This window comes from Mycolicibacterium sp. 624, from assembly GCF_040548615.1.
In the GTDB taxonomy this organism is placed as follows: domain Bacteria; phylum Actinomycetota; class Actinomycetes; order Mycobacteriales; family Mycobacteriaceae; genus Mycobacterium.
In genome coordinates, this window is sequence record NZ_JBEPRZ010000004.1 from 343,165 (window position 1) to 399,510 (window position 56,346).

Sequence of the window (56,346 nt, forward strand, 5' to 3'; positions counted from 1 at the left end):
ACGCCGCTGCTGATCGTTCCGGCGGACACCGTGGCCAGTTGAATTCTCGGTGCCGGGAGGGTGCGACCGCCCGATGAGGAGCAGAATCGTGCCCATGGCTGCCAATCCGCGTGCCGGCCAACCGGCGCGCCCCGAGGACCTGATCGATGTGGCCCATGTGGTCACCGCCTACTACACGGTGGCCCCCGACCCGGACGACATCGCCCAGCAGGTGGCGTTCGGGACGTCGGGGCACCGCGGCTCCAGCCTGGATGCCGCGTTCAACGAGGCGCACATCCTGGCCACCACCCAGGCGATCGTCGAGTACCGCGCAGCGCAGGGCACCACGGGCCCGCTGTTCATCGGCCGCGACACCCATGCGCTGTCGGAGCCGGCGTGGGGGTCGGCCCTGGAGGTGCTCGCCGCCAATGACGTGGTGGCGATGGTCGACGCCGCCGACCGGTACACGCCGACGCCAGCGGTCAGCCACGCGATCCTGGCGTTCAACCGCGGGCGGGACAGTGATCTGGCCGACGGCATCGTGGTCACGCCGTCGCACAACCCGCCCCGCGATGGCGGCTTCAAGTACAACCCGCCCAACGGTGGGCCCGCGGACACCGATGCGACCGGCGTTATCGCCAAGCGGGCCAATGAGATCCTGCGGGGCGGGCTCGCCGACGTGAAGCGCATCCCGCTGGCGCGCGCGATGCAGATGGCGGAGCGCCACGACTACCTCAACGCCTACGTCCAGGACCTGCCCAACGTCGTCGACATCCATGCGATCCGGGCGGAGGGTGTGCGCATCGGCGCGGATCCGCTCGGCGGTGCCAGCGTCGACTACTGGGGCGCCATCGCCGAGACGCACGGACTCGAACTGACCGTGGTCAACCCGCTTGTCGACGCGACGTGGCGATTCATGACACTCGACACCGACGGCAAGATCCGGATGGACTGCAGCTCGCCGAACGCCATGGCCTCACTCATCGGCAAGATCGGCGACTACCAGATCGCCACGGGCAACGACGCCGACTCCGACCGGCACGGGATCGTCACACCCGACGGTGGGCTGATGAATCCCAACCACTACCTGGCGGTGGCGATCGACTACCTCTACACCCACCGCCCCGGGTGGCCGGGCGCCACGGCCGTCGGCAAGACGGCGGTGAGCAGTTCCATCATCGACCGGGTGGTGGCGGGACTGGACCGCAAGCTGATCGAGGTGCCGGTCGGGTTCAAGTGGTTCGTCGACGGACTGCTCGGCGGCACCATCGGATTCGGCGGCGAGGAGAGCGCGGGAGCGTCATTCCTGCGCACCGACGGCACGGTGTGGTCGACCGACAAGGACGGCATCATCCTGGCGCTGCTGGCCTCGGAGATCCTGGCGGTGACCGGCTCCACGCCGTCACAGCGCTACACCGAGCTGGCGCAGCAATACGGGGCGCCGACCTACGCCCGCATCGATGCGCCTGCCAACCGGGAGCAGAAGGCGCGGCTGGCCAAGCTGGCACCCGAGCAGGTGAGCGCCACCGAACTCGCCGGCGAGCCCATCACCGCCAAGCTCACCGCGGCACCGGGCAATGGCGCCCCGCTGGGTGGGCTCAAGGTGACCACGGAGAACGCCTGGTTCGCCGCACGCCCGTCCGGCACCGAGGACGTCTACAAGATCTACGCCGAGTCCTTTCTGGGGCCGGAGCATCTGGCGGAGGTGCAGGAGGCGGCCCGCGAGGTGGTGAATACAGTCATAGCGTGAGTTCTGACGCGGAGGCCGACTGTACGCAGGCCATTGATTCGGGTCAGCAGGAGCCGAAGGCCAAGCTGCCCCGCGAGGTCTGGGTCCTCATTTTCTGCAACGCGGTCGTCGCGCTCGGCTATGGCGTGGTGGCGCCGGTGCTGCCGCAGTACGCGCGCCACTTCGGCGTCAGCATCGCGGCAGCCACCTTTGTCATCACGGCCTTCGCGCTGATGCGTCTGGTCGGGGCTCCGCCCGCGGGCCTGCTGGTGCAGCGGCTGGGGGAGCGGCCCGTCTACGTCAGTGGCCTGCTGATCGTGGCGCTGTCCACCGGTGCGTGTGCCTTCGCCGACACCTACTGGCAGCTGCTCCTGTTCCGCTCGCTGGGCGGGCTCGGATCGGCGATGTTCACGGTGTCGTCGCTGGGGTTGATGATCAGGATCTCGCCGCCCGATGCGCGCGGCCGGGTGTCCGGCATGTTCACCTCTGCGTTTCTGGTCGGCTCGGTGTGCGGGCCCGTGCTGGGCAGCCTCACCGCGGGCCTGGGCCTGTCGATGCCGTTCGTCATCTACGGCGTCGCGCTACTGGTCGCCGCCGCGGTGGTGTTCGTCACGCTGCGCAAGTCGTCGCTCGCGACGCCGGACGAGCAGACCGAGCCGGCCCTCAGCGTGCGCGCCGCGTTGCGCAACCGTGCCTACCGCGCGGCGCTGGCGTCGAACTTCGCGACGGGCTGGTCGGCGTTCGGCCTGCGCGTCGCGCTGATCCCGCTGTTCGTCGTCGAGGTGCTGGGCCGCGGGCCGGGTATGGCGGGATTGGCGCTGGCGACGTTCGCCATAGGGAACGTCGCCGTCGTGTTGCCCAGCGGCTATCTATCCGACCGGGTCGGCAGGCGGATTCCCCTGCTGATCGGGCTGCCGGTGGCCGCGGCCGCCACCGTGCTGGTGGGTTACACGGATTCGCTGCCCATCTTCCTGATCGCGGCATTCGTCACCGGTGCGGCGACCGGCATCTTCATCTCGCCACAGCAGGCCGCCGTCGCCGACATCGTGGGCAACAAGTCGCGCGGAGGCACGGCCATCGCGACATTCCAGATGACGTCGGACTTCGGTGCGATCCTCGGTTCGCTCGCGGTCGGGCAGATCGCGCTGCACTTCTCCTACGGGGCCGCGTTCGCGGTCAGCGGTGTCATCCTGCTGGCCGCGGCGGTGTTCTGGGTTTTTGCACCGGAGACGCGGCCACGCAGCGATACGGAGCACACTCCGGCCCGCCCACTGGGTCCGGAGGCCGGTGGAGAGGTCCCGTGACCAGCTGTTTTGAACCGTGGATCCAGTTGGTGTAACTTCGACAGGCACCACTTGAGGGGCTATGGCGCAGTTGGTAGCGCACCACACTGGCAGTGTGGGGGTCAGGGGTTCGAATCCCCTTAGCTCCACGTATGGGAACCCGCTTCGACCTCGGTCGGAGCGGGTTTTCTCGTTAGTTGGACGGGTCTTGCGGCAGGCCGAGTTTCAGGAACACCGCCGACGCGGCGGTCGGCCGCGCGTGGGGCGGCTATTCCCGCCGCGCGCATCCGCGAGATTGGAGTGGTCGCGCATCGCGATCGCGTTCCACGAGGCCGGGCACGCCGTCGCTGCGGTGGCGCTCGGAGGCGAGTGCATGAGGAGGCGCCGAGCGATCACCCGTGCACTGAGTACGCCCGCAGACTTCGACGCTGCGATCAGCTACGCCGGGCACGGATGCGAGGCTCACTCAGTCATTACCTGTTTAGACCTTCGACGAATCGAGACGCCTGCACAGCCACGCACACAGGTTTGTCGCTGCCTTCACGATCGAACCGCACGGTGGTCAACATGTGCGCTGACCCCGGTCCAACGGCTTCGACCGAATCGACGACGGCATGCATGCGGAACCGTGAGCTGACGGCAAGCGGTGCGGGGAACCGCACCTTATCGTATCCGTAGTTCAGGGTGTGAGCGAAGCCGTCGAGCGAGATGATGGTGTCGAGCATCGCCGGGATCAACGACAGTGTGTATAGGCCGTGTGCGACAGTTGATTTGAACTCGCTGTTGGCAGCCCGCGTCGGGTCGATGTGAATCCACTGGTGGTCTCCGGTGGCGTCGGCGAACGCGTCGATGTTCTCTTGGCCGACCGTGACCCACGCCGTGGGAGGAAGTGGCTTGCCGATGAGTTCACGCAGTTCGGCGATCGTTGATGGGCGAAGGCGCTGAGGTCGGTTCACCAGGCTCCTTTGTTGCGTTCTGGCAAGGGATTCCACGGTCAGAGCGACTCGTGATCGACAGCCTGACTCGGCTGACCGAGCCGCGGGGATTCGAAGAGGTCTCGGCGGTTGGTCTCCTTCGGCCAGGTCACACCGGCGACAGTGCATGCGGCCATAACCATGACGGGGATCGAGATAGGTGTTGAGGAGCCGTAAGTCGCGAGCAGCGCGGTGGCGATCCCACCGCCGATACCACCGAGCCCGACGACGACGATGTGTGCCCGGAGGGCAATGGCTACCGTGTCCTGTGCGTCTGTCAATTCACTCCCAAAAGCTAGAGGCGCGTCAATCGATCCCGCAACGGGGGCTTTGGCGCAACCTATAGTCGGCTCATCCGCAGATCAATGATTCAGCAATCGGCTCGGTACGCATCGGTCCGTGCGCTCTGGCGCACCGCTGCCGCTGGACGGCTATTGTGCTGAAGAACGTTGGGCGGACGATGAAGGTGACACGGTCGCGCGGCGGCTCGGTTCTCGGGCCGTCGTAGACGGCGTTGAGGCGCATGTAGTGCTCGCCGGTGGGGTCGGGGATGAACTCCTCGACGATGCCTCGAACCTCGAGATACCGAAAGGGGTTGTCGGGGTCGATGATCGACAGTGCAACCTGCGGATGGGCCTTCATGTTCCTGTAGCGCTGTTGCTGCGGTCGGGTATTGAGCCGCAACACCTCGCCATCCCACTCGAACCACATGGGACTTACCTGGACCGTACCGTCCGGGCGCACGGTTGCCAGGTGGGCGTAGAGCGGACGGCCCAGCAGCGTCTCGTACCCCCCGGGAATCGTGTTCATCGGGCTCAGGTCGTCGACATTCCGCCATCGACCAAGATGGTCTGCCCGGTGACGTAGCCCGCAGCCGGCGACGCGAGCCAAACCGCAGTTGCGGCAAGCTCTTCGGGCCTGCCAGACCGTCCCAGCACGAATCGTGGCTCCAGTGAGTCCGTCACATAATCGGGTGAGTACGACTCCGTCATCTCGGTCTCGAAGAAGCCTGGCGCGATGGCGTTCACCCTGATTCCCGGCTGACGGCCCCATTGACGCGCGAGATCCCGGGTGAGACCCACCAGTCCAGCCTTGCTCGCGGTGTACGCGGCTTGGGGAAGCGAGGCCGTGGTGAAGGCGAGGACACTCGAGATGTTGATGATCGAACTACCCGGCGTCATGGCACCGGCGCAGGCCTGTGCCATCCAGTAGCTGCCGCCGAGATTGACGTCGACCACTGATCGAAAGTCCTTGGGGTCCTCTCGAAGGGCCGGGACCGCGCTCGCCATGCCCGCATTGTTGATGAGGATGTCCACGCGACCGAACTTCCTCATCGTCGTTTCGACGAGTTCAGCGCACTGGCGTTGATTCGCCACATCAACGCTCTGCACCAGAGCTTCCCGTCCGTATCCGCGTACCGCCTGCGCGGTCTCCTCCAAGCGGGCGGCCCTCCGTGAAGCCACGACCACGTGTGCCCCGGCGCAGGCGAACGCCTTGGAGAGGGCGACTCCTAGACCCGCCGACGCTCCCGTGACGATTGCGATCCGGTCGTCGAGACGGAACATCTCCGCAAAAGCGTCTGCGTTGTCCAGCCAGTTCGGTTCGAGCATGTACTCCGCCAATCCTTCACGTTGGTAGGTCAGGCCGGCGATCGCGCGTCGCCTCGGCGATCGAGGAGGCGCTTGACCTTGCCCTCTCCGCCCAGTCCGGTTTGGGGAGCCAGTGCCCCCGACGCGACGATCTCCACGTCGACCGTGACCCCGAACGTTGTCTTGAGCCGCCGCTTCATGTCCTCCTGGAGCGGCCGCCCATCTTCGGCGCTCGCCTGTTCGATCAGAACAACCATGCGTTCTCGCGAGCTGAGACCCTCGCCGACATTGTCTACGACACAGAGAAACTCGCCGGTCGAGCGTGGATCGCCCTGAATGACGTCTTGCGCTGATCGCGGGTAGATGCTCGTTGCTCGCAGCTTCACCATCTCGTCGCTGCGCCCCAGGAACCCCGACAGCTTTGTCGTGCGGGTACCGCAGGCACACAGTGCTCGATCGGAGCTGCGCATGCGGTCTTTGAGGTCGTACCTGATTATCGGCGGTACCGAGCGATGCAAGCTCGTCACGACGATGTTGCCTTCGTGTCCGGCGCCCTGTGCGAGTCCGGTCTCACTGTCGGCGATCTCGACGACCGCGGTGTCGTCATTGACGTGTAGGCCATCTCTTGCGGTGCATTCGTACCCGATGAGACCTACCTCATGTGTTCCGTAATTGTCGTAAACAGGTACACCCCAGGCAGTTTCAAGCAGATCGCGCAGATGTCCCTCCGTGTCGACACCGAGATAGGTGTGGATGAATCGAGTTGGAAGGTCCTTCTTCAGGTCGATGCCTGCTCGATCAGCTTCTTGAGCCAGGATCTTCAGGTATTCGCCAAAGGCGACCCAGCCGTTCGTTCCCCATGATCGGGCCAGCTCAAGTTGTCGGGCGGAACCGGTGACGACACCGGAACCGGTTGTCAGTGGGATCATTCCGCACCAATGCAGCGCAGCGGTCGATGAACACCACGCCGTGTTGGCCAAACTGTTGGTGAGGGTGATCTGCAGAATGTCGCCGACCTCGGCGCCCTGGGCAACGAAAGCTCGGGCGAACTGAATGGCCTGCACCTCCCATGCCACCGGGTCGAACAGCGTTGGTCGCGGCAAACCCGAAGTACCACCGCTGGATTGAATCTTCAGTGGGGTGCGCATCGCCTCGATTGCGAAGTTCTGATGATTGCCAAACGGGGGATGCTGTTCAATTGAGTGTTTGATGTCCTCGCTGGTGAACGTGGGAATCTTCGCCAGGTCGTCCAGGCCCTTGACATCACCGGGTTGGAGCCCGGCCTCGGACCACCGGTCGCGATAGAACGGTACTTCCCAGGCCTCGGCCACCCTGGCGAGAAACCGTGCTTCCTGTAGCTCGCGCAACTGATCATCGGACCGCGACGCCATGACGGAGTCGAACAGGGGAGGTGGTGGGTAGTCCTCCATGAGCTGAGGCCAGTCGATGCTTGACCAGTAGTAGGGGATCTTCTTCTGCGGCATTGCTTCTCCTGGAACGATCGTGTGTTGGGGTTCAGGCAGCAACGAACTTGTACGTGTCACCGTCACGCACGATTCGGCCGACGCTGGGACCGGCAAAGTGCGTTCCAAACACCAAGATCTCGCTATCGGCAGCTGACTCCAGAAACGTCCGGCGTCGGTCGGCCGAGAGCGCCCGGTCCCAGTCACCGCGCGAACTCCAGCCTGGGCGCGCGGTCTGGATGGGGTGGTGAATGAAGTCGCCGGTGATGAAGCCAACCTCGCCGTGCGATTCAATGGTAAGACTGTGATGGCACTTGGTGTGCCCAGGCGTCGACGTGTATCGCACTCCGTCGCAGATGACATGATTCTCTGGGACCAGGTCGACAAGCCCCGCGTCGACGCACGGTTGGATCGACTCGGCGAACACGAGGCGCGTTTGCCGATGAATGTCTGGATCGGCACCCGCGTATTCGACGGCGTGCTCGAGATCTTCGGAGACCGTGTCACCCCTGGTGAGCTCTTCGTGATAATCGAACTCGTCCTTGACGAACGTGTACCGAGCGTTCGGAAACGTGGGTTCCCAGCGGCCGTTCCTGAGAACCGTGTTCCATCCCACGTGGTCGAGGTGCAGATGAGTTGCGAGGACGTAGTCGATCTGTTCGGGAGCGTATCCAGCCTCTGTGAGTCGCTCCAGATAGGCGGTGTTCAGCCCGCCCCAGTTTGGGATGAGCGGTAGATCCTTGTGATTTCCGCACCCGGTATCGACCAGGACAACGGCTGAGCTAGTGTCGACGACGTAAGAGTGCACACTCCACAGTGTCTGGCCGCGTTCATTGGCGTAATCCGGGTACAGCCAGGGAATTTCCTTCACCGCGTCGGGGGTGGCTTCGGCGATGAGCCCGTCGAGTTCGCCTATCTCGACTGACATTTCGACGACTTGCGTGATCTTCACATCACCGATCTTCCAGCTACGCTCCATGCGCTTTTCCTCTCGTTCAGGGCCCAGTGTTTCTTCAGACACCACGTCCGGCCATTTCACCCTCGTAGATCGCCTCGTCGACCCGGCGGGGCGCCAAGCAGTCACCAATCATGGTGACCTCGAACTGTCCTTCCAGCTGTGGAAGGAGGGTCGATTCAGAATCGCGTAGCATTACGGTCACCAGGGATGTCGCTGGCACCGTTCGAGCTGATCCATCCCAAATACGGTTCAACACAACGCCTTGCGGGGTTACCTCGGCGACGATGTGTTGGGGGGTCAAAGTCACTCCTAGCGCGTACAGCCTCGGGTACAGATGTCCGACATCGAGGTTGAAGAGAGTGTTGTCGCCCAGGAACAGTTTCGCGGAGACAACTTCGACGCTCTTTCCCGAACTGGCGAGGAATTCCGCCAGCCCCAGCGCGAGGTACTCGCCTGTGTCGTCGAGGATTACGACACTCTCGCCACACGCCTCGGGGTCGACGATCGCCTGGATCGGGTCGAACACGCGAATGTTGTCCAAGCCGGGAATCGTCGGGCGCGCAGCCAGGCTCGCTGAGAATCCGTCGGTGCGCCACGTCGATCCGGTTGCGAGGATGACGTGATCGGACCCCAGCGCGCGCACGGTCTCGACGTCGGCGGTGGTGTTGAGACGAACGTCGACCTTGTACTTCTCGAGCATCCGCTCCATGTCCTGGACCAAGACAGACCACCGGCCTCGCGTGGGCAGTTTGGCCGCGTAGCGAATCTGTCCGCCGAGCTTTTCGTCTTGTTCTACCAGGACGACCTCGTGTCCGCGCGATGCGGCAACTTCCGCGGCTCGCATTCCAGCGGGACCGCCGCCGACCACGAGCACCTTTCGAGGAGTGCCGGGAAACTGCAGGGTCCCGCTGCCGAGCGTCTTCTCGCGTCCCGCGGCCGGATTCTGTGTGCAGGTCAGCTCCCAGCTCTTGGACATTCGTCCGATGCAGCCCTGATTGGCCCTGACACAGTGGCGGATCTCATCCTCGCGCCCACTACGTGCCTTCTGGACCAGGAGCGGATCCGCAATGTGGGCCCTGGTCATCGCGACGAGATCAGCAACGCCTGACATCACAATCGATTCGGCGACCGACAACTCGGTAATACCGTTTGCGGTCACGACGGGAAGGTCGCCGACGACCTTCTTCGCCCGGGCTGCCAGGTTGACCAACTGGGGGCCCGGCATGCTCATCGGGGATACGACGCGGTCGAAGGTGGAGGCGTTGCCTGCGCTGATGCTGAAGTAGTCGAACAGGCCCGAATCGGCCAGGTGCTTGGCGATTCTCTCGCCCTCATCCTCGTCAATGCCGCCTGGCACGTATTCGTCGAGAGAGAGCCTCACACCGACCGCGAAGTCGGGACCACCTTCGCTGCGGACAGCTTCCGCGCACTCACGAACTATGCGGCACCGGTTCTCGGTGGTACCGCCGTAGCCGTCTGTCCGTCGGTTCGTCAGCGGAGACAGGAAGCTGCAGAGTAGATAGCCGTGGGCCGCGTGGACCTCGGCTCCGTCGATTCCCGCAACCCTTGCATTCCGTGCGCTTCTGGCGAAGCCGCCCACGAGTTGTTCGATGTCATCTTGCGACATCGCCCGGCCAATCTCTCCATACGTAGTCGAGGGCAGACCGGATGGGCTCCACAACGCCCTCCAGTTCTCCAGGAACATTCCGTTGTGGTCCTCCACACCGAAGTGAGAGAGATCGACGAAGATCTTGGCGCCGTGCCTGTGTACGGCAGTTGCCAGGCGCTCATAAATCGGGATCACCTCTGTCGGCCAGCCCTGATGGGTGCGCAGTCCCAATCCGCGACTCGTCGGATGGACTGCCTGCGCCTCGGTGAGAATGAGCCCCGCCCCGCCCCGCGCCCGCTCCTCGTAGTAATCGATGCTCTGCTGAGTCATCAGGTTGTGTTCGTCGCTGTACATCAGGGCATGGGCGGTGACTACCACGCGGTTCTTGACGCTGACGGGACCCAGCTGGATGGGCTGCCAAAGCGCCGAATACTTGTTCATGACGACTCCTCGCCGCATCTTCTCCGGGCGACCTCGGAAACTGACCGATAGGTCGGATATTCAACTCATGATTCGCATCGATCATGGCGTAGGTCACATGGCCCTGTCAACAATCCGCCGCCGAATCTCGTGGGTGACCCGACTGGTGACTTGAATTATCGACCCGAGGGTCGTTAATGTGACGGTGCGCTGTGCGAGGCGTCCGAGTTCCGTAGCTGTCCGTATCTGCGACAGCGAGGCTCAAGGTGAGTTCGTGAGTCTCGCCAAGCCGAAATCCTGTGTGAGTAGAAGCGATAGGGAGACGAACATGAGCCTTGCAGTCAACGGAATCAACATCGCGGTCCGAGATCTGCCGACCGCAACCGAGCGCTTCGAACGCCTCTTCGGTGTCAAGGGGGAGCACGTCGGCCCCGACGGGTTCGCGTTCCCCGGTCTCGAGGGCACGAAGCTTAACGTCGGCGGCTTCATCATCAGTCTGATCGCCTCAACCGAGGAGGGCACGTCCGTGGCCCGCTTCCTCGACCGCAAGGGAGAGGGCGTATTCCTTCTGTCCGCGAAGGTCGACGACCTCGACTCGGCGACGAATGACTTGCAGCAGCAGGGTCTGTCACCGCTACTCGAAAAGCCTGCGCGTGGACGATTCGGTGCGGTCAACTTCTACCACCCCCGTGCACTCAACGGCGTTCAGCTGGAGCTCATTGAGCACGCCTGAGCATGGACGGGGATTCTCAACACCGCCTGCCGCGATTTCGGCTGGCGTGACCAACCGTCGATCCGGCGCCCGAGTGTCTATCCTCAGTGGCTATGACAGAAGTTTCTGATCAGGCGGACGTGGGCCCGGCAAAGAGCGCCGGCGGTTCGGTGCGAAACTCGGTGATGCGGGAGCGCATCACCGAGGCGGCGGCGCGGCTCTTCCAGACCCGGGGAATCAGCGGCGTCACCATGCAAGAGGTCGCGGCAGAAGTGGGGCTGTCCAAGGCCTCGATCTACCACTACTACCAAAGCAGAGACGATCTCCTACGGCACGTCTTCGGTGACTGGGCCCGGGGCGAGGTCGAGCGTGCACGGGCGATCGCCGGAACAGATGAGGACGCCGCAACCAAGCTCACGGCCTTCATGCGCTTCCATCTGAACTCTCTAGTCGATCATCTGGACCTGTACGGCCTGTCCTTCCGTGAAGAGGGTCAGTTGCCCGCGGAAGTGCGCAACGAGTTCCGCGCACTCAAGCGCGAGCACGATGTACTGGTTCGCCAAATCATTCGCCAAGGCGTCGAGGCTCGCATCTTCGAGCCCATCGACGAAACGCTCGCGGCGTTTGCCATCGACGGCATGTGCAACTGGATCTGGAAGTGGTACCGCCCGGGAAGAGGCGGCAAACCTGCAGATGAAATCGCTGAGACGTTCTCCCACCTGGTTCTACGTGGAATGATGACAAGCGCCTCGACGACCACCACCGGCTGGACCGAGGACCTCCAGGGGATCGACGGACAGCTTGCTTATCACGCGCGCGAGATCCGCCACCATACGAGCCAGATCGAGCTGTTGCTGAAGAGCCGGTGAGTCGCGCCGAGACCGGCTAGGAGGCAAAAGCTTCGATGACGGCGGCGCAACGGACAATCGGCTCGCGGTCAATCTCGGTGGACCACGCCGCATCAAAGCCAGCCGCCTCAAGTGAGACGCCCAGCTCGACTGCGTCATGAGCGGGCATCACCTCTGGAATCAAGAGTCCGACGGAGAACCCGATGTCTGTCACAGGAGCGGATATCCAGCTGTCACCTCGAGCTGGGTGCCGGTGACGAATCGACCACTCTCGCTGACCAAGTACAGGACAGCCCTTGAAATGTCCTCCGGCGCCACCCACGGCGTATCGAGCGCAGCCAGCTGCTGGAAGATGGGCTCGACGGTACTGCGCGTGGGTTGCTCTACGCCCGGCGCGAAGAGTTCGTAGATCGTGGAGTTCTGGATCATAGGGGTGTCGCAATTGGTCGGATGTATGACGTTCACCCGAATCTGGTGGCGTGCCAGTTCTTTGGCCAATGCCTTGGTCAAGCCGACGATGCCGTGCTTGGACGCAATGTAGTGCGCCATTGACTCGACGGGAGTCAAGGTGCTTGCCGAGCCAATGAATATCATTGCACCTCCGCTACGACCGTTGACGATGTGCTTCATCGCAACCTGGGCAGAGAAGAAGGCGCCGGACAAATTGGTACCCACCACGGCGTTCCATTGCTCCGGCGTTATAGAGGCCGCAGCGGCAACCTCGCACACGCCGGCGTTCAAGACCGCGAAGTCCAGTCGGCCCAGCTCGCCTACTGCCCTGTCGACACCCTCGGCAACGGCAGCCGCATCGCGCACGTCGCATTCGATCCGGTAGGCACGGCGGCCAAACTTCTCCACCAGGGCTACGGTCTCGTCGAGGTCCTCCGCCGTTGACGTTGGGTACGGCACTGTCGCGACCTGTTTGCAGATGTCCAGCACGACGACGTCTGCGCCGGCCTCCGCTAGGAATGCGGCGTGTGAACGGCCCTGTCCTCTGGCTGCCCCGGTCACGAGCGCAACTTTGCCGCTCAGGCTGTCCGGCATCTTCAACCTCCACGTTCCGTCCAAAAGGTCGGTATATCGACCAATTGGTTAGCAACCTAGCGTTGCAACTCGGGTGTGTCAACGCTCATAGCGAGACCGGCGCGCCTGGGCCCTGAGTGTCATGCGGGGCGAGTCCAATCGGCCTCGACGCCAGGTGGTCGTGAAAGTCGCTCCGCGACAAGCGTGTCGAAGGAATGCGATGACCCTTGACGCTTGGCGCATCGTTACGGGCAACTTCAGAATTGCCTTGCCGATTGGTTTGAAAGTCGGGCACTCGGCGACGATGACGGCGGTCCCGTTGTTTACCAATATGTTTCGTACGATAGCGACTTAGCACATGAAATGGCGTTGGGGTCAGCCCTATTCGCACATGATCGACGAAAGGCTCAGTTGGGAAGGCGAGTTGGAATGGTTGCGCTCGTCACCGGTGGGGCAAAGGGTTCGGGACGATCGCACGCTCTGACGCTGGCGCGTGAAGGCGCTGACATCGCGCTGCTCGACAACTGCATCGTCGACGTTGAAGCGATCACTTGCTCAGCAGTGCTGGCATCATCCTCAACTTCGGCAAACTTGCCGATATCACGCCGAGACAATGGCGTACGGTCATCGACACGAACCTGACAGGCGTCTTCAACGTGTGTCGCGCGGTTCTCCCGCAGGTGGTCGGGCAGCGAAAGGGCAGCATTGTCGTCACGACATCGACCGCTGGTCGTTTCGCCTACGCGAACATCTCCGACTACGGCGTCTCGAAATAGGGTGATCGGACTGATGAAGACGGTGGCAGTGGAGCACGGACAACACGGCATTCGTGCGAATAGCGTTGCACCGACGAACGTGAACTCCGGAGACCTTTCCTCAGATGAACAACAACGGCGAGGCTTTCCGGCTGTTCTGCCCGGATATCGAGAACCCGACGCGTGAGCAGATGATCGAACGCGTGAAGACGATGCACCCGCTCGATGTCCCGGGCGTCGACTGGCAGGACGTCTCGAACGCCTACCTGTATCTCCTCTCGGGTGATGCTCGCATGGTCTCCGGCGAGGTATTGCATGTGGTCCGCCGGACTCATCGCGAACAATTCCGCCGAATAGGTTGAACCCGCCGCTGGAACAGGAAGGCACGATGCCGAGGCCGTAGCGTTCGACACAGCACGGCCTCGGCTTGCGCCTCCCTTGACGCTTTAACTGCTCAATTCGGCGCAGTTGGGCGCCGTGGGTGCGCCATTGAACCGGTCGGTGATCCACGCAATGCTTCGCTCAGCATCGATGAACGGTGGTAGTAGCGCGTTCACATCCAATTTGTTGAGGAAGGGTGGCGCCTCATTGGTCCACAGCGTGACATCGGCTCCCATGGCACACCAGTCTGTGGCCGTCTGTACGACAGCCGCATAGGGACCGAACGGATCCCACCGGTTGTGTGAGAAGTACACGGGCCCAGTGGGTTTCACGTTGCCGATGCGTTGTGCGGCCAGGATTCCCTTGAACGGATCGGCTTGCACCATCTGATTGAGATCGTCCTTGAACCAGGGCTGCAAGTGTCGAAACATGTAGTCGATCCCCGTCTGAAGCATGCACTGTCGACCGGTGTTGGCCAACATCTCTACCCCGCGCGGAGTGAGGGAGTCCCAAATGGGTTGCTCTAGAGCGGGGTACGCCGACTGAATGCCTCTGAGCACCCATCCGAGCGCACCGGCCAGGAAGTTGCCGTCGATGCTCGGCATCGTTGCGGCCAGGTCGGTCGGCGCGGCATTCGCATAAGTCCCGACGACGTTCAGTTCTGGCGCGTACGTTGAGGCTAGTTCGGCCGCTGCCAGCGCAGCCTGACCGCCAGCCAGCCAACCCCAGAATGCCACTGGGCCATCAGGATCGAGTGAGGTGCCGGGAAGCCTCATGGCTGCTCGGGCGGCGTCGAGAAGCGCGGTCCCGCCGGCCACCCGGTTCAGGAATTGCGGTGACATCGGCCCGTGGACGCCGAGTCCGACACCGTCGGTGACCACGATGGCGAAGCCGCGCGCGAGCAGAGTGGCGACGAAGCCCTCCTCCAGGTTGAACATCACGTCGAACCCCGTGTCCAACGACGCATGAATGCCCTGGTTGAACAGTCGCGACGGTGCGCATTGCTCGCCCATCCCGTATGGGGCGGTGGCGTACGCGAGCAACGGGCGTGGGCCCTTGCCCGGCCACGGGTTGTCCGGCTCGATGTAGGTGCCGGTGACGGCGACCGGGTTTCCCTGCGCATCGGTGCTGCGGTACATGATGCGGGTGCCGGTTCCGACGAACGAACCCAATTGGCCGGAGGGTTCCAACACCAAACGTGAGGGTTCGGTCCGGATCACGTCGCCAGGCTCACCCGCAGGCAGCGGGTCGGGCGGTGTGTAGAACACCTCGTAGTGACTTTCGTCGGCATGTGCGAGAACAGCAGGGGCGGCCAAGACGACCGCCAAGCATGCCACCAATGCCGACGCGGCAGTCACACGGCAAAGGCCGCGCAATCTTCGTGTGATCCGACCAGCCCCGGCCCTTAGACCGCCGTGAGCGATCACCGGCCTGGACCGCGACCTACGAAGCGAGACAGCATATTACGCGCCCCGCTGGCCTCGGCAAGTAACACGGTGTGCGAATCGTCCCGAGTCCGTCGCATCCCCGAATCGGATACGCCCGTGCTTGATCGGTCCTGCATTCTCAACCTCCTCATGTGGCCGGTTCGCGGCCAGCGGTTTCTGATCGGTCTCGACGCGCCTCGGCGACTCGACTATGAAGTCGGTATTTCGACTTACGGGTGAGGAACCTATCTTCGCGGGCTCCCGAGTGTCAACGGTCACAGTGATTCAGCGACATGGGCCGGCACTGGCCGGTCGGCTTCGGGTTGGTTCGAATTGGCTTCGTCAGGGTCGTCATTGTTTTGCGTGGCGCAATCGATGAGGTCGGGCAGGGCCTTGACCGTGCCGGCGGGCGCCGTCATAATGCATAACTGACCAGGGGATCGATAATTCGACCATCGGGTCGATACTAGAAACGGACAGGAAAAAATCCATGCCTGAGGCAGTAATCGTCGCAACCGCCCGTTCTCCGATCGGCCGGGCAGGGAAGGGGTCGCTCCGTGAGATGCGCCCCGATGATCTGGGCGCACAGATGGTGCTCGCAGCTCTGGCGAAGGTGCCCGATCTCGATCCGAGGACGGTCAACGACCTCATGCTCGGCACGGCTCAGCCTGCTGGCGAAGGCGGGTACAACCTGGCTCGTGCGGTAGGTGTCGTCGCCGGAATGGACCACTTGCCAGGCGTCACGGTGAACCGTTACTGCTCGTCGAGCCTTCAAACGACCCGAATGGCAATGCATGCCATCCGCGCGGGCGAGGGCGATACCTTCATCTCAGCGGGAGTCGAGACCGTCAGCCGGTTCGGCAGCGGGATGGCCGACGAGCACCCCGATACCCACAACGTCGTGTTCTCCGACGCCGAGTTCCGCACGAAGAGGCGCGCCGCGGGGCGCGGAGATCTCTGGGCCGACCCGCGTGCAACGGGGACGGTTCCCGATATCTACATCGCGATGGGGGATACCGCGGAGAACGTCGCCGAGTATGCCGGGGTGTCGCGCCGCGAACAAGACGAATTCGGAGTCCGCAGCCACAACCGCGCGGAGGCGGCGATCGAACGAGGCTTCTTCCAGCGCGAGATCACCCCGGTGACACTGGCCAACGGAAGTGTGATCAACACGGACGACTGTCCCCGCCCGGGCACGACGCTTGACAGGGTGGAGCAGCTCAAGCCGGTCTTTCGTCCGGATGGCACAGTCACTGCGGGTAACTGTTGCCCGTTGAACGACGGCGCCGCCGTGCTCATCATCATGAGCGACGAGAAAGCTGCTGAACTCGGACTCACTCCGCTGGCACGTATCGTGTCGACCGGCGTCTCAGCGCTCTCCCCGGAGATTATGGGGCTCGGCCCGGTCGAGGCAACCCGGCGCGCGCTGGCTCTTGCCGGCATGACGATCGACGACGTCGACCTGGTGGAGATCAACGAGGCATTCGCTGCCCAGGTCATCCCATCGGCTCGCGAACTCGGCATCGACGACGACCAGCTCAACGTCAATGGCGGCGCGATCGCACTCGGGCACCCCTTCGGCATGACGGGCGCCCGTATCACCACCACGCTCATCAACTCGCTGCAGTTCTATGACAAGCAGATCGGGCTGGAGACGATGTGCGTGGGCGGCGGTCAGGGGATGGCCATGATACTCGAACGACTTAACTGAGAGCAGGAATCCAATGGGCAACATCACATACGACTTCGCGGGCAAGTCCGTCATCATCACCGGCGCGGCCCGCGGAATCGGGCAGGCCCTGGCGCGGCACTTCACTGAAGCCAAGGCAACCGTGTTCATGGTCGACTTCGACAAGGGCGAGCTGAATAAGTCAGCCGAAGCCGTTGGCGCAGTGGGAATTCCCGCTGATGTCAGCAATACGGAGGATGTCGGACACGTCATCTCGACCGTCGTTGCAGAGACCGGGCGGGTGGACGTTCTCGTCAACAATGCAGGAATTCTCCGGGACAAGGTCCTATGGAAGCTGACGGATGACGACTGGAACCAGGTGTTGCAGGTGCACGCCGGGGGCACGTTCCGCTTCACCCGCGCAGCGGTTCCGCACTTCCGCAAGCAGGAGTTCGGCCGGATCATCAACATCACGTCCTACACCGGTCTCCGAGGCAATCGCGGACAAGCGAACTACGCCACCGCTAAAGCGGGAATCATCGGATTCACCAAGACGGCGGCGAAGGAACTGGCTGCGTTCGGAGTGACCGTCAACGCCATCTCGCCGAATGCGGCCACGCGCATGACGGCATCGATCCCGGACGAGAAGATCGCCGAGCTCACGGGTCCAATTCCACGGTTGGCTGATCCATCCGAGATGGCCGCCGCCGTGTGTTTCCTGGCGTCCGAGGAGGCCGCGTACATCACCGGAGTCGTGCTGCCCGTCGACGGCGGAGTGTCGATGTGAAGACGTGCCGGATGGGAGAACCGGATGACTGACGTCCTGTCGCGTCGCGACCTGGAGTTCTTGCTGTACGAGTGGCTCGACGTTGCTTCGTTGACCTCCCGGAAGCGGTTCGCCGAGCATTCGAAGGCCACCTTCGATGCCGTCCTTGAACTCAGCGCGGACATCGCCCACAAGCACTTCGCACCGCACAACAAGAAGGCCGACGCGAACGAGCCGACCATGCGCCCGGACGGTTCGGTCGAGATGATCGACGAGGTGAAGACGGCCCTCGACGTCTACTCCGCCGCTGGACTGATGGCAGGACAATTCGACGAGCAGGTGGGAGGAATGCAGCTGCCGACCACGGTGTCCCGTGCTGCGATGGCGTGGCTCCAGGCGGCGAACGCATCGACCTCGTCCTACCCGTTCTTGACGGTCGCCAATGCGAACTTGATTGCCACGTATGGGTCCGAGCAGCAGATCGACGATTACGTACGTCCGATGCTGGAGGGCAGGTACTTCGGAACGATGTGTCTGTCGGAGCCACAGGCCGGCTCGTCGTTGGCGGACATCACCACTCGTGCCGTCAGGCAGGGCGACGGTCGCTACCGGCTGACCGGCACCAAGATGTGGATCTCTGCCGGCGACCATGACTTGACCGACAACATCGTGCACCTGGTACTGGCAAAGGTCCCGGGGGGCGGACCCGGGGTCAAGGGAATCTCTCTGTTCATCGTTCCGAAGTTTCTTCCCGCGGGCGACGATGAGAAGGCCACCCGCAACGACGTGACGCTCACTGGTCTCAATCACAAGATGGGATTCCGCGGAACCACCAATACGTTGCTGGCATTCGGCGACGGCACCCACACGCCGGACGGCGGTGCGGGGGCCGTCGGGTTCCTCGTCGGCGAAGAGCATCGTGGGCTGAACTACATGTTCCACATGATGAACGAGGCTCGGATCGGCGTGGGATTCGTTGCCACTGCATTGGGCTATGTGGGTTACCTGAAGTCGGTCGAATATGCGAAGGTCCGAACACAGGGCCGGGCGCTGGGGGAGAAGGACGCGACTTCGCCTTCGGTCGCGTTAATCGAACATGCCGACGTCCGTCGAATGCTGTTGGCGCAGAAGTCCTATGTCGAGGGAGCGCTCGCACTCGGCTTGTACTGCTCAGTGTTGGTCGACGAACACGATAGCGCCGAAAGCGAGGCCGCCGCATCGGAGGCGACGTTGCTTCTCGACGTTCTGACTCCAATCGCGAAGAGCTGGCCTTCACAATGGTGTTTGGAGGCGAACGATCTCGCAATCCAGGTCCACGGTGGGTACGGCTACACCCGCGACTACGACGTCGAACAGCACTATCGCGACAATCGATTGAATCCGATTCACGAAGGCACTCATGGCGTTCAGGGCCTCGACCTACTCGGTCGCAAAGTCACGATGCGGGACGGCGCCGGGCTGAAGCTGCTGGGATCGAGGATCACCGCGACCGTGGAGCGCGCAGAATCAGTCGGTGGAGACATCAAGTGCCACGCAGCCGACCTGATGTCAGTCTGGAGTCGCGTCGTAGATGTGACGGCACAGCTCTGGAGTGGCGGGGATGCAGCTGCAGCACTGGCGAATTCGTCGATCTATCTGGAAGCGACCGGACACGTCGTCATTGCGTGGATGTGGCTGGAACAGCTACTCGCCGCCGACACCAAGTCGGGCGATTTCTACGATGGCAAGCGCCAGGCGGCCCGCTACTTCTACGTCTACGAACTTCCCAAGGTCGGCCCCCAACTGGACGTACTGGCGAGCATGGACCGGACAACACTTGACATGAACCCCGACTGGTTCTGATCCGCAGAAGGGTAGGCGCATGACGATCGTCGACAAGTTTCGCCTCGACGGCCGGGTGGCAATCATCACCGGTGCCTCATCCAGCCTGGGTGCGGCGTTTGCGAAGGGTCTTGCCGAAGCAGGTGCGGACCTGGTCCTCGCCGCTCGACGTGTCGACGAACTCGAGCGGATCGCCGAGACGGTCCGTGGTATCGGCCGGAGGGCGCTGGTCGTTGAAACCGATGTCACGGATTCACGGGAGTGCACTGCGCTCGTCGACGCAGCGATGGAGGAGTTCGGACGGGTCGATATCCTCGTCAACAACGCGGGGGTCGGATCCGTCGGACCTGCAACTCGCCAAGGCCCGCAGGAGTTTCGGTCGGTCCTTGACGTGAACCTCTACGGTACGTACTGGGCAGCGCAGGCATGTGGACTAGTCATGCAGCCAGGTAGCTCGATCGTGAACGTCTCGAGCATTCTGGGAATCACCACAACCGGCCTGCCGCAAGCCGCCTACAGCGCGAGCAAGGCCGCGGTCATCGGCCTCACTCGCGATCTGGCGCAGCAGTGGGGCACCCGGAAAGGTATCCGCGTCAATGCGATTGCGCCGGGATTCTTCGCATCCGAGACGAGCTCGGAGAACTACGATGACGATCTCGTTGGCCTGTCGGATCGGATGATTCTCGGTCGGACCGGCGATCCCGATGAGTTGGCGGCCACCGTGGTATGGCTTGCATCTGATGCGGGGGGTTACGTCACGGGACAGACGGTAAGCGTCGACGGTGGTGTGTCGATCACCTGACAGTTGCGAGCGAGCAGCCGTTTCAACTGTGGGATGCCTGCAATGAGAGCGTCGCTCGATGAAGATCGAATCAAACCTGCGACGGTTTGACCGGCCGGCGAGCGGCTGTTTGCGCCGCGGGAGATCCCTGTGGCGGAGGCGTTGATCGCTTCCTCCATCCCGCGAGTCGCCAGTCCGTCGGCTAGCTCGTTGTCGGCGACGCCCGCGTGACCCTTCACCCAGAACCAGTCGACCTGGTGCTGTGCGCTCGCCACCGCTCATTTCCCGGACGTGACCCCACTGGCGCGGCACCGCGCCCCAGCCGCTGGGGCCGGGGTTTGGTCGGCACCCGCCGTCGGCGCGCTCCATACTCGCGGCCACTCGTACGCGTGCGTCAGCGAGCGCAGCGCGGCGACGACCCGCAACTCGGCATCAATGCGGCTGAACTGCGTTAATGGGTGGGGTTCGAATCCCTTAGCTCCACTTTTTGGACAAGGCGTTATGCGATTTTCACCGCGCACGATTCTGCGAGACCATCAGAGGCGTCGGGCATCGGCCCGACGGTTGCCTGGACGGCAGGACCATTCGATGAACGGATATGACCCGGACCTTCTCAGCGAAGGGCTGGACGTCATCTTCTGTGGTGTCAATCCGGCGTCCAGCGCGGCCGCCGACGGTCATAACTTCTCGAACCGAAGCAACCGGTTCTGGACGGTCCTGCATCAGGCCGGATTCACGGACACGCGCTTGAGACCGCAGGACGAACGCGAACTGCTGAGATATGGCTGCGGCATCACCGCGGTCGTGGCTCGGCCGACTCAGCGTGCCAGTGAGATAGGGCTCCACGAATTCCGGAGGGCACGGCCGACGTTCGAGGCGAAGATCCGGCGATACGAACCACGCGTGGTGGCGTTCCTCGGAAAACGCGCCCTGTCGGCCATGCTTGCCAGGCCCGACATCGAATGGGGCAGGCAACCGTCGACATTCGGTGGCGTCACCGCCTGGGTGCTGCCCAACCCGAGTGGTCTCAACAGGGGTTTCACGCTCGAAGCCCTCGTGTGTGCCTACACCGAGTTGCGCAACGCACTCTGACTCGACCGTGGCGAGAGATCTCTAGAATCCCGCCGATTTCATCGCTCTTCCAGTGAGCAAATGTGCGACATGGTGACTGCAGACCTCGTCTCGTGGCGGCCAAAGCGCCACGCCGAGTTCGAGAACCGACCGACTGGAGTCCCGATGACGAACCTCAGCCTGGCGACACGAGGGGACACCGTCTCCGCCTCGGAGATCGTCGGCCCCGGGTGCGCGCGAGACGTCTTCCTGCCCACAAAGTCTCGAGAGAAGACGTCATGGGCCGCGCTGTGGGGCCGGCTGCACTGGCCGCTCGGCATCTACACCACCCCCGCGCTGATCCTCATTCTCTGGGAGGTGCTTGGGCTGACCGGTGTGTTGCCGCCGCTGTACGCGCCCGCCCCGACTGACATCGCCGCCACGGCACTTCAGCTGTGGAACGACGGAGTGCTCGGCCCCGACCTCGCCATCTCACTGCAGCGCGCAGGCCTCGGCCTCGCGCTCGGCTTGAGCGTGGGCGTCGTGACGGGGGTATTGGGCGGCTTTCTCCGAAGAGGGGAGTACCTGTTCAACGGATTGGCCCAAATCCTGAACACCATCCCGCTGCTCGCGGTGCTGCCACTGATGATCGTGTGGTTCGGCATCGACGAGTTGACGAAGGTCCTCCTGATCGCCTTCGGGGCGGGTGTGCCCATGTACCTCAATCTCTTCGCCGCGATCCGCGGGGTCGATCACCGCCTGATCGAGATGGCGCGCTCGACGGGCGCGGGACGATGGCGCGTCGTCACCTGGGTTCTCCTGCCCGGCGCGCTGCCCGGTTTCCTGGTGGGGCTGCGCTTCTCGCTCGCCTACAGCGTGCTGGGTCTGGTCGCCGCGGAGACGGTCAACGCCAACCAGGGACTCGGTTTCCTGGTCACACAGGCGCAGACCTACCTGCAGACCAACCAGGTCTTCGTCGGTCTCGTGATCTACTCCATCCTCGGCCTGCTCGCCGACCAGATCGTCCGGATTCTGGAGCGCGTCCTGCTGCGGTGGCGACCCAGCTACGAGGCGATATGACCGCCGCCCGCCGGCACTCCGGTGTATCGGCAGAGGGGGTGGTGCGCCGGTTCGGTGATCGCACCGTGCTCGACCACCTCGACCTCGAGATCGACGACGAGGAGCTCGTCGTCCTCCTGGGTCCCTCCGGGTGCGGCAAGAGCACGCTGCTGCGGCTCCTCGCCGGACTGGATCGGCCGGATGGCGGTCGCGTCGAGGTGCCGGCCAAACGGGCCATCGTCTTCCAGGGTGATCGATTGCTGCCGTGGCAACGCGTTCTGCGCAACGTCACGGTGGGCCTGCACGGCCCAGACGCAGACCAACGAGCCCGCAGTGCCCTGGCCGACGTTCACCTCACCGGTCGTGAAAGAGCCTGGCCCAAACAACTCTCGGGCGGTGAGGCTCAGCGGGTTGCCCTTGCGCGTGCCCTGGTCGCGGAGCCGGAGCTGATCCTGCTCGACGAGCCGTTCGCGGCGCTCGATGCGATCACCAGGGTGCGAATGCACGATCTCGTCCGCGAACTGCGACGCGCGCACCACGCGTCCATGCTCCTTGTCACCCACGACGTCGACGAGGCCATCGCGCTCGCCGACCGCGTCGTGGTCATGAACAACGGTCGGATCGGCAGTGATCACCGCGTGACGCTGTCCGCCGCAGACCGCGAGGCGAGCATCGCCCGCGAGGAGATCCGACTGGCGCTTCTCGCGGACCTCGGGCTCGCCAGCGCCCACTGACCTCCCACGACCACCAGCACAGGAGAACCCTTGTCCCACAGATCCTTCCGAATTCTCGGTGCCGCAGCGCTCCTGACAGTGGCGTCCGTCCTGGTTGCGTGCAGTTCAACTCCCGCCGCCCAGCAAGGCCCACTGAGCAAGTCGGGTGACGGTTCCATCGCTGCGGCCCACCCCGAGTGGAGCGATTTCACGTTCACCATCGGTGACAACGGCGGCGACGGCAGCGAAGAGCTGGCCAAGGTCACCGGCGCGTTCGACGATGCGCCATACAAGATCAAGTTCGCCCGATTCGACTACGGCCCGCCGTTGGTACAGGCCGCGGCCGCGGGCGATATCGACCTCGGCTACGTCGGCACGGTGCCACCGATCACCGGGGCCGCGCAGCAGTACGGGTTCAAGATCGTGGCCACCCAGCACGGTGCCGATCCGACCAAGGCGGCCGAGAACATCATCGTGCCCAAGGATTCTCCGATTCAGACGTTGACGGATTTGCGCGGCAAGAAGATCGCCATCCCGCAGGGCAGCTCCGCGCACGGCCTCGCGCTACTTGCGCTCAAGAGCGTGGGCCTGACGCCAAAGGACGTCGAACTCGTCTACCTCAGCCCGGCCGCGGGCGCCACGGCATTCAACACCGGCAAGGTCGACGCGTGGTCAATCTGGAACCCGCAGTCGGCGATCGCGGTCGGCGACGGCGCCCGGATCATCGCGAAGGGCCTCCCGCCGATCGACCAGGTCAACAACTACTACGTGGCGACGGACAAGTCGCTCGGGGATCCGGCCCGCCGCGCCGCGCTCACCGATGTCCTCACCCGGATCGCGCGCATATTCAACTGGGCACAGCAGAACCCCGACGAGTACGCGAAGGCCATCGCGAAGGAGACGGGCGTGCCCATCGAGGATGCCAGGGCCACCGTCGACGCCTACCCGTTCAAGGTCGCCCAAGTTCTCCCGGAGGACATCAAGGCGGAGCAGGATCTGAGCGACGCCTTCCTCGAGGCTGGCGAGATCAAGAAGCCCGTCGACGTCGCGAGCATCACCGACAATCTCTTGCCGGACGGCTTCGACAGCACCCAATTGTCCTAGTAATCAGTAATTCTCACACGATGGAGACACTCAATGGGCGCCCCGCGGCGTGAATTGCACCTCAATGCCTTCCTCATGGAGGCCGGCCACCACGAGGCGGCCTGGCGTCTACCGGAGAGCAACCCGAGAGCGGACTTCGACCTCGGACACTGGATCAGGCTGGCCCGACTGGCCGAGGACGCGAAGTTCGACTCGCTGTTCCTCGCAGATGGTCCGGCGCTCACGGGCAGCGGAGCGTTCCGTCCGCCGGGCCAGCTCGAGCCGTTCACCCTGTTGACCGCGTTATCGCAGCACACCAGCCGCATTGGACTGATCGCCACCGTCTCATCCACCTACAACGAGCCCTACAACCTCGCCCGCCGGCTCGCGTCGGTCGATCACGTCAGCGGTGGACGTGCGGGCTGGAACATCGTCACCTCCGCGGGTGCCGACGAGGCAGCCAACTTCGGACTCGATGACCGTCCCAGCCATGCGGCGCGTTACGAACGCGCCGACGAGTTCCTCGGCGTCGCCAAGACGCTTTGGGACAGCTGGGAAGTCGACGCGGTCGTCGCCGATAAGGCTTCGGGCCAGTACGCGGACCCGGAACGAATACACGCCATCGATCACGTGGGCAGCCACTTCAGAGTTGCCGGGCCGCTCAACGTCGAACGCCCGCCTCAGGGCCACCCCCTGTTGGTCCAAGCGGGATCATCCGAGGACGGAAAGAATTTCGCAGCCCGCCACGCGGAGGCGATCTTCACCGCGCATCAGACCTACGAGCGCGCGGCGGACTTCTATCGTGACATCAAGGCACGGACCAAGGCGGCTGGCCGCGACCCCGACGCGCTGCTCGTGCTGCCGGGGATCGTGCCGTTCATCGGCTCGACCGAGGACGAGGCCGCAGAACGGGCGCGGCGGTACGACGAGCTCCGGATTCCCGAATACGGGCTGGCGCAGCTGGCGTGGAATTTCGAGGTGGATCCCGCACTGTTCGAATTGGATTCGCCGCTACCCGACTCCATCCTTGCCCGGCCCACTCTGCAGGGCTCGCAGAGCAGGTCCGACCTCATCATCGACATGGCCGTACGCGAGAACCTGACTGTGCGGGAGATCCTCTCCCGCCTCGGTGGCGGACGAGGACACTTCACGTTCGTCGGCACACCCGTACAAGTCGCCGACACCATCATCTCCTGGTTCGAGGGCGGCGCAGCCGACGGCTTCAACATCATGGCGCCGGGACTCCCGTCCGAGTTGGAGACGTTCATCAACTCGGTGGTACCGATTCTGCAGGACAAGGGCCTGTTCAGGCGTGAGTACCGGGGCGCCACGCTGCGCGAACACTACGGGCTGGCGGTTCCCGCCAATCAGTTCCGTCGCAATGGCTGATGGAGTGCCTGCGGCGCTGTCGATTCGGGGCCTCCGCAAGGTCTACCGCGGTGGTTTCGCTGCGGTGTCAGATCTCGATCTCGAACTCCCCGACGGTGCGTTCTTCGGTCTGCTCGGCCCCAACGGGGCAGGCAAGACCACGCTGATTGGATCGGTCAGCAATATCGTCAAACCGACCGCCGGTGAACTGCGCGTCTTCGGTCACGACTACCGAACCCGAGAGGCCCGGCGTCTGATGGGGCTCGCGGAGCAGGACATCAACGTCGACCGGTTCCTGTCGGTGCGGCAGCTGCTCGTCTATCACGCCGGATTTCACGGCATCGGACGCAGGACAGCCGTCCACCGCGCCGACGAGCTGCTCGAGCGGTTCGGTCTCGACCACAAGGCCGACGGCAGAGCCTACGAACTGTCCGGTGGCATGCAGCGCCGACTTGTCCTCGCCCGCGCCCTCATTCACCGGCCACGCCTGTTGATCCTCGACGAACCGACAGCGGGTGTCGATGTCGCTCTGCGTGCGGAGATCTGGACGCTGCTCAAGGGACTCAACGCAGCAGGTACCACCATTCTGCTGACCACCCACTATCTGGAGGAGGCCGAGGCGCTGTGCAATGAGATCGCCCTGATCGCGGCGGGTCGGATCGTCGCCAGGGGCTCGGCGTCGTCGCTGCGCGACCGTTACCGGGCGCGTGACATCTCCGAGGTGTACGACCGGATCATCACTGCGGGAGCCACGGCATGAGCAGGTCCGATGTCCACGGCCACCATGACCTCAGACCCCATGACGAACCGTTCGAAGCCGAGCGCTCCCCGTTCCTGTGGTTGGTCGAGCGAGAGGTGTTGCGGTTCCTCAATATCTGGCAGTACGCCATCGCAGGTCCGGTGCTGTCCACGATCCTGTTCGTCATTGTCTTCGGCGCGGCGCTGGGGCAGCACATCGCGCCGATCGACGGTGTCGCCTACGGGCAGTTCATCGTCCCGGGGCTCTTCGCGCAGGCCATTCTCACCGTGGGCTTCGTGAACGGAACGACAAGCCTGTTCGAGGCACGTCGCGACAAGTACGTCAACGATGTCTTCGCCAGTCCTCTGCGATGGTGGGAGATCAACGCGGCGTTGGTGACCGGGGGAGTCGTTCGCGGCCTGATTGTCGGCGCCGGGGTCCTGGTGATCGCGCTGCCGCTCAGCCACATCACCGGTGTCGCACGCCCGTTCGTCTTCGTGTTCGGCACGCTCGCCGTGCTTCTCGTCGCCGGCCAGGTCGGTGTCATCGCGGGCGCTCTGGCCAAGTCGCTGGATCACGTGTACTCGATGGAGTCGATAATCCTGCTGCCACTGGGATTCCTCGGCGGGGTTTTCTACTCCGTTGAGCAACTGCCCGGGGTCTGGAACGTGATCAGTCGATTCAACCCCGTCTTCTGGTTGGTCCAGGTTGAGCGGATCGGCGTACTGGGGCACGGTGACGTCGGCGCGGTGCCTGCCCTCATCGCGGTGTGGGCACTTGCCGCGGTTCTGTCGGTGTGGTCGGCGGTCATCTTCGGCACCGATCGCCTGAAGGCCTAGTGGATGACGGGCGAACTCAACGCGAGGCGTTGATCGCCTCCTCCATACCGCGAGTCGCCAGTTCGTCGGCCAGCTCGTTGTCGGCGACGCCCGCGTGACCCTTCACCCAGAACCACTCCACCTGGTGCTGTGCGCAGGCCGTCTGGAGGCGCTGCCAGAGGTCGACGTTCTTCACCGGCTGCTTCGCGGAGGTCATCCAGCCGTTGCGCTCCCAGCCGAGGATCCACTTGGTGATGCCGTTTCGGACGTAGGTGCTGTCGGTGTAGAGGTGCACGACCACCGGTCTGGTGAGCGCCTCCAGCGCCATGATCGGCGCGGTCAGCTCCATCCGGTTGTTACTGGTCGAGCCCGGCTCGCCACCGCTCATCTCCCGGACATGGCCACGCTGGCGCAGCACCGCGCCCCAGCCGCCGGGGCCGGGGTTGGGTCGGCACCCGCCGTCGGTGTGAATGATCACTGTGTCGTCAACGGACTCGCCCATGAGCTCAGAGGATAGGCACTGAGGCGTGCGGTCGGCTCAGCGACGCGCGGGCGTCGAGATCAGTGCCGTCGGGACCGACATCCCGAACACGCGATGCCGCAGCGTGGTGATGCGGCGTCCGGGCTGCACCGCCTCCTTGACCGGTGCCGTGCGGTCGCCGAAGTACGCGGCTGTCGCGTCGATGTCCACGACCGTGAACGTCATCCCCCACAGAGTGGAGGGACCCTCTGTCGCCGACTCCGGGGAGCCGACGACCTCGACGATCACCTCGCCGAGTCGGAAGAAGATCTGCCGCATCGGTCGTCCCCCGAGGTGAGTGTCGCGTTCCCGGCGCGGGTTCACGCCGATCGCGGCAAGCGCCTCGACCGTCCGATCCAGGTCAGGTGACAGCAGTACGACGTGGTCGATCGCGGTGACGCCATTCGGGTGGCCGGTCGCAGTGGGAGGCACCTCGCCCGCGTTCGTCGTCGGGATGCCGTCGAGGTCGTGCACTGAGCCGTCCGGCGGCAGGCCGCGCAACGACCACCCGACGATGCCGGTGCCGCGGTCACGCCCGACGAGGCGGATGCCGACGCCGCCGACCCAGCAGACGGCAGCGGCGCCTCCGCCGGAACTAACCCCGCCGAGATCAACACTGAACCCGGCTTGTGTCCACGCGTCCGCCGGATCGGCCACCTCGAACTCCGCGACCTCTGGCTCGAAAAGGATCTGCGACTCCATCGTGGGTTCACACTGTCATGAGATGTCCATGACAGGAACGAGGCACCGTTCATGACCGAAGACTTGCCTGATACTGCACTCGAATTGCGTTCGTTGGTGACGCCGGAGGGCACGCTGGAACTCTCGCTGCAGGACGTTCCAGTACCCACCCCTGCCGCCAACGAGGTGTTGGTCCGCGTGGAGGCCTCGCCGATCAATCCGTCGGACCTGGCCCTGCTGACAGCCGGCGCGGACATGGCCAACGCGACGGTCGGGGGCACCCCGGAGCGTCCCGTCGTCACGGCACCGCTGAGCGAGGGCGCCTTGGCGGGACTGTCGGCGCGCGTCGACGTCCCGCTTCCCGTGGGCAATGAGGGGGCGGGCACCGTCGTGGCCGCGGGGTCATCGCCAACGGCGCAGGCACTCCTCGGCAAGACGGTGGGCATCGCGGGTGGCGCGATGTACGCGCAGTACCGAGCGGTCGACGCCGCGTCGTGTCTCGTCCTGCCGGACGGTGCGACGGCGAGAGAGGGGGCGTCGTCCTTCGTCAATCCTCTGACGGCGCTCGGAATGCTGGAAACCATGCGCCGCGAAGGCCATTCGGGTTTGGTGCACACCGCTGCGGCCTCGAATCTCGGCCAGATGCTGGTCAAGGTGTGCCAGAAGGATGGGGTGCCGCTGGTCAACATCGTCCGCAAGCCCGATCAGGAGCAGCTGCTGCGCGCGCTTGGCGCGGTTCACGTCTGCAACACGGCATCACCGTCGTTCTCGACGGATCTCGTCGCGGCGCTCAAGGCGACGTCCGCGACGATCGGGTTCGACGCCACGGGTGGCGGGACTCTGGCGAGTCAAATCCTCAATGGCATGGAGGAAGCGGCCACCTCGACCGCCGCGGAGTACTCACGCTACGGCTCGTCCGTTCACAAGCAGGTGTACATCTACGGCGGACTCGACACGGGTCCGACAATCCTCACCAGGAACTTCGGCATGGCGTGGGGTCTCGGCGGGTGGCTGCTCACCCCGTTCCTTGCCGGCGCCGGTGCCGAGACCATCGGCCGACTCCGAGCCCGGGTGGCTGCGGAACTCACCACGACGTTCGCCAGCACCTACACCCGAGAGGTGTCACTGGCCGGCATGCTCGCACCCGACGCATTCACCTCTTACGTCAGGCGCGCGACGGGAGAGAAGTTCCTCGTCACTCCCCAGTCGGAGTGAGGTTCTCGGTAAAGGCAACGTAAGTCCCGCAATTCCCTACGATCGCGTTGTGCCTGGCAGAGCGTCATTTCGACACGCGCGTGCCGTGCTGTCGGGGGAGTTCGCGGCGATCCGCCACCGCGACCCTGACCTGGACGCTGCACAGCTCACAGCCTTCAGCCTCCCGCTGGTGCTCGGCCTGCTCGGGGTTCTCGCCATTGGTGCGGTGCCATTGATCGTCGTCCGTAGCAGCGCCGACGCCGACTCAGTGCTCGTGCCGCTGGCGGGGTCGTTCGCGCTGACCGCGATCTGCACGGCGGTAGTTGCCTGGCTGACGGCCAATGTGTTGTCGGGCGTGGTCGTCATGGTGCTCTATCGCACGAACCCGCGGGCGGCGTCTCGGCTCGTGGTCCGGACCATGGTCGAGTCCTTCTACCGGATCGAGGACATCACCGGGCGCATAGCGCTTCTCGCTGTCGTGGCGGGGTTGTTGTCGGTGGCCATCGGGCTGCCGAACAGGCAGGGTGCGGAACGCGCGAACAGCGTGCTCGACGACCTTCTGACCGCTCAGGTGGCGTGTCTGGTGGCGGCGCTGTCGATCGCGTTCGTCGCGGAGTCCATTCGTTGTGCCGCCGACATCGTCGATGACCAGTCGCTGTTGCTCGCGTGGCCGTGGGCATTGCTCATCGCGTCGTTGGGGTGGTCGCTGTCCACCGTTGTCGGCCCGTTCGAGACCACCCGGATACTCGCGATTCTGTTGAACGACTGGCTACCACCCATGGTCGATGAGACTCCGCGACAGCAGTTCATCGCTGAGTTGCTGCCCGCATCGGCGCGGTGGTGGGCCGCGCTGGGACCGCTGCCGCTCATCGTTGGGCTGTGGGCCTATCTGGCACGGCGGCAGAACGGGTTCGTCCACATGAGCAAGTTCCTCGCCGATGAGCGGAGCGCGGACTGAGCGCCAGCGCGATCGCGGACGAACGCCCCCGCGTGCGTCCGTCCACGACCGGCGATTCTGGAGGCTGGTCGTGGTCAGGTGTGCTTGAGGTAACGGATGAGGAAGGCGGCTGAGACGGCTGCCGTGGCGACGCCCACTGCGCCCCAGAACAGTGTGGAGATGACCAGCGATCCGGAGGAGTAGCCGACACCGGAGAGCACGGACATCGAGTAGAACAGCCAGAACACGCGGTAAAGCGACCACAGGGCGATGAGGCCCGTGGAGATGCCGATCAGCAGGCTCCGTGAGCGATCGACGCGGTTGACCTGTTCTTGGATGCGGGCGAGAACGGTGTTCATTGCTTGATTCCTTCCGTCATGCGCGCCTCGGTGGCGTCGGCATGACAGCAAGTACAGCCATCCGAAACGGCTACCGATCCCAAGAATCCGTCGCGATGCTCGGCCTGGAACCTCGCAATCAGTTGGCGATGCACCGCTTTGCGCAGGCAAGCATGATGTCGCGCAGTTCCGCGTCCTCAATCTCGGCGAGCTGCGGGTCGCCGACGATCGTGTAGATCCCGGCGATCGCCATCGCCACCGAAACCCTTGTCGCCGTGTCGGGCTCGGGGCCCACGATGAGGTCATTGAGCCTGTTCACCGGGCGCTTGAGTTCTTCGTGCGCTTCGAACAGGTGGATGACCGCCGGGTCGCCGTGGAAGACCGCCGACGTCCGCCGATGTCGGATGGCCAGCTCGACGAGGCCTCCGATGGCCACCTCGCGGCGCGTCTCCGGTGACGGGACAGTCTCGGCGATTCTGACCACGTGGTCGAGGTCCTCGAACATCGGCATGACGACCGCGATTGCGATGTCGTCCTTCGACGGAAACTGGTAGTACACCGAGGCTTTGCTGATGCCAAGGCGGTCGGCGATCATCTGCAGTGACGTGCCACTCACACCGTGCTCGGCGAACAACTCGAGCGCTGCCGTGAGAACTCTTTCGCGTGCTAGGCCGCGGGCTGCCACGGGCTTTGCCATGTCCCTCCCAGCTTCGCGGTGTCCCAGTCGTCAAATGACTGTAACTCAGCTCACCGTTTGCCAGCCGTTCGACTGCGCTATAGTCTGCCAATCGGTCAGAATTAATTAGTCGTAAGGCAGACCAATTTTGTGGTGCGCACACGACTGATCTCGATTCCTTGAAGGAGCGCATATGCGAGCGGTGAAACGGGCGTGGCTTCCACTGCTCGTCGTGGTGGTTCTTGCCGTCGGGGCATTCGCCGTTCAGAAGGTGCGCGGGATCTTCGGTTCCGAGGGTGTTCTCGTCGCCCCGACCAATTTCGCCGACGACGCCGAGCCATTCGACCCCAAGGTTGTGCGCTACGAGATCTTCGGCCCCGAAGGCGAATTGGTTGACGTGAACTACGTCGACCTGGAGAGCAAGCCGCAGAAGGCAAAGGGTGTCGTCCTGCCGTGGTCGATCACGCTGTCGACCACCGCACCGTCGGCGGCAGCCAACATCGTGGCGCAGGGACGGACGGACTATCTCGGCTGCCGAGTGTTCGTCGATGACGAACTCCGCGAGGAACGCGTGACCAAGGGCACCAACGCCGCCACCTACTGCATCGTGAAGTCCGCGTGAGCGCCCACAGCGCTGACGCGCCCACCGACCAGCTACAGGTGGCCAAGCCCACGCACCTTCACTTCGGTCGGGTGGCCGGTCTGATCCGCAAGCTGTCGGTGCCGATCATCATCGGATGGGTTGCGCTCGCGGCATTCCTCAACATCTCAGTGCCCCAGCTCGAAGACGTCGGCAAGTTGCGCTCGGTGTCGATGAGCCCGCAGGAGGCGCCCGCGGTCATCGCGATGCAACGCATCGGCACGGTGTTCGACGAGTACGAGTCCAACAGCTCGGTGATGATCGTGCTGGAGGGCCAGGATCCGCTCGGAGAGCCTGCGCGGCAGTACTATTCGGATCTCATCGAACGCTTGCTCGCCGACCCCGAGCACGTTGAGCACGTCCAGGACCTGTGGAGCGATCCGCTGACCGCCTCCGGTGTGCAGAGCGCCGACGGAAAGGCCGTGTACCTACAGGTCAACCTGGCCGGCGACCAGGGCGAGGCCAAGGCCAACGAGTCGGTCAACGTCGTACGCGACCTCCTGGAGACCATGCCGGCACCCGACGGTGTGTCGGCCTTCCTGACTGGCGCCTCGGCGCTGTCGGCCGAACAGGAGGAGGCGGGCCACTCCAGTACTCGAGTGGTCGAGGCGCTCACCTTCCTGGTCATCACGGTGATGCTGCTGTTCTTCTTCCGATCGATCGTCACCACGCTGTTGATCCTGGTCATGGTCGTGGTCAGCCTGTTGACCGTGCGCGGGGTGATCTCATTCCTGGGTTATCACGAACTGATTGGTCTCTCGACGTTCGCCACCGGTTTGTTGGTGACGCTGGCGATCGCGATCGCCGTGGACTACGCGATATTCCTGACTGGTCGATATCAGGAAGCGCGCGGTGCCGGTGAGGACCGAGAAATGTCCTACTACACCATGTTCGGTGGAACCGCCCACGTGATCGTCGGGTCGGGGTTGACGATCGCCGGTGCAACGTTCTGTCTGTCCTTCACCAGGCTGCCGTACTTCCAGACGCTGGGCGTCCCGCTGGGGCTGGGGATGCTGGTGCTGATCGCCACGGCGATGACTTTCGGACCGGCCGTCGTCACCGTCGCCAGCAGGTTCGGCATGATGGAACCGAAACGGCAGATGGCCGTCCGCACCTGGCGCAGGATGGGTGCGGCAGTGGTCCGCTGGCCCGGTCCGATCCTCGTCTCCACGATCGTGGTGTCGCTGGTCGGTCTGCTGGCGCTGATCGGCTATCAGTCCAGCTACGACGACCGCAAGTACCTCCCTGAGGACTCCGAGTCCAATCTGGGTCACGCCGCTGCCGCCCGGCACTTCTCGCCGGCGCGTCTCAATCCCGAGATGCTGATGATCGAGAGCGATCGCGACCTACGGAATCCGGCCGACTTCCTGGTGATCGAGAGAATCGCCAAGGCTGTCTTCGGTGTACCGGGGATCGGACGCGTCCAGACCATCACCCGACCCAAGGGCACGCCGATCGAGCACTCGTCGATCCCGTTCGCGATGAGCCAGCAGAGCACCACCCAGGTGCTCAACCAGCAGTACATGCTGGAGCGGATGGACGACATGCTCGTCCAGGCCGAGGACATGCAGAAGACCATCGACACCATGGAGAAGATGTCGGCGATCACCACAGAGATGGCCGAGACCACCAGCAGCATGGTGGCGAGCATGAAGGACATGACGGTCACCGTCGCCCAACTGCGGGACCAGATCTCGGTCCTGGACGACTTCTTCCGGCCGCTGCGCAACTACTTCTACTGGGAACCGCACTGCTACGACATCCCGGTCTGCTGGACGCTTCGGTCGATGTTCGACGCCATCGATGGCGTCAACTCGATGACCGACGACATCCAGGCCATGATGCCCAACATGGACCGGCTCAACGAGTTGATGCCGAAGATGGTTGCGCTGATGCCGCCCATGGTCGAGACGATGAAGTCGATGAAGTCGATGATGCTGACGATGCATCAGTCGCAGAACAACATGCAGCAACAGATGGGCGAGATGCAGGAGAACTCCACCGCGATGGGGGAGGCGTTCGACAAGGCCAAGAACGACGACTCGTTCTATCTTCCGCCGGAGGCGTTCACCAACCCCGACTTCAAACGCGGCCTGGAGCAGTTCCTGTCGCCCAACGGGCATGCCGTGCGGTTCATCATCAACCACGAGGGTGATCCGATGGCGCCCGAGAGCCTCGAGCGAATCGATGCCATCAAGTTCGCGGCGAAGGAGGCTATCAAGGGCACGCCGCTGGAGGGCTCGAGCATCTACCTCGGCGGGACGGCGGCCACGTTCAAGGACATGGCCGACGGCACGCAGTACGACCTGATCATCGCAGGCATCGCGGCCATCATCCTGATCTTCATCATCATGTTGATTCTCACCCGCGCCGTAGTCGCGGCGGCGGTGATCGTTGGCACCGTGGTGCTTTCGCTGGGTGCGTCGTTCGGAATGTCGGTCCTGCTATGGCAGTACCTGCTGGGCATCAACCTGCACTGGATGGTGCTGCCGATGGCCGTCATCATCCTGCTCGCCGTGGGTGCCGACTACAACCTGCTGGTTGTCTCGCGGCTCAAGGAGGAGGTCCATGCCGGGATGCGCACCGGTCTCATCCGGACCATGGGCGGTTCGGGCTCCGTGGTGACCATCGCCGGATTGGTCTTCGCATTCACGATGATGACCATGGTGGTCAGTGATCTCACCGTCATGGGACAGGTCGGTACCACCATCGGGCTGGGCCTGCTGTTCGACACCCTGGTCATCCGGTCCTTCATGACGCCCTCGGTTGCAACGCTTCTCGGCCGCTGGTTCTGGTGGCCACGCAACGTTCGGACCGTGCCCAAACCCCAGCCCTGGCCGTCCATTCAGCAGCACCCACAACAGTCGCTCGGAAGCTAGGAGATGGGCATGCGAATGGGTGTGGTGATTGGCTCCGTTCTATTCGGCGTCGTTCCTGTCCACGAACCTGCCGCGAACGACGTCCACCGACCAGACGTGGCAGTTCCTCGGTGCGGCGATCTCCACGTACTGCCCCGACCAGACGACGACGCTGCAAGCAGCGGCCGCGCCTACGATCCGATGAGGAGAACCCGATGAGAGGGAAGACCGCTCGATGGCTGTTGCGGGCCGGCGCGCTAACGGTGGCCGCAGCCGCCTCGGCCGCGATCCTCGCAACGCCCGCAAGGCCGGCGTCCGCCGACTCGACCGATGACTACCCGATCCCGAAGCGGCAGATCGAAACCCAGTGTGACGCCGAGCAGTTCCTGGCTGCCGCGCGTGACACCAGCCCGGTGTACTTCGAGCGGTACATCATCGACAAGAACAACCGGCCGCCGGAGATCCAGCAGATGGCTGTCGACCGCATCCACTGGTTCTACTCGCTCGACGCCGCCGGTCGTCGCCAGTACTCCGAGAACACCGCCACCAACGTGTACTACGAGCAGGTGGCCACCCGGTGGGGTAACTGGGCGAAGATCTTTTTCAACAACAAGGGTGTGGTGGCCAAGGCCACCGACGTGTGCATGGAGTACCCTCGCGGCGACATGTCCGTCTGGGCCTGGCCCGTCGCCCGCTGACTGGTGCGCGGCGAGAACTCACGACACAGCGAGTTCAGGTTTGCGGACTGAGGACAGGTTTCGCCCGGCCAAAACCTTCGAGCCGGAGCGGCCCTATGCCCAGGACACTGGAGGTGTCGACCGGCGGACTGCAGTAGTAGCCCTGAATGATGTCGCAACCGTGTTCGGCGAGCCTGGCTGCAGTGGCCGCGTCCTCGACGCCTTCCGCGACGCACGTCATTCCGAGTCTGTGCGTCAGGTCGATCACCGCGCACACGATCGCCTCTGCGCGGTCGTCTGACAGCATCGGTGCGATGAACTCCCGATCGAGCTTCAACTCATCGATCGGCAGCTCCCTGAGGTAGCTCAGCGCTGAGTAGCCACTGCCGAAATCGTCGATCGACACCCGAATATTCAACTCGCGCAACATCTCCAAGACCTTGCGCGCGCGCCGGGTGTTGCCGAGCAGGAAGTCCTCGGTGATTTCCACGGTCAGACAGTCCGTGTCGAGCCCGCCGTTCGTGACGATCCGGGTGAGCCGGCCCGGTAGCTCAAAGTCACCGAGCGACGGTGGGAACAGATTGACGGCGAACGGTACGTCGGTGCCTGCGCTGCGCCATCCGGTCGCGTCCTGAACCGCTCGATAGACGACCGCATCGGTGAGCGCACCCATGAGGCCGTTCTGCCGCGCGAGCGGAAGGAACTCACCCGGGAGCATCAGGCCGCGTTCCGGATGCTCCCACCGCACCAGCGCCTCCACGCCCGTCATATGTCCCGTCGCGACGGTGAATTTCGGCTGATAGACCAAACTCAGCTCACCGTGGTCGATGGCGCGGCGAAGCTGCGCGAAGAGTTGAAGTCCCGCCGAGCCGTTTCGACGCGGTGCGATGTCGCGGTCTCGCGGCGGATCCACCTCCCGTACATCGATCAGCTGCATATCCGTGGTGTAGGCCGCGACACCGCCGTGCTGGCTTCGCTTCGCCGCGTACATGGCGAGATCCGCGTGCTTGAGCAGGGTGTCGGCAGATGCCTCGGGATCGCCGTCGGCGACGCCAGCTGCCACGCCGACGCTGGGGCGCATGAAAACGTCGTGCCCGTCAACCGTGAACGGCGCGTCGAAAGCGTCGAAGATGCGGTGCGCGACGACCAGCGATGGCTCAGGACCGTCCTCGATCAGGACGGCGAACTCGTCGCCACCGACCCGGGCGACGGTATCGCCTGCGCCCACGCTGTCAACGATGCGTTCGGCGACCGCTTTCAGGAGGGCGTCGCCGGATGGGTGCCCTAGCGAGTCGTTCACGAGTTTGAAGTCGTCCAGATCGATCGACAGCACCGCCACGCTGCGTCCATCCCGGATCTGCAAGGCGACCGCATGGCTGAGGCGATCCTGGAAGAGGGCCCTGTTCGCCAGCTTCGTCAGTGGATCCCGGAAAGCCTGCTCGGCGACCGTCGCCAATAGTCGCCGATTCTCGTCAGCCATGAGGAACTGCCGGACCACGACGGCCAACACGAGCAACAGTGCCGTGATCAGCAGTGTCGCTGAGCTCTCGCTCAGGACGGTGCATATCGTGACGACCGGTAACAGCAGGTACGGCAGCCACAAGGCTGTTCGGGAGGGGGGCCTGGCCAGTCCGAATTCGATGTGCTTGGAACGTAGCCCGACCAACGCCGCGACGCCGAGCAGTAGCAGTCCGGCCACCCAACCGATATCGAGCAGGCCACCGCTGGCGTATCGCTGGTCGGCGTTGATGAGCACGAATGCGCTGTCCGACAAGGCCATCACGCCCATGGCCAGGGTGAACACCGTGATCACCGCACGCTGACCCACACGGGCACGCGTCAGGATGAGCAGTGCCACCGTCAGGAGCACCAGATCGAAAATCGGATAGGCCACCGACACGGCGAACACGAACCGGCTCTCGCCACCGCGGTGGAAGACGTCGTCGAGACCGAGCGTCCACAAGATCACCAACAGTGAGCAGGCAACCGTCAGCCCGTCAAGGACCAGCCGTGTCTGCGACTGTCCGACGCTGCCGATCGGCAGCAGGATCAATGAGACGCACGCCGCGATCGAGAAGAGCAGATACCCCGCATCGGCCGGAGACGGGAACGGAGTGCCCACGGCGAGCACCAACTCGTAGTACACCCAGATCGCGTCGCCGAAGAACCAGCCCGTCAATGCGACGGTCAGGGCGCTCCAGGCCTGTCGTTGACGGCCGTGACTCGATCGTGCCGTGATGCCCGCGCACGTGGCCGCGAATCCGCCGGCCAGTAACGTGCCGACATTGCTGACGATCACCACCGTCGACGGTCCGCCCCACTCGCCGATCAACCACGCAGCGAACACAATGAAGGCAATACCGAGTGCGCCGCACGTGAGGTAGAACCTCGACCGCGACATGAAGCTCCCTCGATCGGCGTGCAGCGATCGACAATGTTATCCCGACCGGTTATCCCGACCGCCAAGCTGGACGCCTCAGGAGTGGAATGTCGTCTGATGGTGTTGTCATGAGCCGCTATGCGAGTCGGCTGGCAGTCCGAGGTCCGAGGCGGGCCGCGTCACCACTGCCGACTCTGTTCTCGGCGATCAGCTTGGTGAGATGAGCGCCAACTAGTCGCACTCGGGGTAACCGGACGAGATCGCGCGGTATTGACATCCAATAACTACGTTCGACTTTCGCCTCGATCTGGTGCAGTCGGCGAAGGTGGGGGCTGACGTCGCCGATAAATGTCGGCAGGAATGCGATACCCAACCCGGCGGCAGCGGCTTCAATATGGCCGGCGATGTAATTCGTTTGGATGTGCGCCTGTGCACGAGGCAGCAATTCGTAGAGCAAATTGAATGTGCTGTCCTCCAGAGCGTCGTCGACGTACCAGATCAGGGGATGTCCATAGAGATCGTCGACCGTGGTGATCTCGCTGTGGCTTGCCAGGTAGTCGGGGGAGGCATAGAAGGCGAGGGTGAAATCCGTGAGCTTGTGGACGTCGACCGCTCGAGCCCGAGGCCGCTCGATCGTGACAGCCACGTCGAACTCGCGCGGGGTCAGGGACTCGTGCCGGTTGGCGGTGACGACCTCCACGATGAGCCCGGGGTGTTGGCGCCGGAGTTCGCCCAGTTCCGGCAGCAACATGTACGTGCCGAATCCGTCGGGAGCGATCACTCGCACGTGCCCCGTGAGCGACGGTCCAATCGACGAGCATTCCTCTTGTGCGGCAAGGAGTGCGGCTTCGATCGCCTCGGCATGCACAACTAGATGAGTGCCGGCCTCGGTCAGTGTCCAGCCATCGACCTGACGGTCGAACAGGCGGTTGCCCGCGGCTTGCTCCAAACGTGTGACGTGCCGGCTGACAGTCGTGTGGTTGACCTGGAGGTACTTGGCTGCCTCGGTGAGGCGCCGTCGCCGTGCGACCTCGAGAAAAACCCTCAGATCGTCAGCCGAGATCATCGGATAAGCCAAATCCTTCGATAGTTCTGCGGCAATCGCTTGGTCAACTATAGCCAATCCCCTTGGCGTCACGGCACAAAATGGCTGTCAAGCAGCGGGTGTGCAGATCTGCAGAGGCTTCCTCTGTATTGGTCATTGCTCACATCTAGGTCATGACTGAGACTCGGACCACACCGAAATGGAGCCCGAAGGCATCGCCCCAGGAGGCTCCAAAAGTCGCAGCAAGAAACCTGGCGGATGACGCGGCTTCCCACAGATTCATCGCAATACAACTATCGAATAGGAGTGATCATTCGTGAGCGAGGCCATGGAACGACAGTCTGTGTCGGATCCGAACGTCGGCGCGGTTGATGTAGGAACCCTGCCACCCCTCGGTGTGGTGCCGAAGGACATGCACGCTCAGGTAGTGCGACCCGCTCGGTACGGGGATCCTGCTACAGCGTTCGCGCACGAGGTGGTCGACACACCATCGTTGGGGGCCGGTGAGGTCCTGATCGCGGTCATGGCCGCCGGCGTCAACTACAACAACGTATGGGCGGCACGGGGGTACCCGGTCGATCAGGTCGCCACGAGGCAGCGTCGCGGTGAGACCGAGGATTTCCACATCGGTGGCTCCGACGCGGCGGGAATCGTCTATGCCGTTGGCCCCGGCGTCGAGTCGATCCAGGTCGGCGACGAGGTCGTCGTGCACCCCGGAGTGTGGGATGCCGATGACGAGTGGATTGCGGCCGGACGCGATCCGATGATCGCGCCCAGTGCCAAGATCTGGGGATACGACACCAACTACGGCTCGTTCGGACAGTTCGCTCGTGCGCAGGCGCACCAGGTTCTACCGAAGGCCCCTCACCTGAGTTGGGCCGAGGCGGCTGCGCCCACACTTGTCGGCACGACCGCGTACCGCATGCTGCACGGTTGGGCGGGTAACACCGTCGCAGAGGGCGATCTGGTGCTGGTGTGGGGCGGTTCGGGCGGCCTTGGCACACAGGCTTGCCAACTGGTGCGCGAGGCCGGCGGACGCGCAGTTGCAGTGGTTTCCGACGAGGACCGCGGCGCGTTCGCCATGAAGTACGGGGCCATCGGTTACATCAATCGCAAGGAGTTCGACCACTGGGGCGTGCCTCCTCTGGTTGACGATGCGGCGGGTCAGAAGGTCTGGACCGCGGGAGCTCGCGCATTCGGCAAACGCCTCTGGGAGGTCGCCGGCGGCAGGGAGGACCCGGCAATCGTCTTCGAACACCCTGGTGCCGCGACGATTCCGACCAGTGTGTTCCTCTGCCAGCCCGGCGGCATGGTGGTGATCTGCGCCGGCACCACCGGGTTCGACGCGATGGTCGACCTGCGTTACCACTGGACACGCCAGAAGCGGCTGCAGGGATCCCACGGCACCAACGACGCGCAGGCCATCGCCTACAACCAGATGGTGATCGACGGCCGCATCGACCCCTGTGTGGGACGTGTACTGCCGATGGGTGATATCGCACTGTCGCACGCCCAGATGGGCAGGGGAGAAGAGGTTTTCGGCAACACCGTCCACCTCATCGGGGCGCCGAGCCCGGACACCGGCCGCAGCTGATCGCAGGCAGCACGACCAGTCGGATCGAGAGGAGGATTACAGATGGCAGGCGCGTGGACGGTACGCGAATATGGCGAACCAGGTGCAGTGCTGCGATGGGAGACGTTGCCCGACCCGCATCCCGGTGCTGGCGAGGTCCGCGTGCGAGTCGCCGCCACCTCGTGCAACTTCGCCGACGTGCTGCTGTGCCGCGGCGAGTACCAGCAGAAGCCGACCATGCCGTTCACGCCCGGCCTTGAACTGTGCGGGATCGTCGACGAGGTCGGCAGTGGCGTGGCCCCGGCACTGGTCGGATCGCGGATCGTGGGTCAGCCACATCTGCCGCATGGCGGCTTCGCTGAGTTCGCACTGATGGCGGCCGCCGACGCTGCCGTTGTCCCACCCGCGCTCGATGACGCCACCGCGGCGACGCTGCACTTGACCTACCTGACGGCTTGGCTCGGTCTGCACCGCCGGGCATCGGTGCGACCCGGGGACATCGTCGTCGTGACTGCCGCCGCCGGTGGCGTCGGATCGGCCGCCGTTCAGCTGGCCCGTGCGGCGGGCGCAACCGTGATCGGCATCGCCTCTGGCCCAGGCAAACTGGAGATCGTCACCGATCTCGGTGCGGATGTCGTCATTGACGGGGCGGCGGAGGACGTCATCGCCAGGGTTCGCCACGTCGCGCCAGACGGAGTCGATATCGTGTTCGACACCGTCGGCGGTCACTCCTACGAGGCCGCGACGAAGTACATCGCGTTCGAGGGCACCATCGTCGTGGTTGGCTTCGCCAGCGGAGACATCCCCCAACCACGACTGAGTCATGCGTTCGTCAAGAACTACACCATCGCCGGCCTGCACTGGAGCCTGTATCGCCGGCACAACCCCGAGCTGGTGCGAGCCGCACAAACTGAGATCTTCGACATGGCGGCTGCCGGGCGGATCAAGCCACTGATTGCCTCCTGTGTCGGTATCGATGGTGTGCCGGCCGCGCTGGAGGAACTCGGCGGTGGTCAGAGCACGGGAAAGACCGTGATCAGGCTCTGAACACGAGTCACATGAACAACTTTCCGGTATCACAGTTCCTCACATTGGAGTGCCGACATGACCAGTAACCGCCCGCCCGACAGTCCGCCGGGCAGTGCCGCCGTCCAAGCCTCGCTGTCCTGGCCGAAGCGGATCACGTGTGCCGTCCTCATCGCGGTCCCCGTGATACTGGCGCTCGCGGTGCCGCTGTACCAGCGCACCGAACCGACCCTCGTCGGCATTCCGTTCTTCTACTGGTTTCAGATGACCATGGCAGTCGCGGCCGCCTGCGGTTGCGGAGCCAGCTACTTCATCGCATTCCGCCATGAGCCCGAAGGCGGTGCCGAACAGTGAGTTTCAATGCGGTCACCTTCGGGGTGTTCCTGTCACTCTTCCTCCTCGTCACCGGTATGGGGTTCGTCGCCAGTCGTTGGCGACGCGCCAACGACCTGAACCATCTCGATGAGTGGGCGCTTGGTGGTCGTGGTTTCGGCGGGTTCGTGACATGGTTCCTGCTCGGCGGCGACCTCTACTCCGCCTACACACTCATCGCCGTTCCCGCGGCCATCTTCAGCATCGGTGCCTTCGGCTTCTACGCCGTGCCAAACGCTGTCGTGCTCTACTCACTGGGCTTCCTGTTCCTGCCGAAACTCGTTCGGCTGGCGCATGAGAAGGGGTACGTGACACTCACCGATTTCGTCAACGATCGGTTCAAGTCGCCGACCCTCGGACTGGCGATCACCCTGACAGGCCTACTGGCGACGCTGCCCTACCTGGCTTTGCAGCTCATCGGCCTCGAGGTCATATTCGCCTCCATGGGCCTCAATTTCGGGCCGCAGGCGAGCTGGTTCCTCAACCACCTGCCACTGTTCGTGGCCTTCGGTGTGCTCGCTGCCTACACCTACTCCTCCGGCATCCGGGCGCCCGCACTGATCGCCTTCCTCAAGGATGGTCTGACCTACATCGTGGTCATCGTCGCGGTCATCGTCATTCCCATCAAGCTCGGCGGGTTCGGCAACATCTTCGCCGACGCTGGCGAGGTCATCGCGGCACGCAACAACACGACCGATCCCGAGGCGGCTGCCATCAGCGTGAACGCCAGTATCTACATGACGCTCGCGCTTGGCTCCGGCATGGCGTTCTTCCTCTACCCCCACGCCATCACGGGAGTGTTCGCCGCTCGCGGCGCCAAGACCGTCCGACGCAACATGTCGGTTCTGCCGATCTACACCGTCTTGCTTGGACTGGTCGCACTGCTCGGAATGATGGCCCTCGCGGCCGGAATCAAACCACTGAATGGCAATCCGCAGTTCGCGGTACCGCAGCTGCTGATTGAGATGTTCCCGTCCTGGTTCGTCGGCGTCGCATTCGCCGCCATCGCGATGAGCGCACTGGTGCCTGCGGCCATCATGGCAATCGGTGCGGGCAACCTGGTGAGTCGCAACATCATCCGGCAGTTCTCCCGAAAGGACATCTCCAACCATCGCGAGACATCGATCTCCAAGATCGTGTCGGTGCTCATCAAGGTCGGCGCGCTGGTGTTCGTCCTGACCCTCGACAGCCAGTTCGCCTTGAACTTCCAACTGCTCGGTGGCATCTGGATCCTGCAGACGATTCCTACCGTGCTGCTGGGCCTGTTCACCGTGCGATTCGCCGACAGGCACGCACTGCTCGCCGGTTGGGCCGTCGGAATCGCATACGGAACCATTGCCGCCTACAACGTCACGTCGGCCACCGCCAATCACTTCGGTGGATCAACTGCCGTCCCGTTCTTCATGTCATCACCGATGTACATCGCGATCTCCGCGCTGATCCTCAACCTGGTGATCACGCTGACCTGGAGCCTGGTCGCCGCCACCCTGCGACGAGACCGGCCACGGCCCGATACGCCGCAGTCCGACCGCCCGGCTGAGCGCGATGAGATCGGCACCGCGACACCGGCCCCCGCCAACTAGCTGCCCAAGGAGAACACTCATGACCGCCACCATCAACCCCACCGATCGGGGACCGGTACGGATCCTGTCGATCACGAACCCGGCCAAACGCAACGCCTTCAGCGGCGACATGGCACCGCGTCTGCGGGACCTGCTGCTCGAGGCCGACAACGATCCCGCCGTTAGGTGCATCGTGGTCACTGGCGACCGCGACATGTTCTCGTCGGGCCACGACCTGCAGGAGGTCCTCGAGAACCCGGAGACGGCAGGTGATCCCGAGGCGAACGCCGCATTCACCCTGCCTGCGGAACTCGGTACCCCAGTGATTGGCGCGGTGAACGGACCGGCGTACGCGGCCGGATTCATCCTTGCCCTCAACTGCGATATCAGGATCGCCGGCGACAATGCGCGGTTCTGCGCCGTGGGCGCTCGGATCGGGCTGGTGCCCGTCGGCGGCCAGCTCAGCCGCCTGCTTGATGTGGTGGGCTACCCGGCCGCCTTCAAGATGCTGGCCAGCGCGGCGCCCGTCGGGGCCGCGGAGGCGCTGGCATCCGGTTTCGTCAGCGAGGTGTGCGCCCCCGACAACACCCTCGATCGCGCCATCGCGCTGGCAACCGAGATCTCCGAGGTCTCACCGGCCGTGGTGCGGGCGATCAAGACCGGTCTACGGGCCACGCTGCACAACGGCCTCGAGGCGGGAGCGGCCCTCGAACCACAACTGGCAGCGATTGTCCGAGACCTGCCCGATGGTGACGAGGGGGTGCGGTCCTTCCTGGAGAAGCGGCCGCCCCGCTATCCGGACGCGCCAAGTGATCTACAGGACAAGCTCGACAAGGCGGGGGCTTGTCGATGACCCGACGATTGCGCGAGGACACGATCCGTGACCTCGCCATCCGCTACGGGATCCCCGCCAATGCCGTCGCGTTCGCCGAGACCGCGCAGGATGCTGACCGCATCGCTCGGTCGCTCGGGGGACCGGTGGCGATCAAACTCGTCGCCGATGATGTAGTTCACAAGAGCAAATCCGGCGGCGTGCTCCTCGGGGTGCCCCCGGACGACGTCCACGCACGCACCGACCTTCTGCTGTCCGATCAGCGCTCCAAGGGTGCGCAGGTGCGCGGCGTGACGGTCGAGGCAATGGTCGACGCCGGTATCGAAGCGGTCGTCGGGGGCCTGCGCGCACCCGGTTTCGGGCACGTGGTGATGTTCGGTCACGGCGGAGTGGACGTCGAAACACTCGATGACGTCGTGTTCGCGCTGGCGCCGATCGATGCAGCGGACGCCCGACGGATGGTGTCGGGTACTCGCCTCGGCCGGATTGTGGAGAAGCGATTTCCCGATCGGGTGGACGATATCGTCGCGATGCTCGTGGCGGTCGGGGGTGCCGGTGGACTGCTGCTGAGCGAGGACATCACTGAGGTCGACTTCAACCCGGTCGTGGTCACCGCTGAGCGCATCGTCGCCGTCGATGCGCGTGCCACCGAACTCGATCCAGCCGCTGCGCAGGTGCCCCCGATACCGGAACCGGGTCGGGCCTATGAGGCACTGCGGCCGGCGATCTACCCTCAATCGATCGCCATCGTCGGTGCGTCAGCCGACGAGCGCAAGATGGGCTACCGAGCGGTTAGCAGCCTGGTGGACTTCGGCTACACCGGCCAGATCCTGCCGGTCAGCGGCAAGAACGACAGCCTGTGCGGTGTCGCCACGGTCGCCAGCGTCGCCGATCTGCCAGCGGCAGTGGACCGTGCCGTTGTCGCACTACCGGCGTCGGCCGTTCCCGCCGCACTGCTGGCTCTCGCTGAACGGGGCACCCGCACCGCTCACGTGTACACCGCAGACACGCCGCGTCTCGACGGGGCGGGGATGCGCGTACTTGGGCCGAACTGTATGGGTCATTACACCGCGTATGAGGGGATCACGTTGATCTCGCCCGCCGCCTCGGCCACCACCCCCGGCCACATCGCCTTCGTCTCCCAATCTGGCACCTATGCGGGCGACGTGTTGCGGCGCGGGACGGAGTTGGGGTTGCAGTTCAGTTTCGTCAGCTCGGTCGGCAACTGTGACGATGTCAGCCCCGCTGAACTGCTGGCGTTCTGCGAAGCCGACCCCCGGACGCACGCGGCGGCGTTCTATCTCGAAGATGACCGCTGGGCCGGTGAGTTTCTGCGACTGGCAAGGACTATGACCAAGCCCGTCATCGTCTTCAAGGGTGGACGAACTGCCGCAGGGGGAGCAGCGGCGGCCTCGCACACCGGGGCCCTGGCCAGCGATCCGCAGTTGCTCTTGGACGCCGCGCGGCAGGCGGGTGTGCTGCTGGTCGACGATCTCGACCAGCTGATGGACATCCTCACCGCCCTGCAATTCGTTCCCGGCATCGACGGCGACAACCTCGCGCTACTCGGCAGCGGCGGAGGGGTGGCCGTAGTCGGATCTGATCGGGCTGACCGGTGGGGCCTACGGATGGCGCCGTTCTCGGAGGACACGCGCGCCCGGCTCCAGAGGTTCGAGGCACCGGGCACCAGCCTGTCGAATCCGATTGACATCCCCGTCTGGTCGCTGTTCGACGACACCGGCACCTTCACAGGCGCCATCGCCTCCGCCGTTGCCGATGACGAGTCCGTCGACGCGATGTGTGCGTTCCTCGACCTCGGCACCGTGTTCGACATGAAGGCGACCGAAGCGGGCAACAAGCTGGTGTGGGCCCTGACCGAGGATCTGGTCAACGCCGAACGGGGTGGCACGCCAATGGTATTGGTGCTGCGCAGCGGTTTCGACGCAAACCAGGACGCACTCGTTCGTGATCTCCGACCGGTCGCTGCCGCTGCCGGGGTGGCGATGTTCGACTCCGCGGAACGTGCGATCGACGCGATCGGCGGTGTCCGGTGGATGACCCGGCACGGAAAGAGGTCACGGGGCATCCAGTCGTGACCAAGGAGGAGGTGGCGGTGGCGCCGGCTCACCCGGTGTCGCCCGTCGCACCGCGTCAGCGTCCCGGCGTGGCCCTGACGCTTATCGCCGCGAGCACGTTCCTGTCGATGAGCGTGTGGTTCTCCGCGTCGTTCGTCGCGCCGCAACTGGTGGGCGCCTGGGAGCTCTCTCCCACGGGCGCGTCGTTGCTGACCATCGCGGTGCAGGTCGGGTTCGTCGTCGGCGCGATAGCCTCGGCCGCAACGGGTCTGGCCGACGCGATCTCACCCAGGCGGTTGATGTGCATGGGCGCATTCGGCGCGGCAGCGGTCAACTTGGCGCTGTTGTGGGCAGACGGCATTGAAACTGCTCTGCCGCTGCGGCTGCTCACCGGGATCTGTCTGGCGGCCATCTACCCACCCGCACTCAAGGAGGTGTCCACCTGGTTCCGAACTGGGCGTGGCACCGCGCTCGGCGTGATGATCGGCGCTCTGACCCTGGGATCCGCACTTCCGCATCTGGTCCGATCGTTCGGTGACGTGCCCTGGCAGCATGTCATCGTCGCGACGACGCTCATGACCGCAGCCGGGGGCGTGCTGATCCCTCTGCTCCGTGGCCCCGGCCCGTACCCATTCCCTCGGCGGCCGTTCAGCTTTGGCGCCGCGATCGCCAGCCTGCGCAACAGAAATGTGGCCCTGGCCAACATCGGCTACATCGGCCACATGTGGGAGCTCTACGCGATGTGGGCTTGGGTCGGGGCGTTCATCGCCGCTCTGCCGGGAATCGCGGTGCTTCCGAACGCACAAGCCACGGCTGCGGCGTTGGCGTTCGTGTGCATCGGGGTCGGCGCCCTGGGTTGTTTGGTCGGTGGCCGTCTCAGCGACCGGTTCGGCCGTGCTGAGGCTGCGTTGACGTCGCTGGTGTGTTCGGGGTTGGCCGCGTTGGCACTCGCCGTCCTGGGAACCGGGCCCCTGCTGATCGTGTTGCCGCTCTGCGCGTTCTGGGGTTTCTGGGTCATCGCCGATTCGGCTCAGTTCTCGGCGCTGGTCACCGAACATGCCGACCCGGTCTATGTGGGTGGTGCGGTGTCCATCCAGCTGGCACTCGGTTACCTCACCACCGCGATCAGCGTGTGGATCGTTCCGGTTGTCGTGGCGCACTGGTCGTGGTCGACGGCGCTCGCCGTGTTGGCCGTCGGACCTGGTGTCGGTGCCGTCGCCATGGTCACCCTGCTCCGCGCGCAGTGGCAAGCCTCACGCGTCTAGCGTGGCGAACTAGGTGATCGTTACTCCGCCGTCGACGACGATGGTCTGGCCGGTGACGTAGCCACCCGCATCGGAGGCGAGCCACACCAGCGTCGCCGCGAGTTCGCCGGGATCGCCCATCCGTCCCATGACGACGCGATTGGCCATCACGGTCTCAAGGTATTCGGGGGCGTACTCGTCGGTCATCTCCGACTTGAAGAATCCCGGGGCTACGGCGTTGACGCGTATGCCCTTTCGCGCACCCCATTGCTGAGCGAGGTCGCGGGTGAGGCCAACGACGGCCGCCTTGCTCGCGCTGTACGCGGCCTGCGGCAGGCCCGCGGTGGTCAGGCCGAGGATGCTCGAGACATTGATGACGGAGCTTCCAGGCTGCATGACCCGACCGCACGCCCGCGCGGCCCAGAACGAGCCGTTCAGGTTGACGTCGATGACCGAGCGAAACTGCTCGTCGGTCTCACGGACTGCGGGCACCGCTGTGCCCACGCCGGCGTTGTTCACGAGGATATCGACGCGGCCGAACTCCTTGACCGCGGCATCGACCAGTGCGTCGCATTGAGCGGAGTCCGAGACGTCGGTCGCCACGGAGAGTGCGCGCCGGCCCGCGGATCGGACGAGATCAGCTGTATCGCCGAGTTTTTCGGCACGCCGGGCGGCCAGCACCACATCGGCGCCGGCCTGCGCGAAGGCTTCGGCAAATGAGACGCCAAGGCCCGATGAGGCGCCGGTGATGATGACAACCTTGTCGTCGAGCCGGAATCGATCCAAAACTGTCATTGCGCAGGGCCTTTCGTTGATTTGTTGGCTGCGGCCAGAACGTCGTGCAGGCGAGCGGGGTTGGTGTCGATCATCCGAAGCGCCAGTTCTGCGTATGTCCTGGCGATGGTTTCTGGTCCGGTGGGGCCCGACTTGTCGAACCACTGGGGCAGTGAGGTGCACATCGTGGCTATGGCGCGCCCGGTCTCGCGTGGGCGCTCGCAGCTGGCGGATCCCTCGCTCACGGCACTGAGGATCTCGTGGTCGACCAGGTGTTGGATGGCACTGCGCCGCGCGGCAATCCGCGTTCGCTCAGGTTCCTCGAAACTTCGCATCTCGCTTGCGCCGATGTAGGCGACATCGGCGCGCAAGGTGTGGAACAGGGCTAACGCCTCCACCACGCGGTGCAGCCTGTCCAGCGGGCCGCCGGGTCCGTCGATGGCGACGGCGCAGCGCCAGTCGAGTTCGTCCATCGCCATGTCAAGGATCTTGACCAGGAGCGACTGCTTGCTGGGGTAGTAGTGGTAGATGCTGGCGAGGCTCATGCCTGCCCGTTCGGCGATCGTGCGCATGCTCGAACCGTGATAGCCGGCCTCCACGAACGCGCTGATCGCAGCGCTGATCGCGGGGTCGCCGTCGATGGACTCGGGGCAGTCATGCGAGCCGAGCAAGGTGGCCACGGGCACGTCGAAGGTGCGCGCGAGATCATTGAGGCGGTCGGCCGAGATGCCGGTGCGGCCGTGTTCGATCGCATTCACGGTGGCGGCACTGACGTCCAGGCGGCTGGCGAGTTCGCGCATGGACCAGCCACGGGCGGTGCGCAGCGACAGCACCTGTTGGCCGACGTGCGCGACGTTTACCGGCCGCCTCATGTGTTCAGGTTAAAGGACCAGGTATAGCGCTGTCTAGACGCTTAATTGGGATACTGGTGCGCGCAAAGTCGATCGAACGTTCTATTATCTGAACATGAACGTCGACACGCTCGTGCGACCCGCACTCCTGGGCAAGGCTCTTGCGTCACAGTTGGGCGACGATCGCTGGATGGCGCTGGAAGCGCAGCTGATCACCGGCGGGAAGTCGAATCTGACCTTTGGTCTGTCCAGCCCGGCCGGTGAACTGATTCTCAGACGCCCTCCCACGGGCGAGCTGCTCCCGCGCGCACACGACATGGGCCGAGAGGTCCGCGTGCAGGAGGCACTTGTTGGATCGACCGTTCCCGTTCCGGCGATCGTCCTGGTCGAAACGGAACCCGGACTTCTTGACGTGCCCTTCTACGTCATGGAGCGAATTCCCGGACTCGTGCTGCGAGATGAGTTGCCGCCCGATTCGACCTTCGACACGGCCGCGATCGCGGCTGTCACGGAAAGCCTCGTCGACACTCTGGCGGCGCTCCACGCGCTGGATGTCGCCGATATCGGACTGGCGGACTTCGGACGTCCTGACAATCACGCCGAGCGCACGGTCCGCACCTGGTGGCGACAGTACGAGGCCGCCCAAACCCGTGACGTTCCCGACGTTGCGGAACTTCACCGCAGGCTCGCCGAGCATGCCTGGCGCCCCTCGTCGAAGCCCTCGCTGGTGCACGGTGACTACCGACTGGACAACTGCGTGATCGAGTTCGGCGACCGGCCCGCGGTCTGCGGCGTGCTGGACTGGGAGTTGTCGACGCTCGGTGACCCGCTGTGCGACCTGGGCACATTTCTCGTCTATTGGATTGAGGCCAGCGATCCCAAACCCCTGTTGACCCCCTCGCTCACGGCGAGCCCCGGGTTTCCGACAAGAGCCGAGGTCGCGGATCGCTACGCCAGGACGTCGGGATGCGACCTCGGCGATCTCGACGCGTATGTCGGACTCGCGCACTTCAAGTTGGTGGGGATAGCCCAGGGAATGGCCCAGCGGGTAGCCCGCGGCCAGATGGCGGGCCAGGACTTCGGCGACCTCGACGCCGAGATCGACCGGATCGCGGCGGCCGGTCTGGCTGCCCTGAAAGGACAACACTGATGGACTTCGCACTCTCTGCCGCCGGCCAAGACGCATCCGAGAGGATGTGGGCATTCATGCGCGAGGAGGTGTTCGCGGCAGAGTCGGTGTGGCGCGATCATCTGCAGACCCACGGGGAGCACTCCTACCCGCCGGTCATGGAGGAGCTCAAGGCCTCGGCACGCGCTCGCGGACTGTGGAACCTGTTCTTGCCGGAGTACGGCGGACTGTCCAATGTCGACTACAGCGCAGTCGCCGAGATCTCCGGGTGGTCGCCCGTCATCGCGCCCGAAGCGATCAACTGTCAGGCGCCCGACACCGGAAACATGGAGACACTGGATCTCTTCGGTACCCCCGAGCAGCAGGCGCGCTGGTTGACGCCGTTGCGCGACGGACACATCAGGTCTGCATTCGCGATGACCGAACCGGCCGTCGCGTCCTCGGATGCGACCAATATCCAGACCTCCATCGTGCGCGACGGCGACGAGTACGTGATCAATGGCCGCAAGGCCTGGATCACCGGGGTCGCCGACGAGCGCTGCGTGATCTTCATCGTCATGGGCAAGACCGATCCGACTGCGGCCACACACCGTCAGCAGTCGATGGTGTTGGTGCCCCGTGACACCCCGGGAGTCGAGATCATCCGACACCTGCCGATCTTCGGTTACCAAGACCAGCACGGACACTCGGAGATCGTGTTCGACGACGTGCGCGTCCCGGTGAGCAATCTGCTCGGTGACGAGGGGGACGGATTCAGCATCGCCCAGGCGCGGCTGGGCCCGGGCCGAATTCACCACGCGATGCGTGCCGTCGGAATGGCCGAACGGGCGTTGGCGCTCATGGTCGATCGGGCACAGAATCGCGTCGCATTCGGCACCGCACTGGCCAATCAGGGTGTGGTGCAAGAGGCCATCGCCAAGTCGCGCATCGAGATCGACCAGGTTCGGCTGTACGTCCAGAAGACGGCGTGGCTGATTGACCGCGACGGGGCGGCGAACGCCCGCAGCGAGATCTCCGGCATCAAGGTCGCGGCCCCCGCCGTGGCCACGGCCGTGATCGATCGAGCCATCGAGATATTCGGCGCGACGGGTGTCAGCGATGACACCCCGCTGGCCTACTTCTACGCATGGGCTCGCATCCTGCGGATCGTCGACGGCCCAGATGCCGTGCACCGCCGGACGATTGCGCGTCTGGAACTCAAGCGTGAGCGGCCCCACGTGGGCTAGCGCCCCGAGAAGGATTTAGCGCAGCAAAGTGCCCAACCGATCGGGGGTTGTCGCCGCCGTCAATATTTCGGCGTCGAATCGGCAACTTGACGGTCCACGCTGCTGGCGGCCCGCGGCCCGCGGCAGCATGCTCGCCGGGGGTAACTGACATTCTGGATAATTCGCCAGGTATTTTCTCAGCATGTTGCCAGTAGCCGGTGGCGGCCCGTATCGAGGGGTCGCATCGTTGACCATCGTCCATGGTGAGCCCGTCTTTTTGTCGTCGATCGTCGTTGCCGCGAGGCGCACAGATAGCGAACAAATCCGGCATAGCCTGCCAAACGGCATGGGGACGTCATGAACTCCTTGGCGGCAGCGCTCACCGAGGTCCTACCCGCGAGCGGCAATGACCTCGTCGTGCTCAACGACGGAACGTGGGCACACCATCCATGGCCCGAGGTGTACGCCCGGGCGGAGAACGTCGCCGACTGGTTGCTCAACCAGGAGGCGACCGCCGTCGGGCTGGTGGGCGAGCCCACGGTCGAGTTCATCTCGGCGATCCTCGGGGCCTTCCTCGCGGGGGCCGGCCTGTCGATCCTGCCGGGGCCGGTGCGCGGCGCCGATGCGGATCGGTGGGCACAAAGCACAGTGAACCGGTTCACCGGAATCGGAGTGGGCCACGTCTTGAGCAACGGAACGTATCTCGAGGGACTGTTAGCGAGCGAGGGGCCTGCGCGGATTCGCGACGTCGCGGGCATCGCCCTCGCCGACCGCTCGACGACTCTCTCGTTGCCCGACACCGCCGCGCCGGTGGCGGTCCTGCAGGGCACTGCCGGGTCGACCGGAACGCCTCGCACGGTGCAACTCTCGCCCGACGCGGTGTTGTCGAACGCGCGTGCCCTGAATGCCCGCGTCGGTGTCACGTCCGCGGACACCGGCTGCTCCTGGCTACCGCTCTATCACGACATGGGGCTGAGCTTCCTGCTGTCGGGCGCCGTCAGCGGCACCGATGTGTGGCTGGCGCCGACCAAGGCATTTCAGGCCTCGCCGTTCCGGTGGCTCAACTGGCTCACCGAGTCCGGCGCCACCGTCACCGCGGGACCCAACATGGCCTACGGGCTGATCGGGAAGTATTCGCGGCGCGTCACCGACGTCGACCTCGGTGCAGTCCGGTTCGCGCTCAACGGCGGCGAACCGGTCGACTGTGAACTCACGGGGCGCTTCGCCGAGGAGATGGCGCGCTTCGGGTTCTCCGCGGGCGCACTCTCGCCGTCGTACGGTCTTGCCGAGGCGACCTGTGCGGTGACCGTTCCCGAACCCGGCGTCGGCCTGCGGTTCGACGAAGTCGTGGCGCACACCGATGCCGGCGCCTCGCCGCGCAGGCACGCGATACTGGGTAATGCCGTGCCCGGTATGGAGGTGCGTATCGAACCGCGCGACGGCGTCACCACCGACGCGGGCAAGCGCGACATCGGCGAAGTCCTCATCCGCGGTACGTCGATGATGTCCGGGTATTACGGCGGCGAGTCACACGAACCAGAGAGTTGGTACCCCACCGGAGATCTGGGGTACCTCGTCGACGGTGGCCTGGTCGTGTGCGGACGGGCCAAGGAGATCATCACCGTCGCCGGACGCAACGTCTTTCCCGCCGACGTCGAGCGAGTTGCCGCGCAGGTGGCCGGCGTCCGGGAGGGCGCCGTCGTGGCTGTCGGCATCGGGGAGCGCACCATCCGGCCGTCGCTGGTGATCGTTGCCGAGTTCCGCGGACCCGACGAGGCGCAGGCCCGGTCCACGCTGATCCAACAGGTCGCGTCCGAGTGCGGCGTGGTGCCGTCGGATGTGAGCTTTGTCAGACCGGGCACCCTACCCAGGACGTCCTCGGGCAAGCTGCGCCGACTCGAGGTGAAGCAGAGCCTCGAGGTCCAGTAACGCTGGCGGTCAACGGATCCGGCGTCAGCCGGGCGGCGGCGGCAACTCGCCGGGAGATGGCAACTCGCCGGGAGGCGGCGGCGGCTCGGGCAGGAACTGAACCAGGCCCGGGGGAATGTTGGTTCCCGGCGGCGGTGCGGTGCCGGGCAGTGGTTGGCCAAGCTGCTCCTGCGGCGACTGGCCGAGCAGTCCACCCCTAAGTCGGCCGTCGCGATACATGTCGATGTAGCGTCCGAGCCACTCCCGGCGTGACACGTCGGAGTTCTCCTGCCCGGGAGCCACGTCGAACTGTGTGCCCTGCCCGGGTGCTGAGGGCACCTCGTTCTGCGGCAGGCCGTAGGCGTTGTTGAACACGTTGAGGCTCGGCGAGATGCCTGGCCCGCCACCCGGCACCGATGGCACGAGGTTCTGGCCGAGCACGGTGGACGAGTCCAGGCCGGTGACCGGCGGCACGCCAAGGGGCCCGGCCTCCGGTGCGCCGGTCTGCGCGAGGACCGCAAGCCCGTTGGGCCCCAGTGGCATTCCGATGACAGGAACCGCGGGCGCCGGTGGCGGTGGTGCGGCAGGAGCCAGCCCCGGCTCGATGGGCGGCGGTGGAGGGTCGGCCGCGGCGGCCGCCGGGAAGGCGACCGCCGCTCCAACCGAGAGGGCGCCGACGATGAGACCCGCAAGCCTGCCCCGTGTCATGTCAGTCCTCACACGGCCTTGGTGACGCCGTAGTACGCGACAACGTCATCGGTGTCGGTGGTCGAACTCGTCAGCGTGGCGTAGGACCGCAGGAAGGACTGTCCGACGCAGCCGTCGACCTTGATGTGAGTGTCCTTGAGCGTCACGCGAACCGGCGCCGCCTTGTACTCCTTCTTGTTGACGGAGACCTGGGTGACTGTGCCCGGCTTGGCGTGGATCTCGATGGTGCCCGAGATGGGCATCGTCACGCCCGTCGGGATGAGGCCGCCGGTTATCGACGATCCCGAGGTGCCGATGCCGACCGAGCCGATCAGGCGGACCTGGCCGAGTTCGATACCGCAGCCGACCTGGTAGCCGGCGTCCAGTGTTCCGCCGGACAGCGTCGTGCTGCCGCTACCGGTGACAGTGCCCAGGAACGTGGCGCCGACGAGGTACTCGCGTGATGAGGTCGCGGTGGTCAGCGGGGCAACCGGAAGTTGCGTCTCATTGCTGGCCACGACGGTCAATGTCCAGCCGTCGGGTGTCGTCACGACGCCAGGAGGCGCCGACGCGACGACGCCGGTGTCCGGCGGCGGACCGACATCGCCGGCAGGGTCGATTGGGGGGTCCGCAATCGCGAGCGGTGAGATGGCGGCGAACGGGATGGCGAGGCAGGCAGCCGTCACCATGGCAAGGCGGTTCAACATGGGGTTCTCTCGTTCGAATTAGGCTGGAGTTAGACGGACTTGGTGACGCCGAGGTAGGTGATGACGTCGTCGGTGTTGTCGGTCGAGCTGGTCAGCGTCGCGTACGAGCGGATGAACGACTGGCCTGCGCACTGATCCGTCTTGATGCGGACTCCGGTGATGGTGATGCGTGTCGAAGTGCCCTTGAACTTCTTCTTGTCGATCGCGACGGTGGTCACCGTGCCCGGCTTCAGGTACACCTTGCCCTGGAGGCTGACGCCGAATGCGCCGGTGGCGTTGCCGGTGAACGGGAGTCCGATACCCGGGGTGAAGCTCGCACCGGGGTTGATCTCGGTCTCGTCGGCGATGATGCCGCAGCCGATCTGCTCGCCGGCCTCCATTGATCCGCCGGTGAGCTTGGTCTTGCCGCCGCCGGTGATGGTCCCGGTGAACGTACCCGCCACCAGGTACTCCCGCGACGAGATGGCCGTAGTCAGCGGTGCCACCGGGAGCTGAGTCTCATTACTTCCGACCACGGTGAGCTTCCATCCGTCCGGGGTGTCGAGGACGCCGGCGGGACCCGACGGCACGGCGCCCTCGGGGGGAAGGGGGTTGGTGGCGTTGACCGGCGTCACAGGATCCGCAGGTACGGGATCTGCCATGGCCAGGGGTGTGGTGCCGACGGAAGCCAACACACAGGCGACTGCCAGGGTGGCGAAGCGATTGAGCATGGTGGTAGGGGCACCTCTCGTAGTCTGAATCCGCCTGGGATTCAAGCGATCTGTCGCGACGGAGCATCCACGGATGGGATTGCGATTCGGTGAACGGGCGACGAACACATCGGGCCGCAATCCCGTCGAGTGGGCGCTGAGGCGCCGCGACCTGCCGCCGACTCTGACAGGCTCGGCTGCGTACAGGAACCTCCCAGCTGACCGACATGCGATTGGTGGCGGCGCGAAAGTTATTGAGGGGTAGTTGTTCACATTCCCGACATGTGGTGCCCCGACGGTGTGAGCGGACTGACTTGGGAGGAACCTGTTGTGAGGCAATCAATTGCGATCCGGCGTGCGATGCTCGCCCCCATTCTCGCGATCGGACTGGGGCTGGCGGTGCTTCCCGTCGCGTCCGCGGAACCCGACGATGCCGGGCAGCCCGCTGTACCCGCGCCGGGTCCCGTCGAGTTGTCGGCGCCCGTGTCGGGCGATGCGAACCCCGCGGCGGTCGCGGCGTGCGGTCAGTTCGCCGACGTACTGGATGCCACCGCGGTCTACTACGGTGACTTCGCCGACGCGCTCGAGACCTATGCCCAGCCCGACTACCAGGACCCCGCGGTGTCCACCAGCAATGTCACCGGCCGCACCGCTCTGCGTCAGGGAGCTGGTGTCACGATGAGCGCGGCGAACACGCCGGGCTTGCCGCCCGAGATTGCCAACCCGATGCGCTCGTGGTCATGGGGCGC

At 64.5% G+C, this 56,346-nt stretch carries 55 protein-coding genes, 1 tRNA gene and 2 pseudogenes (2 of these 58 cut by a window edge); 36 read left to right on the forward strand and 22 right to left on the reverse strand.

The window, feature by feature from the left end; translation table 11 throughout:
- From ABIA65_RS18190 to ABIA65_RS18205, 4 genes are all read left to right on the forward strand, one after another.
- Positions 1–42, forward strand: the 3' end of a protein-coding gene (locus ABIA65_RS18190) for a universal stress protein (protein ID WP_354524436.1). It extends 474 nt beyond the left edge of the window; the window shows 42 of its 516 coding nt (coding positions 475–516); the start codon falls outside the window, past its left edge; its stop codon occupies positions 40–42.
- Between the two features lie 52 nt (positions 43–94).
- Entirely contained in the window at positions 95–1,729 is a 1,635-nt protein-coding gene (gene pgm, locus ABIA65_RS18195; protein WP_354524437.1) for a phosphoglucomutase (alpha-D-glucose-1,6-bisphosphate-dependent), read from the forward strand.
- Positions 1,726–3,012 carry an MFS transporter gene (locus tag ABIA65_RS18200; RefSeq protein WP_502919582.1) on the forward strand — a complete coding sequence of 429 codons (1,287 nt, stop codon included), beginning with the start codon at positions 1,726–1,728 and terminating at the stop codon, positions 3,010–3,012. Before pgm ends, ABIA65_RS18200 begins: the two co-directional genes overlap by 4 nt.
- 55 nt (positions 3,013–3,067) lie before the next feature.
- Positions 3,068–3,140, forward strand: a tRNA-Ala gene (locus ABIA65_RS18205).
- 324 nt (positions 3,141–3,464) lie between these two features.
- Here the strand turns inward: ABIA65_RS18205 and ABIA65_RS18210 are convergent.
- From ABIA65_RS18210 to ABIA65_RS18240, 7 genes and pseudogenes are all read right to left on the reverse strand, one after another.
- On the reverse strand, positions 3,465–3,947 hold the full coding sequence (locus ABIA65_RS18210) for a MaoC family dehydratase (protein ID WP_354524438.1): 483 nt from the start codon (positions 3,945–3,947) through the stop codon (positions 3,465–3,467).
- Positions 3,948–3,985: 38 nt separating this feature from the next.
- The gene (locus ABIA65_RS18215) at positions 3,986–4,246 is read right to left on the reverse strand and encodes a hypothetical protein (protein WP_354524439.1); all 261 of its coding nucleotides are present in this window, start codon (positions 4,244–4,246) and stop codon (positions 3,986–3,988) included.
- A gap of 157 nt (positions 4,247–4,403) precedes the next feature.
- Positions 4,404–4,775 (reverse strand): annotated as a pseudogene (locus ABIA65_RS18220) (PPOX class F420-dependent oxidoreductase); the annotation flags it as partial.
- A 5-nt stretch (positions 4,776–4,780) separates the two neighbouring features.
- Positions 4,781–5,575 carry an SDR family NAD(P)-dependent oxidoreductase gene (locus ABIA65_RS18225; protein WP_354524441.1) on the reverse strand — a complete coding sequence of 265 codons (795 nt, stop codon included), beginning with the start codon at positions 5,573–5,575 and terminating at the stop codon, positions 4,781–4,783.
- 29 nt (positions 5,576–5,604) lie between these two features.
- Positions 5,605–6,921 carry a phenylacetate--CoA ligase family protein gene (locus ABIA65_RS18230; protein ID WP_354524442.1) on the reverse strand — a complete coding sequence of 439 codons (1,317 nt, stop codon included), beginning with the start codon at positions 6,919–6,921 and terminating at the stop codon, positions 5,605–5,607.
- Positions 6,922–7,069: 148 nt separating this feature from the next.
- Positions 7,070–8,056, reverse strand: coding sequence for an MBL fold metallo-hydrolase (locus ABIA65_RS18235; protein ID WP_354524443.1), 987 nt, complete (start codon positions 8,054–8,056; stop codon positions 7,070–7,072).
- Positions 8,031–10,025, reverse strand: a complete 1,995-nt coding sequence (locus ABIA65_RS18240; RefSeq protein ID WP_354524444.1) for an oxidoreductase — start codon at positions 10,023–10,025, stop codon at positions 8,031–8,033. Before ABIA65_RS18240 ends, ABIA65_RS18235 begins: the two co-directional genes overlap by 26 nt.
- A gap of 307 nt (positions 10,026–10,332) precedes the next feature.
- On the opposite strand from ABIA65_RS18240, the gene ABIA65_RS18245 reads away from it, so the two are divergent.
- Together ABIA65_RS18245 and ABIA65_RS18250 are read left to right on the forward strand one after the other, a co-directional pair.
- Complete coding sequence (locus ABIA65_RS18245) at positions 10,333–10,737, forward strand: VOC family protein (protein ID WP_354524445.1); 405 nt, start codon at positions 10,333–10,335, stop codon at positions 10,735–10,737.
- Between the two features lie 92 nt (positions 10,738–10,829).
- The gene (locus ABIA65_RS18250) at positions 10,830–11,585 is read left to right on the forward strand and encodes a TetR/AcrR family transcriptional regulator (protein WP_354524446.1); all 756 of its coding nucleotides are present in this window, start codon (positions 10,830–10,832) and stop codon (positions 11,583–11,585) included.
- Positions 11,586–11,774: 189 nt separating this feature from the next.
- Here ABIA65_RS18250 and ABIA65_RS18255 read toward each other — a convergent pair whose 3' ends face one another.
- The gene (locus ABIA65_RS18255) at positions 11,775–12,608 is read right to left on the reverse strand and encodes a mycofactocin-coupled SDR family oxidoreductase (protein ID WP_354524447.1); all 834 of its coding nucleotides are present in this window, start codon (positions 12,606–12,608) and stop codon (positions 11,775–11,777) included.
- Positions 12,609–13,138: 530 nt separating this feature from the next.
- On the opposite strand from ABIA65_RS18255, the gene ABIA65_RS18260 reads away from it, so the two are divergent.
- Entirely contained in the window at positions 13,139–13,363 is a 225-nt protein-coding gene (locus ABIA65_RS18260) for an SDR family oxidoreductase (protein ID WP_354524448.1), read from the forward strand.
- 104 nt (positions 13,364–13,467) lie between these two features.
- Positions 13,468–13,704, forward strand: coding sequence for a hypothetical protein (locus tag ABIA65_RS18265; protein WP_354524449.1), 237 nt, complete (start codon positions 13,468–13,470; stop codon positions 13,702–13,704).
- A gap of 84 nt (positions 13,705–13,788) precedes the next feature.
- On the opposite strand, the gene ABIA65_RS18270 is transcribed toward ABIA65_RS18265, so the two are convergent.
- Both ABIA65_RS18270 and ABIA65_RS18275 read right to left on the reverse strand, forming a co-directional pair.
- Positions 13,789–15,063, reverse strand: coding sequence for a lipase family protein (locus ABIA65_RS18270; protein WP_502919590.1), 1,275 nt, complete (start codon positions 15,061–15,063; stop codon positions 13,789–13,791).
- A 362-nt stretch (positions 15,064–15,425) separates the two neighbouring features.
- Entirely contained in the window at positions 15,426–15,569 is a 144-nt protein-coding gene (locus tag ABIA65_RS18275) for a hypothetical protein (RefSeq protein ID WP_354524451.1), read from the reverse strand.
- Positions 15,570–15,640: 71 nt separating this feature from the next.
- Here ABIA65_RS18275 and ABIA65_RS18280 point away from each other — a divergent pair, with 71 nt between their 5' ends.
- The 4 genes from ABIA65_RS18280 to ABIA65_RS18295 are packed head-to-tail and all read left to right on the forward strand — an operon-like array spanning position 15,641 to position 20,208.
- Positions 15,641–16,861, forward strand: coding sequence for an acetyl-CoA C-acetyltransferase (locus ABIA65_RS18280; protein ID WP_354524452.1), 1,221 nt, complete (start codon positions 15,641–15,643; stop codon positions 16,859–16,861).
- A 13-nt stretch (positions 16,862–16,874) separates the two neighbouring features.
- The gene (locus ABIA65_RS18285; RefSeq protein WP_354524453.1) at positions 16,875–17,606 is read left to right on the forward strand and encodes an SDR family NAD(P)-dependent oxidoreductase; all 732 of its coding nucleotides are present in this window, start codon (positions 16,875–16,877) and stop codon (positions 17,604–17,606) included.
- A gap of 24 nt (positions 17,607–17,630) precedes the next feature.
- On the forward strand, positions 17,631–19,427 hold the full coding sequence (locus ABIA65_RS18290; protein WP_354524454.1) for an acyl-CoA dehydrogenase: 1,797 nt from the start codon (positions 17,631–17,633) through the stop codon (positions 19,425–19,427).
- Positions 19,428–19,446: 19 nt separating this feature from the next.
- Positions 19,447–20,208 (forward strand): SDR family NAD(P)-dependent oxidoreductase, encoded by a 762-nt coding sequence (locus ABIA65_RS18295; protein WP_354524455.1) that lies wholly within the window; start codon positions 19,447–19,449, stop codon positions 20,206–20,208.
- Positions 20,209–20,342: 134 nt separating this feature from the next.
- Here the strand turns inward: ABIA65_RS18295 and ABIA65_RS18300 are convergent.
- A pseudogene (locus ABIA65_RS18300) lies at positions 20,343–20,556 on the reverse strand (RNase H family protein); the annotation flags it as partial.
- 219 nt (positions 20,557–20,775) lie between these two features.
- Between ABIA65_RS18300 and mug the strand changes: the two are divergent.
- The 7 genes from mug (at position 20,776) to ABIA65_RS18335 (ending at position 27,038) form a co-directional block, all read left to right on the forward strand.
- Positions 20,776–21,279 (forward strand): G/U mismatch-specific DNA glycosylase, encoded by a 504-nt coding sequence (mug, locus tag ABIA65_RS18305; protein WP_241400166.1) that lies wholly within the window; start codon positions 20,776–20,778, stop codon positions 21,277–21,279.
- Between the two features lie 144 nt (positions 21,280–21,423).
- The gene (locus ABIA65_RS18310; RefSeq protein WP_354524456.1) at positions 21,424–22,317 is read left to right on the forward strand and encodes an ABC transporter permease; all 894 of its coding nucleotides are present in this window, start codon (positions 21,424–21,426) and stop codon (positions 22,315–22,317) included.
- Positions 22,314–23,030 carry an ABC transporter ATP-binding protein gene (locus ABIA65_RS18315; protein ID WP_354524457.1) on the forward strand — a complete coding sequence of 239 codons (717 nt, stop codon included), beginning with the start codon at positions 22,314–22,316 and terminating at the stop codon, positions 23,028–23,030. Before ABIA65_RS18310 ends, ABIA65_RS18315 begins: the two co-directional genes overlap by 4 nt.
- A 30-nt stretch (positions 23,031–23,060) precedes the next feature.
- A complete protein-coding gene (locus tag ABIA65_RS18320; protein ID WP_354524458.1) occupies positions 23,061–24,113 on the forward strand; it encodes an ABC transporter substrate-binding protein in 1,053 nt (350 codons plus the stop codon).
- A gap of 33 nt (positions 24,114–24,146) precedes the next feature.
- On the forward strand, positions 24,147–25,481 hold the full coding sequence (locus tag ABIA65_RS18325) for an LLM class flavin-dependent oxidoreductase (RefSeq protein ID WP_354524459.1): 1,335 nt from the start codon (positions 24,147–24,149) through the stop codon (positions 25,479–25,481).
- Positions 25,474–26,220, forward strand: coding sequence for an ABC transporter ATP-binding protein (locus ABIA65_RS18330; RefSeq protein WP_354524460.1), 747 nt, complete (start codon positions 25,474–25,476; stop codon positions 26,218–26,220). Before ABIA65_RS18325 ends, ABIA65_RS18330 begins: the two co-directional genes overlap by 8 nt.
- Entirely contained in the window at positions 26,217–27,038 is an 822-nt protein-coding gene (locus ABIA65_RS18335; protein WP_354524461.1) for an ABC transporter permease, read from the forward strand. Before ABIA65_RS18330 ends, ABIA65_RS18335 begins: the two co-directional genes overlap by 4 nt.
- A gap of 16 nt (positions 27,039–27,054) precedes the next feature.
- Here the strand turns inward: ABIA65_RS18335 and rnhA are convergent, their stop codons facing one another.
- Both rnhA and ABIA65_RS18345 read right to left on the reverse strand, forming a co-directional pair.
- Positions 27,055–27,519: a ribonuclease HI gene (gene rnhA, locus ABIA65_RS18340; RefSeq protein WP_354524462.1), complete on the reverse strand. Its 465-nt coding sequence runs from the start codon at positions 27,517–27,519 to the stop codon at positions 27,055–27,057.
- A 36-nt stretch (positions 27,520–27,555) separates the two neighbouring features.
- Positions 27,556–28,239 (reverse strand): glyoxalase, encoded by a 684-nt coding sequence (locus ABIA65_RS18345; protein ID WP_354524463.1) that lies wholly within the window; start codon positions 28,237–28,239, stop codon positions 27,556–27,558.
- Positions 28,240–28,290: 51 nt separating this feature from the next.
- Between ABIA65_RS18345 and ABIA65_RS18350 the strand changes: the two genes are divergently transcribed.
- Positions 28,291–29,433: a zinc-binding dehydrogenase gene (locus tag ABIA65_RS18350; RefSeq protein WP_354524464.1), complete on the forward strand. Its 1,143-nt coding sequence runs from the start codon at positions 28,291–28,293 to the stop codon at positions 29,431–29,433.
- Positions 29,434–29,482: 49 nt separating this feature from the next.
- On the forward strand, positions 29,483–30,370 hold the full coding sequence (locus tag ABIA65_RS18355; protein ID WP_354524465.1) for a hypothetical protein: 888 nt from the start codon (positions 29,483–29,485) through the stop codon (positions 30,368–30,370).
- Between the two features lie 74 nt (positions 30,371–30,444).
- Here the strand turns inward: ABIA65_RS18355 and ABIA65_RS18360 are convergent, their stop codons facing one another.
- Both ABIA65_RS18360 and ABIA65_RS18365 read right to left on the reverse strand, forming a co-directional pair.
- On the reverse strand, positions 30,445–30,708 hold the full coding sequence (locus ABIA65_RS18360; protein ID WP_241400154.1) for a hypothetical protein: 264 nt from the start codon (positions 30,706–30,708) through the stop codon (positions 30,445–30,447).
- A gap of 118 nt (positions 30,709–30,826) precedes the next feature.
- Positions 30,827–31,384 (reverse strand): TetR/AcrR family transcriptional regulator, encoded by a 558-nt coding sequence (locus ABIA65_RS18365; RefSeq protein ID WP_354524466.1) that lies wholly within the window; start codon positions 31,382–31,384, stop codon positions 30,827–30,829.
- Positions 31,385–31,556: 172 nt separating this feature from the next.
- Here ABIA65_RS18365 and ABIA65_RS18370 point away from each other — a divergent pair, with 172 nt between their 5' ends.
- Genes ABIA65_RS18370 through ABIA65_RS18385 form a run of 4 tightly spaced genes read left to right on the forward strand, consistent with a single transcriptional unit; the run spans position 31,557 to position 35,559 of the window.
- Entirely contained in the window at positions 31,557–31,985 is a 429-nt protein-coding gene (locus ABIA65_RS18370; RefSeq protein ID WP_241400152.1) for an MmpS family transport accessory protein, read from the forward strand.
- Entirely contained in the window at positions 31,982–34,882 is a 2,901-nt protein-coding gene (locus ABIA65_RS18375; RefSeq protein ID WP_354524467.1) for an MMPL/RND family transporter, read from the forward strand. Before ABIA65_RS18370 ends, ABIA65_RS18375 begins: the two co-directional genes overlap by 4 nt.
- Before the next feature lie 28 nt (positions 34,883–34,910).
- Positions 34,911–35,066 (forward strand): DUF732 domain-containing protein, encoded by a 156-nt coding sequence (locus ABIA65_RS18380; protein ID WP_241400151.1) that lies wholly within the window; start codon positions 34,911–34,913, stop codon positions 35,064–35,066.
- Between the two features lie 10 nt (positions 35,067–35,076).
- Positions 35,077–35,559, forward strand: coding sequence for a DUF5078 domain-containing protein (locus tag ABIA65_RS18385; protein WP_354524468.1), 483 nt, complete (start codon positions 35,077–35,079; stop codon positions 35,557–35,559).
- Between the two features lie 34 nt (positions 35,560–35,593).
- Here the strand turns inward: ABIA65_RS18385 and ABIA65_RS18390 are convergent, their stop codons facing one another.
- Positions 35,594–37,939, reverse strand: coding sequence for a putative bifunctional diguanylate cyclase/phosphodiesterase (locus tag ABIA65_RS18390; protein ID WP_354524469.1), 2,346 nt, complete (start codon positions 37,937–37,939; stop codon positions 35,594–35,596).
- 115 nt (positions 37,940–38,054) lie between these two features.
- A complete protein-coding gene (locus ABIA65_RS18395) occupies positions 38,055–38,984 on the reverse strand; it encodes a LysR family transcriptional regulator (RefSeq protein ID WP_354524470.1) in 930 nt (309 codons plus the stop codon).
- Positions 38,985–39,279: 295 nt separating this feature from the next.
- Here ABIA65_RS18395 and ccrA point away from each other — a divergent pair, with 295 nt between their 5' ends.
- Genes ccrA through ABIA65_RS18430 form a run of 7 tightly spaced genes read left to right on the forward strand, consistent with a single transcriptional unit; the run spans position 39,280 to position 47,668 of the window.
- Positions 39,280–40,557, forward strand: coding sequence for a crotonyl-CoA carboxylase/reductase (gene ccrA / locus ABIA65_RS18400; RefSeq protein ID WP_241400147.1), 1,278 nt, complete (start codon positions 39,280–39,282; stop codon positions 40,555–40,557).
- 42 nt (positions 40,558–40,599) lie between these two features.
- On the forward strand, positions 40,600–41,583 hold the full coding sequence (locus tag ABIA65_RS18405; RefSeq protein WP_241400146.1) for an NADPH:quinone oxidoreductase family protein: 984 nt from the start codon (positions 40,600–40,602) through the stop codon (positions 41,581–41,583).
- 57 nt (positions 41,584–41,640) lie between these two features.
- Positions 41,641–41,916, forward strand: coding sequence for a DUF3311 domain-containing protein (locus tag ABIA65_RS18410; RefSeq protein WP_241400145.1), 276 nt, complete (start codon positions 41,641–41,643; stop codon positions 41,914–41,916).
- A complete protein-coding gene (gene mctP / locus ABIA65_RS18415) occupies positions 41,913–43,517 on the forward strand; it encodes a monocarboxylate uptake permease MctP (protein ID WP_354524471.1) in 1,605 nt (534 codons plus the stop codon). Before ABIA65_RS18410 ends, mctP begins: the two co-directional genes overlap by 4 nt.
- Before the next feature lie 19 nt (positions 43,518–43,536).
- Positions 43,537–44,349, forward strand: a complete 813-nt coding sequence (locus ABIA65_RS18420) for an enoyl-CoA hydratase/isomerase family protein (protein WP_354524472.1) — start codon at positions 43,537–43,539, stop codon at positions 44,347–44,349.
- Positions 44,346–46,424 (forward strand): acetate--CoA ligase family protein, encoded by a 2,079-nt coding sequence (locus tag ABIA65_RS18425; protein ID WP_354524473.1) that lies wholly within the window; start codon positions 44,346–44,348, stop codon positions 46,422–46,424. Before ABIA65_RS18420 ends, ABIA65_RS18425 begins: the two co-directional genes overlap by 4 nt.
- Positions 46,421–47,668: an MFS transporter gene (locus tag ABIA65_RS18430; protein WP_354524474.1), complete on the forward strand. Its 1,248-nt coding sequence runs from the start codon at positions 46,421–46,423 to the stop codon at positions 47,666–47,668. The genes ABIA65_RS18425 and ABIA65_RS18430 overlap by 4 nt, the downstream gene beginning before the upstream one ends.
- A gap of 9 nt (positions 47,669–47,677) precedes the next feature.
- Here ABIA65_RS18430 and ABIA65_RS18435 read toward each other — a convergent pair whose 3' ends face one another.
- Both ABIA65_RS18435 and ABIA65_RS18440 read right to left on the reverse strand, forming a co-directional pair.
- Positions 47,678–48,442, reverse strand: a complete 765-nt coding sequence (locus tag ABIA65_RS18435) for an SDR family NAD(P)-dependent oxidoreductase (protein ID WP_241400140.1) — start codon at positions 48,440–48,442, stop codon at positions 47,678–47,680.
- The gene (locus ABIA65_RS18440; protein ID WP_354524475.1) at positions 48,439–49,293 is read right to left on the reverse strand and encodes a TetR-type transcription factor C-terminal domain-containing protein; all 855 of its coding nucleotides are present in this window, start codon (positions 49,291–49,293) and stop codon (positions 48,439–48,441) included. Before ABIA65_RS18440 ends, ABIA65_RS18435 begins: the two co-directional genes overlap by 4 nt.
- A gap of 94 nt (positions 49,294–49,387) precedes the next feature.
- Between ABIA65_RS18440 and ABIA65_RS18445 the strand changes: the two genes are divergently transcribed.
- From ABIA65_RS18445 to mbtM, 3 genes are all read left to right on the forward strand, one after another.
- Positions 49,388–50,422 carry a phosphotransferase family protein gene (locus ABIA65_RS18445; RefSeq protein ID WP_241400138.1) on the forward strand — a complete coding sequence of 345 codons (1,035 nt, stop codon included), beginning with the start codon at positions 49,388–49,390 and terminating at the stop codon, positions 50,420–50,422.
- Complete coding sequence (locus tag ABIA65_RS18450; protein ID WP_354524476.1) at positions 50,422–51,627, forward strand: acyl-CoA dehydrogenase family protein; 1,206 nt, start codon at positions 50,422–50,424, stop codon at positions 51,625–51,627. The genes ABIA65_RS18445 and ABIA65_RS18450 overlap by 1 nt, the downstream gene beginning before the upstream one ends.
- 336 nt (positions 51,628–51,963) lie before the next feature.
- A complete protein-coding gene (mbtM, locus tag ABIA65_RS18455) occupies positions 51,964–53,535 on the forward strand; it encodes a long-chain-fatty acid--ACP ligase MbtM (protein WP_354524477.1) in 1,572 nt (523 codons plus the stop codon).
- Positions 53,536–53,559: 24 nt separating this feature from the next.
- On the opposite strand, the gene ABIA65_RS18460 is transcribed toward mbtM, so the two are convergent.
- The 3 genes from ABIA65_RS18460 to ABIA65_RS18470 are packed head-to-tail and all read right to left on the reverse strand — an operon-like array spanning position 53,560 to position 55,618.
- On the reverse strand, positions 53,560–54,222 hold the full coding sequence (locus ABIA65_RS18460) for a hypothetical protein (RefSeq protein ID WP_241400135.1): 663 nt from the start codon (positions 54,220–54,222) through the stop codon (positions 53,560–53,562).
- Between the two features lie 8 nt (positions 54,223–54,230).
- Positions 54,231–54,908: an MspA family porin gene (locus ABIA65_RS18465; RefSeq protein WP_241400134.1), complete on the reverse strand. Its 678-nt coding sequence runs from the start codon at positions 54,906–54,908 to the stop codon at positions 54,231–54,233.
- Between the two features lie 29 nt (positions 54,909–54,937).
- Positions 54,938–55,618, reverse strand: coding sequence for an MspA family porin (locus ABIA65_RS18470; RefSeq protein ID WP_241400133.1), 681 nt, complete (start codon positions 55,616–55,618; stop codon positions 54,938–54,940).
- A gap of 309 nt (positions 55,619–55,927) precedes the next feature.
- On the opposite strand from ABIA65_RS18470, the gene ABIA65_RS18475 reads away from it, so the two are divergent.
- Positions 55,928–56,346, forward strand: the 5' portion of a protein-coding gene (locus ABIA65_RS18475; RefSeq protein ID WP_371746829.1) for an Rv2240c family protein. 127 nt of this gene lie beyond the right edge of the window; the window shows 419 of its 546 coding nt (coding positions 1–419); it begins with the start codon at positions 55,928–55,930; its stop codon lies off the right edge, out of view.

Coding starts and splice junctions, on each gene's coding strand:
- ABIA65_RS18350 (WP_354524464.1), top strand. CDS start 28,291: ATGACCGAAGACTTGCCTGATACTGCACTCGAATTGCGTTCGTTGGTG.
- ABIA65_RS18450 (WP_354524476.1), top strand. CDS start 50,422: ATGGACTTCGCACTCTCTGCCGCCGGCCAAGACGCATCCGAGAGGATG.
- ABIA65_RS18445 (WP_241400138.1), top strand. CDS start 49,388: ATGAACGTCGACACGCTCGTGCGACCCGCACTCCTGGGCAAGGCTCTT.
- ABIA65_RS18345 (WP_354524463.1), bottom strand. CDS start 28,239: ATGGAGTCGCAGATCCTTTTCGAGCCAGAGGTCGCGGAGTTCGAGGTG.
- ABIA65_RS18425 (WP_354524473.1), top strand. CDS start 44,346: ATGACCCGACGATTGCGCGAGGACACGATCCGTGACCTCGCCATCCGC.
- ABIA65_RS18470 (WP_241400133.1), bottom strand. CDS start 55,618: ATGCTCAATCGCTTCGCCACCCTGGCAGTCGCCTGTGTGTTGGCTTCC.
- ABIA65_RS18225 (WP_354524441.1), bottom strand. CDS start 5,575: ATGCTCGAACCGAACTGGCTGGACAACGCAGACGCTTTTGCGGAGATG.
- mug (WP_241400166.1), top strand. CDS start 20,776: ATGAACGGATATGACCCGGACCTTCTCAGCGAAGGGCTGGACGTCATC.
- ABIA65_RS18280 (WP_354524452.1), top strand. CDS start 15,641: ATGCCTGAGGCAGTAATCGTCGCAACCGCCCGTTCTCCGATCGGCCGG.
- ABIA65_RS18325 (WP_354524459.1), top strand. CDS start 24,147: ATGGGCGCCCCGCGGCGTGAATTGCACCTCAATGCCTTCCTCATGGAG.
- mbtM (WP_354524477.1), top strand. CDS start 51,964: ATGAACTCCTTGGCGGCAGCGCTCACCGAGGTCCTACCCGCGAGCGGC.
- ABIA65_RS18310 (WP_354524456.1), top strand. CDS start 21,424: ATGACGAACCTCAGCCTGGCGACACGAGGGGACACCGTCTCCGCCTCG.
- ABIA65_RS18315 (WP_354524457.1), top strand. CDS start 22,314: ATGACCGCCGCCCGCCGGCACTCCGGTGTATCGGCAGAGGGGGTGGTG.
- ABIA65_RS18285 (WP_354524453.1), top strand. CDS start 16,875: ATGGGCAACATCACATACGACTTCGCGGGCAAGTCCGTCATCATCACC.
- ABIA65_RS18440 (WP_354524475.1), bottom strand. CDS start 49,293: ATGAGGCGGCCGGTAAACGTCGCGCACGTCGGCCAACAGGTGCTGTCG.
- ABIA65_RS18465 (WP_241400134.1), bottom strand. CDS start 54,908: ATGTTGAACCGCCTTGCCATGGTGACGGCTGCCTGCCTCGCCATCCCG.
- ABIA65_RS18245 (WP_354524445.1), top strand. CDS start 10,333: ATGAGCCTTGCAGTCAACGGAATCAACATCGCGGTCCGAGATCTGCCG.
- pgm (WP_354524437.1), top strand. CDS start 95: ATGGCTGCCAATCCGCGTGCCGGCCAACCGGCGCGCCCCGAGGACCTG.
- ABIA65_RS18365 (WP_354524466.1), bottom strand. CDS start 31,384: ATGGCAAAGCCCGTGGCAGCCCGCGGCCTAGCACGCGAAAGAGTTCTC.
- ABIA65_RS18390 (WP_354524469.1), bottom strand. CDS start 37,939: ATGTCGCGGTCGAGGTTCTACCTCACGTGCGGCGCACTCGGTATTGCC.
- ABIA65_RS18460 (WP_241400135.1), bottom strand. CDS start 54,222: ATGACACGGGGCAGGCTTGCGGGTCTCATCGTCGGCGCCCTCTCGGTT.
- ABIA65_RS18405 (WP_241400146.1), top strand. CDS start 40,600: ATGGCAGGCGCGTGGACGGTACGCGAATATGGCGAACCAGGTGCAGTG.
- ABIA65_RS18265 (WP_354524449.1), top strand. CDS start 13,468: ATGAACAACAACGGCGAGGCTTTCCGGCTGTTCTGCCCGGATATCGAG.
- rnhA (WP_354524462.1), bottom strand. CDS start 27,519: ATGGGCGAGTCCGTTGACGACACAGTGATCATTCACACCGACGGCGGG.
- ABIA65_RS18255 (WP_354524447.1), bottom strand. CDS start 12,608: ATGCCGGACAGCCTGAGCGGCAAAGTTGCGCTCGTGACCGGGGCAGCC.
- ABIA65_RS18370 (WP_241400152.1), top strand. CDS start 31,557: ATGCGAGCGGTGAAACGGGCGTGGCTTCCACTGCTCGTCGTGGTGGTT.
- ABIA65_RS18290 (WP_354524454.1), top strand. CDS start 17,631: ATGACTGACGTCCTGTCGCGTCGCGACCTGGAGTTCTTGCTGTACGAG.
- ABIA65_RS18360 (WP_241400154.1), bottom strand. CDS start 30,708: ATGAACACCGTTCTCGCCCGCATCCAAGAACAGGTCAACCGCGTCGAT.
- ABIA65_RS18275 (WP_354524451.1), bottom strand. CDS start 15,569: ATGACGGCGCCCGCCGGCACGGTCAAGGCCCTGCCCGACCTCATCGAT.
- ABIA65_RS18395 (WP_354524470.1), bottom strand. CDS start 38,984: ATGATCTCGGCTGACGATCTGAGGGTTTTTCTCGAGGTCGCACGGCGA.
- ABIA65_RS18410 (WP_241400145.1), top strand. CDS start 41,641: ATGACCAGTAACCGCCCGCCCGACAGTCCGCCGGGCAGTGCCGCCGTC.
- ABIA65_RS18435 (WP_241400140.1), bottom strand. CDS start 48,442: ATGACAGTTTTGGATCGATTCCGGCTCGACGACAAGGTTGTCATCATC.
- ABIA65_RS18385 (WP_354524468.1), top strand. CDS start 35,077: ATGAGAGGGAAGACCGCTCGATGGCTGTTGCGGGCCGGCGCGCTAACG.
- ABIA65_RS18295 (WP_354524455.1), top strand. CDS start 19,447: ATGACGATCGTCGACAAGTTTCGCCTCGACGGCCGGGTGGCAATCATC.
- ABIA65_RS18240 (WP_354524444.1), bottom strand. CDS start 10,025: ATGAACAAGTATTCGGCGCTTTGGCAGCCCATCCAGCTGGGTCCCGTC.
- ABIA65_RS18420 (WP_354524472.1), top strand. CDS start 43,537: ATGACCGCCACCATCAACCCCACCGATCGGGGACCGGTACGGATCCTG.
- ABIA65_RS18335 (WP_354524461.1), top strand. CDS start 26,217: ATGAGCAGGTCCGATGTCCACGGCCACCATGACCTCAGACCCCATGAC.
- ABIA65_RS18330 (WP_354524460.1), top strand. CDS start 25,474: ATGGCTGATGGAGTGCCTGCGGCGCTGTCGATTCGGGGCCTCCGCAAG.
- ABIA65_RS18250 (WP_354524446.1), top strand. CDS start 10,830: ATGACAGAAGTTTCTGATCAGGCGGACGTGGGCCCGGCAAAGAGCGCC.